The following is a 54,597-nucleotide window of genomic DNA, read 5'->3' as shown; positions in this document are numbered from 1 at the left end:
CCTCCCGAAAAAGGGATAACAGCCAGGTAAACGGTTACCTGTATTATAACGCATTCTTTCTGTTATTTCAGCCTCCCTCATTTATATTTCCTCCAAGTTTTTTGCAATCATCCGGCGCAGCTTGTTCAGCACACTTTCCGCATCATCACCAGCATAATGAGGAATCACATGGTAAACCGTGTTGCCCTCCACGGTGATATGTTCCTCGGTATCAAAATCAAATTCAAACACACCGTCTTTGAAATGCTCTGCCACACGTTCCGCCACCTCCGGTTTCAGAAACTGCGGAAGTGTACTCAAATCTTTTTTATCTGCCATTCAGTCAGTTCTCCTTTCCTGTTGTCGGAATTCTCAGGGTAATTACTGCCGGTCTGCCAAGCCCCTGTTTCCTACGGATAATCAGTCCGCTGCGCTCTAATTCCTGAAACGCACGGGTCGTTACCTGACGGCTCCGGTGCAGCTTCCCTTTTGCTTCTTCTACTGTAAAATACAGCCGTACCGTTCCGTCTATTTTCCGGCTCTCCAAAGCGTCGGATTATCCACTGCCGGAAAGACAGCTTTGGGGCAGTGCAGAGTGTCCGTTTTTCCAGTCTCTGAAATTCCAAGACAGGATACCCCCGTTTTTGAGCGAACTCTAAAATGCATGAAATATAAGAGAAATAGATACCACCTAATCGGGAAAATCCCGGATAGGTGAAATTACCTCTGCGGACAGTTTCAAGACTGTTTTACGGATGTAGAAGGGATTTATACTGCCTGCCCGCTGACAAGTGTTGAAGCGTCCAGCAATATCAAGGTTTTTTCGCTTCTAATTGTCCGCATAGGAGCCTTCTTTTACGGTCGCTGGCATTCTTCTGTTTTCGATGCACCTTTGCCGCACAGGACTTACAATATTTCGCCCGGTTAGAGCCGGGAAGAAACGGCTGGCCGCAGACAGCGCACCGTTTCATGTTGCCCCTGTGTAACAGAGCTGTTTCCAAAGGATTGTCCAATGGAAGAACCGCAATCCGAAACCATCTGCATAAAAGCGAGTAGGAAATGCTCTGGACACAGACGCATTCCTCTCCGTCATCCAGCATGATGCAGTTTCCGTTATCATAATTACAGCACGCATGAACTAATTTCCTTGCCTTCCGGTATTGGCTATAATCCATGACCGGTATTTTATCTTTTATATGCTTCACCTCCTGACTGTCAAAAAATATCCATTCACTATTCCGTACATTTTTGGGGTCTTTTTGAAAACTTCACAAAAAATTCACAATTTACCCTATCAGAAGTGGCAGCCAAAAAATCCCTCCATTATTCAGTACATATTTCAGGAGAAAGTTGCCGTCTGTCCTGAGAAAATACAAAAAAATTCACACCGCAGGTTTTACCCTATGGTGTGAATTTATGGCAACGAAAACTTATATCCGATTCCGGTAACACTTTTGATATAGTCGGGATCGCCTGGGTCTATCTTTAATTTTTTCCTTAGATTACATATATGGTTGTTAATTGCTTTTCGTGAATAGTAGGTATAATCCTCTTTCCAGACCAAATCCATGATAAGTTCATAAGTAACTACCCGCTTTGGATTGCTGGCAAGCAAGAACAATATATCAAACTCTTTGACTGTCAGACATATTTCCTGTTCACGAACAGTCACAAGTCGTTGTTCCAGACAGAGATATAAATCACCTTCCCGTATTTCTGTAAGAAGATTGCTGTCTTGCCAGGCGTATCTCGAAAAATGTTGGTATAAAGAACAGGCATCTGTTGTCTCAGAGTATTCAAGAAGGAAGTGAGCAAGTTCCTGTCGCTGAGTTTTAGTCAGTAGTAGCACCAACTTTTCCCCAATCCGTTTTCCGGATTCTAATATATCCAGTACAACTAATTTCCCATGTTATCACAACCGTTCTGATGTTTTGCCAATTATTATAATATAATCCCATTGACAATCAACCCTGTCGCCAGGGAAAACAACATCATATAGCCAATATAGAGTAAAAAACATCTCATTCCAAGAACAATTTTTACTGCACCCAAATTCGTGATTTTGGTGGCGGGGCCGGTAATCATAAACGCCGCCGCGCTCCCCATAGACATTCCATCCATTAACCAGCCCTGCAAAAGAGGAATCGTTCCGCCTCCGCAGGCATACAGCGGTACGCCGACGGTTGCTGCCATCAGAACGCCGAAGGCTTCGTTCCCTCCGAATATGGAGGTCATCATATCAGACGGTACATACCGCTGAAACAATGCGGAAAGCACGATACCAATCAAGAAGTATATTCCGGTTGCCTTGACATTCCTGCCGAGATTTTTCAAAAATCGAATCAGAATGTTCGGGTCAACGTCACGGCTCCGGGGTTCGGAAAATCCTTCGAAATTGAAAAACGGTTTGTTTCGATAAAAAATACGCACCAGCAGACCGGCAGCAATGCCGCACACAAAGCAGGAGACGATCCGCACGACCAATGCGGTCGTTCCCAGCGCCGCACTGTATAGGATCAGCTGCGGATTCAAGAGGATGGAGGACATCATAAACGCCGCCAGCCAGTCATCTTTGATTCCGCCTTTGGAAAAGGAAGCAGCAATGGGAATGGTTCCGTACATGCACAGCGGAGAAGCGATCCCAAGAACACTGGCGGCAACAATGCCCAATATACCAATCTTTTTCTCACCGATTGCGCGAAAGGTGTTATGTATCTTGTCTTTGAGAAAGACAGAGACAGCGGAGCCCAGCAGCATACCCAGCACCCAATAGGGAAAGAGCTGCTCCAGCTGAACGCTGAAATAGTACCAAAGGTAAACACTCTCGCGTCTTATGATTTCAAACATGACATCCCTCCTTACAGCAGCCGGCAGGAACCGTCCGGCGCATAATAAAATTCCGATTTGTCTTCAGATTCAAACAGTTCCAACATCAGATCCAAATCCCGTGCAAGCGGGTACTCTTTGATCCGGCTGCGTTTCAGCCAGAATACCCGACCTTCCGGGGATGATTGTAAATGCCCCTCAAACCGGTCGCTCTTGAAAAGCAAGATTACATATCTTCCGCCGTTCTCCATGGAAAACTGCTTGATTCCGCAAAGAGAGGGGGTCTTGATCTGATATCCGGTTTCTTCCCAGACCTCCCGGATCACAGATTCCACAAAAGATTCTCCCGATTCCACGTGACCGCCGGGAAAGGCAAGACCATCCCAGGCAGTGCCGATCCGTTCCTGCACCAAAATACGCCCGGCTTGGTCGGAAACCATACAAAGAGTCGTAAAAACAGCCTGTTCCACGGCGGCCACCCCTTTCTCAGTTATTCGTCGATGGAAACCAGCTGATAGGTCCGGCTGCCCAGACCGATCTTCTCTGCCTGCTCCAGCGTATGTAATCCATTTCTGGACTCAATACGGTTAATCAGTGACTGCCCATCCTCCGCAGCATAAACCAGATCCACACAGGCCTGGTCAACCGCTACCGGGTCAAAGGATGCAAGGATGCCAATGTCGTGCATATCCGGCTCAGCAGGGTTTCCATCACAGTCGCAGTCAACACTCAGACGGTTCATCACATTGATATAGAGGATGTTTCCGTCCAGTGAGTTGACCACAGATTTTCCGGCTTCCGCCATGGATTCCAGAAAGGCATCCTGCTCGCCGCTCCACATACTGCCGCCTTTACCTCCGGTATGAATATTTGTCTTTCCTTCCGAGGAGGCAATGCCGATGGAAATATTCTTAATGGCTCCGCCGTAACCAGCCATGGCATGACCTTTGAAGTGCGACAGCACCACAAAATAATCATAGTTTTCAAAGTGGGCGCCTACATAGTTTTCCGTCAGATTATCGCCGCCCTCCACCGGCAGTGTGATGGAGCCTTCCTCATCCATAATGTCTACATCGGCTATGGCGGTATAACTGTGATCCTCGGCTACCTGATAGTGCATGGCCGTATTGGAACGGGAGCCGCCATAAGCAGTATTGCACTCCACAATGGTCGCCTCCAGCGACTGCACCAGATCGCCAATCAGATCGGTTCGCAGATAGTTGCTTCCCGGTTCGCCGGTAGACAGTTTCACGGCTATGTTGCCGGTGGGGGAAGCCTCCAGTGCATCGTAGATGGCCATGAGTCCCTCGGAGCTGATGTCGGTAGTCATATAAACTGCCGGCGCGTCTCCATTAACGGTTGTGTCTGCTCCTACACCGGAATCCGTTTCACTTTCGCTGCTTTCGGGATCGGAGGACGGCGTTTCCGGCTGGCTGTTTTGTGTGGTTGGATTGCTCGATTCCTGAACCGGTTCTGTTTGGCCGCAGCCTGCAAGGCAAACGGTAAAAAGAGCCGCGGCGAATAGGGCCGCAATTCCTTTTCTTTTCATTGATTGCTCCTTTCTGCGCACTGCGCTTGATCGATCGATTTCATTATTCGGATTTTTCCAAAGTCACGGTAAAATTCTCTGCTTGTGCGGCAATATCTTCTATTCCCGCTTCCAATCTGCCCAACGAGATCAGACCGTTGGAGTAATTAAAATCCTGATAGAACAGAGAGAGGTTTCCCCATGGAGCGTATAGGCAGAGGTCGCCCGGCGAAGGGTCGTAGCCCTCCAGCTCATCCGCAGAGGGAAGCTGCTGTCCTTCCGGGAGATATGCGATCTTTTCTACACTGTTATAATCTTCAAAGGTCACTTCCAACGGCAGCATATCGTAGAGCGCATCGGCAACCGGGTTCTCATATAGGGTAATTTCATACGACTGTCCGTCTATTGTCATCAGAACCTGCCTCTGATCGGGTTCCGCAGGTTCCGATTCCGTGTCTTGGGGAATTTCCGGCTCTACGGACGGTTCCGGCACGGATTCCGGGGTCTCTTCATTCGAAGTCTGCGAAGAAGCAGGCGGGGATACGCTTTCCCCATCCGTATCGCTTTCCGACTGACAAGCCGCAAGGGAAACCACAAGCAGCATTGCCGCCATCAAGCTTAACAGCTTTTTCATACATTTTCCTTTCCGGCGGCTGCTTTTTTCGCACCGCCAAGCTTTCTCAATCCCTTTGAAAGATAATGGGCAGCAAATACCCAAAGCCCCATCAGGCAGATATAGTCCAGATAGAACGACCAGATCGGCTCCTCATAGTCCAAAAAGACAAACTCTGACTGCAAGAGCAAATAGGTTGTGAAATCCCGGCTGATAAATACAAAAACACCATAAGCCGCAATCAGCATTCCGATCAGGCACAGCAGTATTTTGCGTGTATTTGATGGAGTTTTCATGCCCATTCTCTTTTTCGCCATGCCCAAAAACATATTCCAGTGCAGGCCCAGATGAACGCTCATCAGGATAAAGCCCCAATAAGCGCCCAGAATATGCAGCCTTCTGGCCAGCGCCATCCCGCCGTCAATGGGCAGGAATGCAAATACATGACGGGACATGGCAATACCGCTGTACATCTGCGCCAGCATTGCAATCAAAAGCAGCATGTCCACACTGACTTGGAGCGCCCTCATGGGTGTGCATCTGCCTTTGAACAGGGTCTTATACCAATTTCGATTTAGGAAATGATGTGCAAGAAACAAAATGAGCATCCCGGCTCCGACCCATTCGTGGGCTGCTTCGCCCCACAGCTGGTAACCCATCAAAACCAACAACGCCAGCGTCATCAGCACATCTACCACGATTTTTATGATGGCAGTTGGTTTCATCCCTTTACCCTCCTATTCGTTTTCCCATGGCATATGCTTCTTGGGGGAATCGCGTGCGTTTTGTCATTTGAACAGTTCCGCAGCCAACCCCCAGAATTTCTCCTTGATTCTGAAAATTCAAGTAGCGGCACAGGGTTTCGTAATGTGTTTTCACGTCCTGCATCGTCCAGCTATTGCTGTCCCAGGCGGCGACAATCAGGGCGGTTTTCAGCCCCTTCTCCGTCAGCTGTCCATTGAAGCTGTAAAAACGGTCAATGACGGTTTTCATCTGTGCGGAAAAGCCGAAATAATAAAGCGGCGTCACAAAAACAGCCATATCGGAATCCAAAAGCTGTTCCCGCAGAACAGTCATATCATCTTTTTGCACACATGGGCCCGACATTCCACAGGCGCCGCAGCCCAAACAGGGATTCAGTTTGGTATGCCCGGCGTCAAACACTGTCACATCATGCCCGGCTTCCTCAGCGCCTCGTCTAAACTCCGCTGCCAACAGATTGGAAGAACCATGCTTATGCGGGCTGCTTTCAATCACCAAAATCTTCATTGCTCATCCCCCCTTATAAACCCAGACTTTTTACCCAGGAAGAAACCTCGCTCATAGAAGCGGAAGCGCTCAGCTTCTTACCCGGCAAAACCTTTGCCGACGGACAGCTCTTTTCCAGAATGGAGGCCGTCTTGCCCATGCCGCTGCCGCCCGAAGTGGCAAAGGGGATCACCGTTTTGCCGGAAAAATCATAGCTTTCCAAAAATGTCTGTACGATCCGCGGCGCTTCGTACCACCAGATAGGGAACCCCACAAATACCACATCGTACTGCGCCATATTCTCTACCGGTACGGCAATGGCGGGGCGGGCAGCCTTATCATTCATCTCCACGCTGCTGCGGCTCTGCTTGTTGTTCCAATTCAAATCGGCATTGGTGTAAGGGGAAGCCGGTTTGATCTCATACAATTCCCCGCCTGCTGCGTCCGCCAATGTATTTGCCAGTCTTTCCGTTGCGCCGCTGGCAGAAAAATAAGCAACCAATGTTTTGCTCATCATCAAATCCTCCTTGTTATAATTTGCTGTATTCCTCATCGGTGACTGCTTCCAGCCATTCATTGACGGCGTTCTCGCCCGGCACCTCTACTGCCAGATGGGAAAACCAGCCGTCCTTCGCCGCGCCATGCCAATGCTTCACGCCCGCCGGAATCACGACGACATCGCCGGGATGAAGCAGCTGCGGCTCTTTGCCCCATTCCTGATACCAGCCCTGCCCTTCGGTGCAAAGAAGAAGCTGTCCACCGTTTTTATCCGCATGGTGAATGTGCCAGTTGTTACGGCAGCCTGGCTCAAACGTCACGTTTGCGATAGCTACACCGGATGTGGCGAGCATTTTCAAATAGCTCTGCCCGGTGAAATACTGCGCAAATCCATCGTTGGGCTGCCCCAGCCCAAACAGTCCTCCATGGGCGCTTTCGTGGGCGTCATCCTCGTTCCAAATCTCCTTCGCCATACGAAAGGCTGCCCACGCCTTGGGCCACCCGGCGTAAAAGGCCGCATGGGTAAGGATCTCTGCAATTTCTTCCTTTGTGATCCCATTCTTTTTCGCGGTTTCCAGATGGTATTGGAAAGAAGAATCCACAAGCCCCTGAGACATCAGGGCAACCACTGTGACCAGAGAGCGATCCCGCAGGGAAAGCTTATCCTCCCGGTTCCACACCTCGCCAAAAAGCACATCATCGTTCAGTTCCGCAAATTTGGGAGCAAACTCGCCCAGATCCCGGCGGCCTGCTGTTTGCTTTACGGCCATTTTTACACCTCCTTATTTCTGTCGCTGATCAGCTGCCCGCCGACCCCCACATTATCCAGTTCATTTTCTTTGATGAACACATAAAACCCCGCTTCGGGCAGCCCTGTCACCCTCGCGGCTGTCTCTGTAAACTCTTTTGCCAGAGTACGCTTTTGTTCTTTTGTCAGCTTTGCAGCCTCCATTGTAATTACAGGCATTATATTTCCTCCGTTTCTAATCAAAAAATGGGGAGAAGCGGGCAAAAGCAGCCGCTTCTCCCCAAGCAAAAATTATGCCATGGGATTTTCCCAGGAACCTCTGGTGTCCACATTCGCTTTCTTTGCAAGAACCTCCAAAGTTTCCATCTCCTCGGCGCTCAGCACAACCTTGGCTGCTTTCGCGGCATCCTCTGCATGAGAGGGCTTGGTTACGCCAATGATCGGACGCGTGCCCTTGGCAATAGCCCAGGCAATGGCTACCTGCGGCACGCCCACATTGTGGTTCGCCGCCATCTCACGCATAGCATTGATCAGCTCCTCCAGCTGCGGCAGGATGGGATTATAGGTATCGCCGCGCTGGCTGCCCTCCGGCAGAGGATTCTTGGTATCGTACTTCCCGCTGAGCGCGCCCTGCTCCAGAACCATATAGGCGTAGAAGTCGATGTTGTTTTCTTTGCAGTAGTCCAGAATACCGGCATCCTCGGAAGAACGGTAGAGCAGGCTGTAATGATTCTGAACGGCGGAAATATGCACGCCTTCCTTGCTGAGAATTTCTTCTGCCCGCTTGATCTGCGCCAGATTGTGGTTGGAAACGCCAACCTGACCCACCTTACCGCTCTTTACAAGAGAAACCAAGCCGGGCGTCCAGCGTTCCACATCGGCAGGATTGTGAATCCAGTAGACGTCAATATAATCGGTTCCCATGCGCTTCATGCTGGCGTCGCACATCTCCGCTACCGGGTCTGCGCCGCTGCCTGCAATCTGAGGGGTGAATTTGGTGGAAAGGATGACATTCTCGCGGGGATAGGTCTTGGCAAACGCACCCAGAATATCCTCAGATGCCCCCATGCCATATACCGTTGCCGTGTCCCAGAGAGTAAGGCCCTCACGCATTGCTGCGTCAAACACTTCTTTCAGCTTAGATTCGCCCAGATGGTTACCGAACACCTGATCGCCGCCTGCGGCGCCAACGCCCCAAGACCAGGTTCCAAGTGCGATTTTCGGGAAATTTTTGTTGTTATTCATAGTATTGTTCTCCTTTTTTCTTTGTGTTTTAGTTTTCAGAAATTCCATTGGTGGAAAGCCACTCGCTCACATCATCCGGCATACTGCTTCCGCCGGAGTAATGAATGGAAAGGGCTTCGCCCATTGCTGCGTCCGGCACGAGCTTTGAAATAGCGGTCAGGCTTTGACCAAAACGTCCGCCGCCGTGGCTGCAAAACGGTAGGATCGTTTTACCGGAAAAATCATATTCTTCAAGGAAAGAAGCAACCGGCATGGGGATGGATGCCCACCAGTTGGGATAGCCCAGGATGATGGTGTCATACTGCTCCATGTTTTCCACATGGCTTGCAAGTTCCGGCCGCGCCTGCTCGTTCTGATCCCTCTGTGCTTCATCCAATACGGTGTTGTAATCATCGGAGTAGGGATTGAGCATCGTGATCTCAAACAAATCTGCTCCGGTCTGGCTTTGGATTTCTTCTGCAACGCCCTGTGTGTTGCCGCCCCAGGAGAAATATGCAATCAAGATATTCCCATCACCGGAAGCGTTGTTGCCGGCAGCAGAGCCGGATACGGAGCCAGAGCCGGCCATCGCATTTCGCACTAGGCGAATACCGATGTTAAAGCTGCCGTGATCCTGTTCCAGTGTGGCGCGATAGGCAGAACGCATATTTTTGGCAAAATCGTTCCAGCCGCCGCCCCGGTAAACCCGAAGCGAGCCGGTTTCCGGACCGGTGGGATCGGTCTGCTCCTCTGTGCTGTAAGAGCCGTAATAATCCCAGACCCATTCGCTCACATTGCCGTGCATATCATATAGCCCATAGGCATTGGGGGAGAAGCTGCCAACATCTACCGTTGTTTCGCGGTACTGACCTGGCTGGGTATCCAGATTGCCCTGAGAGAAGTAGTTGCCCTCGATCTCATAAGGGTAATGTCCGTAATAGTTAACCTCGTCCGCACTGGGAGAGTTCTCCGTATTGAAGGGAGTGGTGGTTCCGGCCCGGCAGGCATATTCCCATTCCGCTTCCGTGGGAAGCCGATAGCCGTTTGCCTCCCGGTTCCATGTGACATTCTGTCCGTCTACGGTGTAGGCGGGCGTCAGGCCTTCCAGCTCGCTGCGGGCATTGCAATAGGAGATTGCATCCAGCCAGGAGATGTTCTCTACCGGCAGATTTTCTCCGGAGAAACTGCTGGGGTTTCCATCCGTAACCATTTGAAAATCCGCCTGTGTCAGCTCATAGGGGCTGATATAGAAATCGCTGACGGTTACGGAGTGCTGGGTCTCGTCCTCGCTACGCCAAGGCTCGGAGTCCGGACTTCCCATTTGAAAGCTACCGCCTTCAATTAAGACAAATCCCTCCGGAACATCTTGATCGGCAACTGTTTCCGATCCATCGGCACTTTGCGATGAAGCAGGGGGTTGAGACGCACTCTCACCGTCCGTGCTGGTTGTGCTGCCGCAGGCCGCCAATGATACCACCATCAAAAGCGATAAAAAGATTGCAGTTAGCCGTTTCATAAAGAATCCTCCTTACTCGGTCAGGCCAGCAGGAGAAAGCCATTCCGTTACCTCATCGCTGGGTTCTGCAGCCGCAGAGCTGCTGAGGGAAAGACCGTCAACTACCGTAGCATCCGGCTCCAGAGATTCGATTGCGCTGATCGTGCTGGAAAAACCGCTACCGCCGCTGGTAACAAAGGGAGCAATGGTCTTGCCGGAAAAATCATAGTCATCCAGGAAGGTGTAAAGAATCATCGGCATATCGCCCCACCAGTTAGGGAACCCAAAGTAAACAACATCATACTGTGCGAAATCCTCTACGGTTTCTGCAATCGCAGGACGGGCGTCGCTTGCCTTCTCTTCCTGAGCAATATCCAGCAGTGTATCGTAATCATCGGTATAGGGCTCCGCCGGAGTGATTTCAAATACATCTGCGCCGGTTTGCGCCGCAATTTCATTGGCTACCGCTTCAGTATTGCCCGACCAGGAGAAGTAAACGACCAGTGCATTGGAACCGGCTTCCGGTTCCGATTCAGAAGGTTCCTCAGTTTGCGTAACGTCCTCGGAGGAGGAAGGTGTTTCTTCCGGCGTGGAGGAAGGCTCCGTTTGGGAGAGCGCCGCAGACGACCCGCCTTGGGAAGAATCACTCTCCGAAGAATTGCTGTTCCCGCAGGCCGCAAGAGCGAATACCATAGTAAGTATCAATACAAAAGCCAAAATTTTTTTCATGTTAAAGATCTCCTTTCATTGATCTGGCTACTGTACAGAAGAACTTGGTCCCGTCTGCTTATGCCAGATATTTTTGTTATTTGGTTTCTTTTCCCAGCGTCATGCACTTTGCGGCAGTATCGCCTGTTTTCAGATAGGTGTAGCCCGGCATTTCAAACAAAATCGGTTTGAAACTGCCGTAATCAATTTTTCCGGAGGCATTCAGGATGCTCTCCTCTGCGTAGGTGTGGTCAATTTTCAAAATGAAATTGTCAAACCCCTTCGTTTCATAGAGGTCTTCCACCGTGCATTCCATGGAAACCTTTGCCTCGTCAATCAGCGGGGCGCTGTTTGGGCCGATGCTGTAGCTGAACACCTCTGATTTGTCGGTCTTATTGCCGCTGACACAGCCTACATAATCCGCTTTCCGAAGCATCGCTTCATCCACTACATTGACCGATAACACTTTAGTATCCCGAATCCCCCGATTGGTGTAGTGAGGCTTTGCCAGACTGACCATGATGTGATCGTGCCCCATGATGCCCACATGACCAACCAGCACCCAGTTGGGCTTTTTATCCACCATAGTGCCGACTACTACCAGCGGAGTGGGATACAGTGCCAGTACAGAACCTAAGTCTTTCTTCATATTTCTTGACCTCCATTTGATTTGTTTTCAGATGCCTTTTTGATTTCAAAGCGAAGATAATCCAGCCTGTCCAGCTGCTTTTCTTTGAAATGGATTTCGTCCAAGGTACCATTCCTTTTTTCGTTGAGCATTCGCATACGCTCCTGTTGCGTGGACTCGCCGACGAGAAGCAGCTTCATATATGTCTCGACTTCCTCTTTTTCGAAGCCAATATCATGGAGCGTCATAATCATACTCAGCCGCTGAATATCTTCTTCATCGTACTGCCATGCTCCCATCACCTTTCTTACCGCATCGCACAGCCCCCAGCTTTCATATTCATTTAATATCTTGATGGGGATGTTATACCGTTCACTTGCTTCCTGAACTGTCATTTTATGCTCCTTTCCGATGTAATTAAAAAATATAGGTGCTCCTCTTGGGAACACCTATATAGTAATTCAAATATTGTGATATGTAAAATGCTTATATTTAATCTCCAGATATAGATTTTATGTATGCTCTTGCATGTTCGATAAAGGCTATTGTTGTGGAAGAAAGTATCTGATTCTTTTTCCATGTAAGAACTGTGGGCGTTTCAACGCTTGGAGATAACGGAACGAATTTAAGTCCCGGATAGTGACAATCCAATTCAATTCCCAATACGGCTCCGATTTGTTCCTGTGCCAGAATTGCTTCATTGTAGAGCAAATTGCCGCTTGCGATAACCTCGATCTGATCATAATATTCACCGAACCATTTTCTGATTTCAGGGTACATTTTCTCACTTCTTGCCGAAATAAGCTGCTCATTCTGCAAATCGGCTGCCTGAATGGTCTCCTTTTGTGAGAGCTCCGATAATTCGGACACAAGAATACCCCATTTTTCTTTTGCAGGCATGGAAATATATTCGTATTTACTGATATCGATCGGCTCCATCATCAGTCCAAAATCGAGAATTCCCCGCTCAATACGTTCTTTTATATTCTCAGAATTACCACTGTAAATCTGATACCGAACCAGTGGATGCTTTTCTCGAAAAGAGGCAATCATTTTAGACAGGTATCTGGTACTGCGAAATTCGCCGCTGCCAATGGATATTTCACCGGTCAACTGTACATCTCCACGTTGAAAGTCTTGCTTTGTCTTTTCTGCAAGGGAAACGAGTTCTTGTGCTCTTCGTTTTAGAAGCATACCATCTTCGGTCAAAATAATATTATGATTGCTTCGAGTAAATAATTTTACGCCTAACTCCTCCTCCAGCTGCATAATGGAGCGTGAAAGAGTAGGCTGTGTTAAATGAAGCAGATTGGCAGCTTTTGTTATGTTTTCTTCTCTGGCCACCATCAGAAAATACTGTAATGAACGAAATTCCATAGTGATACATTCCTCCTTTATTGCATTGTATCACAAGCATTGATAAATTTGAATATCTAACGTTCAGATATTCAATAATATCAAGTAAAGCGGCAAGTAATGCAATCTTCCGTAAGATTGCGTATTTTAGGCAGGAAACCGTTCCCGGTATTCCTGCCTAAAATGCTTGTTGGTGACATATCCCCAAACCCCTGAGATCGCCACCTGCGGTGACGGCTGCGCGTTCTACGAACGCTAAAAAATGAATAAACAATATCGCTAACATAAAAAACTCTATGCGAAAGATTTTCTCAATCACATAGAGTTTTTATTTTTCCGTTTACCTGGCTTAACTCATAGTTTTTGTAATGTTTCCTTATGAGCTACTGCCTTTTCCCCGGGAGCTTTTTTGCGCTCAAAAATTCGAAAAGCATGGGTGCGAGTGACACATTGTGAGAGGATAGCTTGTAATATCCAGACCTCCAGCTTCCGGAGGGGACACATTATGAAATCGGCAGATACGGAAGAATGAGAGCAGATAAGTCATGCTTGACAAAGCGGACCACATAGAGTAGTCTTTAACTATAGACCACTCTATGTGGTCTTCTGTGTAAGGAGGAAATGAGTATGGCTGAAATACAATTAGGAGTTATAGAAGCGAGATATGCAGATATGATATGGGAACATGAACCGGTTACTTCGTCAGAATTGGTAAAGCTGACAGCAGTAGAATTTAATTGGAAACGCACTACAGCACATAATGTACTTAGGAGATTGATTGATAAGGGGCTTTTTATAAATGAAAATGGGCTGGTTACTTCTTTAATTTCTAAAGAGAAATTTTATTCCTTACAAAGTAGAAAATATGTGGATGCGACTTTTGCAGGTTCGCTTCCGGCATTTATTGCAGCATTTATGCAGAATACCAAACTTACGGACGAAGACGCAGAAGCAATCCGTAAAATGATTGACAAGGCATAAGGAGGGGGGTAACTATGGGAGAGGTATTTTTAAAAGTACTGAATATGAGTCTTACCGCCAGTTTGCTGATATTAGCGGTGATAAGCTTTCGTCTTATTTTTCGCAAGACGCAAAAATGGGTACATTGTTTTTTGTGGAGTGTGGTTGCGATCAGATTGATTTGCCCGTTTTCTATAGAAAGTGCTTTCGGTTTATTGTCCAGTACGGAACCGATTAAGGAATATGCAGTTGTGGAAGGCGAAATGCAGGATTATGTTCCATCCATTAACAGCGATTTGCATATTGTTAAGAATTTAGTAAATCCGATACTTGCAGAGACTTTTGCCTATGAAGAAACTGACAGTGTGGCTCCGTTACAGGTGGTTACTTATATATGTGGTAATGTGTGGGTAGGTGGAATGATCTTTTTGATGCTGTACGCAGTAATTAGTTTGTTTAGATTGCGTTTGCGGATAAGAGAATCAGTGCCATATAAAGATAATATCATGATTTGTGATGCAGTGAAATCACCTTTCATATTAGGAAATATAAGACCACGGATTTACTTATCTTCCGGACTTGATGAGAATGAAGTAAAATATATTATGGCACATGAATGTGCTCATTTAGAGAGGAAAGACCATTGGTGGAAACCCTTGGGATGTTTATTGCTGTGTGTATATTGGTTTAATCCTCTTTACTGGATTGCATATATTCTGTTCTGCAAAGATATTGAACTTGCGTGTGATGAAAGAGTAATCAGGGACATGGATATACATGACAAAAAAGAATATTCCAGAACGTTGCTGTCATGTGCACGTCAGAGAGAATTGGTGTTGGTTTGCCCGTTGGCATTTGGGGAAGTGGGGGTAAAAGAAAGAGTGAAATCCGTTTTGAATTATAAAAAACCGGATTTTTGGTTGATATTAGTGTCTATAGCAGCTTGTTTGATTATTGCAGTATGCTTTTTTACAACTTCTCCAAGAAAGTACCAGATAAGAGTAACCATTCCGGCAGGAGGTATGGAACAGTTTTATTATTCGGATGAAGAAATAAGTCCCAAAGGGAAACATTTAATTTTGTCTGCAGGGGAAGGCCTGGGAGATACGGAAATCATATTGAAAGTGGTGGAATGTAGGCAGGAAAATGCTTACGATGAACCTGTTTATCTTACACCGGGAATGCCAGTGAAGATGGATGTGGAAAAAGGTGCATGGTTCAAAATAGGTGTGAGTGTACAAAATCCTACAGAAGATGATATAGATGTATATGTGGAAGTGGAGAATGTTGACTTAAGAATTGCCTCGGTTGACAATGTTGGGGAAAAAGAAGATGTAACATCGGAGTGGATAAAAGAAGAAATTAATGTCGAAAAATATGATGTGACACATGATGGCATACTTGACTATATTATTACATCTTTGGTGTATGAATCAGCATTTGTAGATGCTGATTCGACACAGCAGGAAAGAATCGCACAACGGTTGCAGGTTGGAGTTATTCGTGTTGATGTCTATGAAGGAATCGAAAATTCCGAAGAGCCGGATAGGAATAAGGCAATTTGGAGTCACGAATATTCAGGTGCACACACCGGAAACGGACAATTGAGTATCGTACATACAAATGACAAGGATTGGCTGCTTTCCAGTAGTTTCTATATAGGTCAGGGATTTGCGACTCTGGAGTATATAGTTTTCTCACTGAATCAGAAGGGAGAAATGGATATTTTAGATGAACAATTAGCAGAGTTTGAGATGACACAGAAAGATTTGTCAGATGAGTATAAAGAATTGCAAACCTCGTTAAGTAAATATACTGAAGAGGGTATTTTGATTATTGCCTGTGATATTGATTTGGAAAAACAATTTGTTCGTACCAACGCAACACCATATGTGCCACGAAATTATTATGATATTGTATTCACTAAATTTGGATGGAAGACGGAAGTGTCGGTTTCAAATTTGAGGGATAATATAATTAAAACAGTATCTATTGAAGATGCAGCAAAGTTAGAGTCAGTTGTATTAAGCGATACATGGCAGGAAGGCACTGGCGATTGTATCAATGACTGTAAACTCATATTTGATGGGGAAGTATATTACTATCATTCAGAATGTGGTACTTTTAATGATTCACAAAATAACAGAAAACTGGAGCTGACAACAGAACAGAAAGAAAATGTAAATGCTATTTTTGAAAAATACATTTCATTGGGGTCGGGGCTTCTAGGGTTTTACCTAGGAGCCTTTTTACGCTCAAAATATGGAGAGATTTAGTGTGTGGTTCCGCGGGGATTGCTATATTCAAGTTTATAAGGTACCTTGACATATCTCCCTCTCTTATCTATAATAGACAGTGAAAGCACTGAAAAGGGACAGATGCGGACCGATTTCCCCTCCGCCTGAACTGTTATATTAAATGATTGGATTGATGAAAATGAGAGAAAAAAATGAATTGCTTCAGATTATGGAGCGCTGCGGTCATTATCTGTATCACCGCCGGGGCGGTAAAAGAGGACAGGGAAGAATTCTTAGGATCCTGTATCAGGAAGGACAGCTATCTCAGAAGACGCTGCAGGATATGCTGGGCATCCGGGCCGGCTCCATGAGTGAGATCATCGGCAAACTGGAGGGCGGTGGACTGCTGATACGCGGAAAAGACACCGACGACCGAAGGCGGATCACGCTTAGGATCACGGATCAGGGCCGTAAGTTTGTGGAGGACCGTGAAAGAGAGGTCATTGAAAAAGATGAGCGGCTGTTTGCCTGCTTAGATCACGATGAACAGGAGGATCTGAAGCGGCTGCTTCAAAAGCTCTTAAGCAGCTGGGAGGCCGAGGTGAGTCCGGAATTCTGGGAACATCCGCGGGCTAAGAAAAATAAGGGGAATGGAGGGCATGAAATCTGATGTTACGATATTTGAAAAGGTACTGGTATTTTGTCCTGCTTGCGCCTCTGTTCATGGTCGGCGAGGTGCTGATGGACCTGGCGCAGCCGCAGCTCATGAGCACGATTGTGGATGAGGGTGTGCTGGGACTGTCCAACCATAATGTGGGCGATCTTAAACTGGTAATCATGACCGGGCTCAAGATGATCGGCCTTGTGACAATCGGAGGGATCTGCGGTGTGCTCTCCGGCGTGTTCGCCAACCTGTGCAGCCAGAATTTCGGCAATGATATACGTAAGGACTGTTTTAAGCGGATTATGGCGCTGTCTTTCGAACAGACCGACCGCTTTTCCACCGGATCGCTGGTAACCCGTGTGACCAATGACATCACACAGGTTCAAAATATGGTTGCGATGTGCATCCGGGGGTTTGTCCGAAACATCATGCTGTTCGGAGGCGGAATCGTATGCATGCTGACGCTGAACCTAAGCTTTGGCGCGGTGATAGCATGTGCGCTTCCGTTCGTCATATTCATGGTCATCTTCTTTATCGCGAAGGCGAATCCTATATTTGCTGTTCTGCAGAAAAAACTGGACCGTGTGAATTCCGTCATGCAGGAGAATGTGTCGGGTTCCCGAGTCGTGAAGGCATATGTCCGAGAGGACTATGAAAAGAAGCGGTTTGGGACTGCCAATAAAGAGCTGGTTGATACGCAGTTAAGAGTTTTAGTGCTGTTCTCCTGTATGATGCCTCTGATGAACATTGTGATGAACCTGTCCGTGGTGGCGGTGATCTATGTCGGATCCGTTCAGGTGAAATCCGGCGGTGCCACACCCGGCAATGTGATGGCGGCGATTACATATGTTTCTCAGATATTAAACGGCATTATGATGATGGCCATGGTCTTCCAGAATATTTCACGGGGAACAGCTTCTGCGAGAAGGCTGAATGAAGTGCTGGAATGCGAACCGGTAATTGCCGACGGAAAACAGGAGATCCGTACGGATATACGGGGAAAGATTGAATTTCGTGATGTGTCCTTCTCCTATCCGGGCGGTAACGGCGAGAGCGTATTAAGCCATATCAACCTGACGGTGGAACCCGGCGAGACATTGGCGATTCTGGGGGCTACCGGCAGCGGAAAGTCCAGCCTGGTCAATCTGATCCCGCGCTTTTACGATCCCGCGGAGGGGACAGTGCTGGTGGACGGCGTGGATGTGAAGGAATATCCGCTTAAGGTGCTCCGCGATAAAGTGGCCATCGCGCTGCAAAAGAGCGAACTTTTCAGCACGACCATCCGGGAAAATATATCCTGGGGCAGGCAGGGAGCCTCTGACGGGGAGATACGGAAAGCGGCCGAAGCGGCCCAAGCCTCCGAATTTATTGAGAGCAAACAAAGCGGTTATGATACAGTTGTGGCGGAAAAGGGCATGAGCCTGTCGGGAGGGCAGAAGCAGCGGCTTTCCATCAGCCGTGCCCTTCTTAAGGATGCCGAGATCCTTATCTTTGACGACTCCACCAGCGCCCTGGACTTAAAGACAGAGGCCAGACTGTATCAGGAGCTGCGCAGCCATTACGCGGATGTGACAAAGATCATCATCGCCCAGAGAATCGCTTCGGTCAAGGGAGCGGACCGCATAGCGGTCATAGATAACGGCACGATAGCGGCTCTCGGTACCCACGAGGAGCTCATGAGAAGCAGTGAGGTATATCAGGACATCTATAATTCACAGCTGAAGGGAGGTGCGGATCATGAGCAATGAGTCAAAAACAGCCTCTGCGCCTCCGGTGAATTTCCGTCCGGGGAGAGGGCCCAGAGGCATGCAGATAGTGGAAAAACCAAAGGATACCAGGAAAACGCTGGGGCGGCTGTTCGGATACTTCGGCCGGGAAAAGCTGATGCTTCTGGCGCTGATGACAGCGGTAGTATTTATGGTCATCTGCTCAGTTTATGCGCCCAGCCTTCAGAGCAGCGCCATTGACCGCATATCGGAAAAGGCGTTTGAAGAGCTGCCCTTCCTGCTTCTGATCATGCTTTGTGTATACCTGTTTTACAGCCTCTCCACGCTGGTCCAGAGCCTTTTAAGCGCTCATTTAAGCCAGAGAATCGTCCGCAGGATGCGGGAAGACCTGTTTGATAAGATAGTGAATCTGCCGGTCAGGTATCTGGATAATCATCCCCATGGGGATATTATGAGCCGCATGACCAATGATGTGGAAAATATCTCTAACACGGTATCACAGTCTTTAAGTTCGCTGGTTTCCGGTGTGCTCACCATTATCGGAACCGTGGGCATGATGGTGTGGTACTGCTGGCAGCTGGCGCTTCTCTCCTGTATTACCGTGATCCTAACCGTGCTGGTGACCAGGTATCTTTCCACCGCTATGCGCAAGTTTTTCCGTCAGCGTCAGATTCTGCTGGGAGAGCTTAACGGTACGGTGGAAGAAATGGTGGTAGGATATAAGACCGTGGTTGCCTATAATCATCAGGAAGCGGTGATCGAGGATTTTAACAGCACCTCCGATGAGCTGACTAAGACCGGCATCATCGCGGAGATACTGGGCGGTTCCATGGGACCGGTGATGAATGTCATCAATAATATCGGGTTTGTGATCATCGCGGCGTTCGGCGGATATTTTGCGATCAACGGTATGATCTCCATCGGCGTGATATCTGCATTTATCGTTTACGCCAAACAGTTCGGACGCCCGATCAATGAGATTGCCCAGCTGTACGGCCAGATTCAGACCGCCATCGCCGGAGCGGAGCGCGTGTTTTCCATTATGGACGAACCCAGCGAGGATAAGACCGGAACGAGAGAAATCAATCAGGCCAGAGGGGTTGTTACATTTAAAAATGTAAATTTTTCCTACTATCCCGGCAGACAGGTGCTGTATGATTTTAATCTGGAGGTTTATGCGGGGCATAAAGTGGCTCTGGTCGGGGCTACGGGCAGCGGTAAGACCACGGTGGTGAATCTGCTGATGCGGTTTTATGATATCGACAGCGGCCAGATATTGATAGACGGTGTCAATATAAAGGACATCGACTGCAACAATCTGCGGAGAAATACGGCGATCGTGCTGCAGGATACGGTTCTGTTTTCCGATACAATCCGCAATAATCTGAAATATTCGAATCTGGAAGCGGAAGATGCCGAAATGATTGAAGCGGCTAAGATGAGCAACTGCGATCACATGATTCGGCATATGACTGAAGGATATGATACGATGCTGACTGAATCCGGTCAGAACCTGTCCCAGGGCCAGCGCCAGCTGTTGTCCATAGGCCGTGCGTTTTTAGCCAGCCCCAAGATTCTGATCTTGGATGAGGCCACCTCCAGCGTGGATACCCGTACGGAAAAACATATACAGGACGCCATGGTAAACCTCATGAAGAACCGGACCAGCCTGATCATCGCCCACCGTCTGTCCACAATCCAGGATGCGGATCTGATTGTGGTCATGGATCAGGGGCGCATTGTGGAGACGGGGAACCATGAGGATCTGCTGAAACAAAAGGGACGTTATTATGAGCTGTATATGACTCAGTTCGCAGGAAATGCGATCTAAGGTGATGCGACTATAAGGAGAAGATCATGAACAGAAATATATTTATGCGTTTTCCGGGGGGAAGGCAGAAGGCCCTGACCCTAAGCTATGACGACGGAAGCTTTCAGGATGAAAGGCTGATCGGTCTCATGCAGAAATACGGCCTTAGGGGAACCTTTAACTTAAACACAGGACGGCTGCGCGAGGAAGGGAGCGAGCCGATAAAGGATGATTTTTTTGGAATGCCGACGCCATTGGAAGCGCTGAAACGGTATTCGAAAGACGGTTTGGAGGTTGCGACTCACGGCGTGAACCATCCATACCTTGATAAGCTGCCGGCGCATATGGCGGCGGCAGAGGTGCTGGAGGATCGGGCGTATCTGGAAACCCTGTTTGAAAGGCCTGTTACAGGCCACGCCTATCCTTACGGAACTTACAGCGCTGCGGTTATGGAGGTGCTGAAGACCTGCCAGATCAGCTATGCCCGCACAGTCCGCTCCACCCATTCGTTCACCCTGCCGGAGAACTGGCTGGAGTGGAATCCGACCTGCCATCACAATGATGAAACGCTCTTTGCGCTGGCCGATGAGTTCCTGACAAAACTGGACACACCCTTTGACCGTTCACCGGAGCTGTTTTACCTGTGGGGACATTCGTTTGAATTTGACAGGGACGGTAACTGGCATGTGATAGAGGCATTTGCGGAGAAAATGGGCGGGCGTCCCTCCGTCTGGTACTGTACCAATTCGGAATTCTACGGGTATGTCAGAGCCTTTGAGGGCTTGGTCTGGTCGGTGGACGGCCGTTTTGTAAGAAACCAGTCCTGCATGGATGTCTATCTGGAAGCGAACCGCAATCTGTACTGTGTGCAGGCCGGAAGCGGCGTGCTGCTCCCCGTGGAAATGCTGCAGGAGGATACACAATGAAGTTGATGATAACCGGAGCAGGCGGTTTCCTGGCATCCCGCGCGGCGGAGTATTATAAAGACGGATATGAGCTTCAGACTGTCGGACACAGGCAGCTGGATATCACCGATCCGGTACAGACCGGTGCCGTGATCGCGGATGGCAGGCCCGATGTCGTGCTCCACTGTGCGGCTGTTTCCGATACCGGAGCCTGTGAAAGAGATCCTGAACGGACATACAGGGTCAATGTGGATGGAGCTGCCGCCATCGCCCGGGCCTGCCGCGCGATTCGGGCAAAAATGATTTTCTGCAGCTCAGATCAGGTTTACTTCGGCAGCCAGGCCACGGTCCCGCATCGGGAGGACGAAATGCTGTGTCCTAAGAACACCTATGGAAAGCAGAAGCTGGAAGCGGAAGAGGCTGTGATGGAAGCGGATTCAGGAAATGTCTGTTTGCGTTTAAGCTGGATGTTTGCCGCAGATTATTCCGGCCGAAGAGAGCACGGCAGCCTGCTGTCCGGCATAGTGGGAGCACTGCGGTCGGGTGCGGACATGGCATACCCGGTTTACGATTACAGAAGCATCACCGATGTGTGGGATGTGGTAAGAAATCTTGAACTGGCCTGGAATCTGCCGGGGGGAATCTATAACTTTGGCAGCGAAAATGACCTGTGCACCTATGATGTGGTGAAGCAGTTATTGGTCCACTTAAACGCTGACGTCCGGGTTCTGCATAAAAATGAAACCGCGTTCAGTGACAGGCCCAGGAATCTCAGAATGAATATTGAAAAAATCTGCGGATACGGCATCCGTTTTCCGACGGCGGCGGAGAGCCTTGAGAAGGCTTGCCGCTCCTTATGATGCTGTTTCAGGCATGCGGCATAACTTTACTATTCACGGCTGCCGATCAAGCAGCGTATGACAGACCAGAGTATGGTCCTCATAGGGATCCCTTGAAGCCCGCCGGTTCTTTTGCTGCGTAGTTTGCAGCATTAGAACCGCTGCGCGCTTCACGGAGCGAGAGCGTGTCCCAATGAGGACCATACTCTGGTCTGTCATACGCGGGAATTTTACGACAACTGTGAATTGCAACAGCATAACATTTCGGGCCGGATAAAAGACTTGACAATACTAACAATTGTTAGTATAATGCTGACAGGTAAACTAACAACTGTTAGGAGCACAGGATGACTACGAAAGAACGCATTATTGATCAGGCGCTGGACCTGTTTTCCAGGAAAGGGTATGACGGCGTATCCGTGAGGGATATATCCGGTGCCGTAGGCATTAAGGAGAGTTCCCTCTATAATCATTTCAAAAATAAACAGGATATCTTCGACACCATCGTGGAAGAAGGTTTTTTGCGGGCTGGGAATTACTTCAGGCAGCAGTCCCTGCCGTTTTCCCGCGGGGATGATTTGTCCGTATACCGGGAAACGGATGTCAGCCGACTGACGGAACTGATTCTTAGAACCTTTTCTTATTTTTTTGAAGACCCGTTCAATACACGGTTCCGCCGTCTGCTGACTGTCAGCCAGTTCGGGAATGAGAGAGCGAAAGAGGTATACATAAGGCTCTACAGAGATTACCCCGTACAGTTTCAGAGCCATCTGTTTGCCGCGCTGATGGAGACCGGAGAATTTCGCAGAGGAGATCCCGAGGCGGCGGCCAGGGATTTCTACGGCGTAATGTTTATGCTCATTCATACCTGTGATTCCTTTGAAGAGGCAAAGCCTGCGATCAGAGAACATGTGAAACAGTTTGCGTCTGCCCACCTCATCAGAACAGAAGGAGAACAGGATGAAAGCGATCATAATTTATAACTCAAAGACCGGTTTTACGGAGCGATATGCCGGGTGGCTGGCCAAACGCCTTAACGGTGAAACTGTGCGGTACCGTGACCGGAATAAGATGGATCTTATTGGGTACGATACGGTTATCTATGCCGGTAGCGTGCATGCGGGTTTCGTAACGGGACTTAAGTGGTTTAAGAAACAGCTCCCGCTGCTCGAGGGAAAGAAAAAAATTGTGCTGGCCGTAGGCGCCATGCCGGCGGGCGAAGAGATAGCCGCTAATGTTGCGTCAGCCAATTTTACGCAGGAAGAGATGGGAGATATCCGGCTGTTCTATCTGCCGGGGGGCCTGTGTTATGAAAAAATGGGCACTTTAGACCGCTTTTTCATGAAGCTGTTTCGCAAAATGCTCGCCTCCCGGAAGAACCCTTCGGCAGAGGAGGCTGAGACTGCAAAAGCGATCAGCCATTCCTATGATATCGCTGACCGGGCATACTTAGATCCGGTGATGGATGCCTTCATGCAAAGTGCTGATTTCTGACCGCAGGTCCGTTGTCAATCCGGTGGCTGAATACGCAATGACAAATTGCTTAGATTGAGAAAACGCATGCTGTTTATGCGCAGCGCTGTAATAGCTGATCCCCCAGTGAAGTTTGTGCCAGATACAGACTTCACTGGGGGATATTGTGTAAAAGAGGGAGGTTTCACGGGAAATATGGGGAAAAGGCGGCGGTGGAGGATTGGAGTCTGCTTTATAACTTTGTAAGTTCAGAAAACCAGTTGACAGGCAGGAAAGAGAATGATAATATTTAACTAAATAGTTAAATAAACGCGGCGAAACTTATTCATGAGGCTGTACCGGAAGGGGGAGAGTGCATGGCGAGCGTTTTTAAGGCCCTGGGGGACTCCACCAGGCGGGAGATATTGACGCTCCTAAATGAGGGGGACCTGACCGCAGGAGAGATAGCCGGACATTTTGAAATGTCCAGGCCTGCCATAACGAAGCATATGGATATCCTGCGGGAAGCGGAGCTGGTCACTTCAGAAAAGAAGGGACAGTATGTGGTGTATTCCATTAACCTGACTGTACTGCAGGAAGCGCTAAGCGCCTTCATGTCCATATTCGATAAAGGCGGCGGTTCGCCGGATTGAAGTATGGAAGGTGAGAGTGAGAGTGGCAGCGTTAATGAAAGCCGGATAAATATGCGTATCCGGCCGGCAAGATCATAGCGTGTAGCAGCGCGCAGGCGGTGAGAAATGAATCGAAATTATAGTGTCTATGAGCTGGTTGTCTGTATTATTTCCATAACGGCGCTGGGGCTTGGTTTTTTGGCTCCTCAGGCGGACTGGAAACTATGTCTGATCGGGATCTGCATCCTTGTTCTGCTGATGATTTTTCATATTTATACGCCGAAGATCGCGAATCTGTCTCCGGATAATCCGAAGGTGAAGACCATGAGGAGGATGAATATAGTATCGATCGTACTCGTGGTGTTCTGCTTTGTGGTTATGGAGTGGGCGGAGAAACTGCCCTGGTTCCAGGCTCATCAGGACCTGTGGCCCTATGCGGTCATGCTGCTGATCGTGATCAGTACCGGCAATGTGGCTCCAAAGCTTCCTTTTAACCGTTACATGGGACTTAGGCTGCCCTGGACCATCCGGGATGAGGATACCTGGCGCGTTGCGCACAGACTGCTGGGATATCTTACATTTCCGGCCGCACTGGTGATCCTGATCGGCGGGATAATCCTGCAGTCGGAGAAAGCGGCACTTGTCGGACTCATGTCCTGGATCGTAGTCCCCGGAGTATATTCAGGTTACTATTACTATCTGCGGATACAGGGGAAGAGATAGCGCAGATACTGTTAGTATCGCTTGCGGGCGTGCTTTTGGCAAGGTATAATATCGATAGATATTATACCTGCGCTGATTTTCGTCTGCGAAGCAGACAATTACCGTAGAAAATCATGCGCATCCCCCCGGAGGGGCCATGTCAGCTTGCTGACATGGTATAATATCGATAGATATTATACCTGCGCTGATTTTCGTCTGCGAAGCAGACAAATACCGTAGAAAATCATGCGCATCCCCCGGAGGGGCCATGTCAGCTTGCTGACATGGTATAATATCGATAGATATTATACCCGCGCTGATTTTCGTCTGCGAAGCAGACAATTACCGTAGAAAATCATGCGCATCCCCCGGAGGGGCTATATCAGCCTGCTGGCATGGTATAATGTCTGCAGACATTAAGAAGAGGTTACGATTCACGGCTGCCTATATGCGCGGGAAGTTTGCGGCAGCTGTAAAGAGTAATAAGAGGAGTGATGCATGATGAGATACCCTATACTTTTGTTTGATGCTGACGGAACTCTGCTGGATTTTGAACAGACGGAGGCGGATGCCCTGACGGAAACCTTCCGGAAGTTTTCTCTGCCCTTGGACGATCGTATCAGAAATCGCTATCTTGAGATCAATCACGGATTATGGAAGGCTTTTGAAAACGGCGAGATTACAAAGGCACAAGTGCTGGATACGCGTTTTGCGCAGCTCTTTCGTGAGTTTAATCTGAACGGCCCGACGGACGGTACATTTGAGCGCTGCTATCAGGATGCGCTGGCCTATGGACACGCTTTGATGCCGGATGCGCTGGAGGTCTGCAGGAATTTAAGCCGCTGCCATGAGCTTTATATTGTGAGCAACGGTGTATCGTCCACGCAGTTTAAACGTCTGGAAGAATCAGGGCTGCGGCCGTTTATGAAGCAGGTGTTTGTATCGGAGGATGTGGGATATCAGAAGCCAATGAAGGAATACTTTGATTATGTGGAGAGGCATATATCCGGCTTTGACAGGAAAAATGCCCTGATCATCGGGGATTCCCTGGCATCGGATATCCGAGGAGGCGTGACGGCGGGAATCGATACCTGCTGGTATAACCCGGGATGCCTGGCCGGCGGCGGACAAGTGAAACCGGATTATGAGATCAGGGATCTTAAGGAGCTGTATGAGATATGCGGATAGAAACAGAGAGGCTGGTACTGTGAAGTGATGCTGTGCCGCTATCCGTTTTAGCGCTGGAAGCATAGATGTTCAATACGATTTAAGGCAGCAGGCGTTTTGTGCCGGAAAACAGATGGCGGTAAATATAAGGGGAATCTCTTAGATGGATGAGATTCCCCTTTTTTCTGTTCTCTTAAAGAAAGCAGCGCTCTTTAAAACATAATTAAAGATATTGTTCCATGCCGCGGTTTCGCAGCTCTTCCAGTATCTTCTTGATCTCACCGGCATGGTCTTTGTCACAGATTAAGGTAGCGTCTTCCGTATCCACTACGATCAGATCTTCCAGGCCTACGGCGGCGATGAGCTTGCCGGACCCCTCGATGATGCAGTCTTTAGTATTGACGGAGATCACGTTGCCGGTGATGATATTGTCGTTTTGATCGGATTTGCGTATCCGGCCTACGGCGAGCCAGGAACCTACATCGTCCCAGCCGAAGTTCCCGGGAAATACATAGATATTTTCTGCCTTCTCCATGATGCCGTAGTCGATGGATTCCGAGCGAAAGGCGGTGAATTCGCGGTTTAATACCAAGCCGCTCTGATCCGTGCCTACAGCCGCTCCGATTTTTGCTAATCCTTCATATATATCAGGCATATGCTGGCGTATATTGGAGAGAATAGTGGATACTTTCCATACGAACATGCCGCTGTTCCAAAGGTAGCGGCCGGAGGCCAGGTATTCTTTGGCAAGCTCCAGGCTGGGCTTTTCCACAAACCGGTCAACAGCAAACGCATGGCCGTCCTGACTGCCGGATAAAAATTTGATGTAGCCATAGCCAGTTTCGGGATAGCTCGGCGTGATACCTATGGTGACCAGATTGGCGCCGGATTCTGCGTAACGGCATGCCTCGGACATGGTGTTTACAAAGATGTCGGTGTATTTGATCAGGTGGTCCGATGGCAGCACCATCATGACCGCGTCATCATATTTACGGGAGATGTGCATGGCTCCAAGACCGATACATGGCGCCGTGTTGCGCCCTGCCGGTTCGCATAGGATGTTCTCTGCCGGGATGCCGGGAAGCTGCTCTTTTACCAGTGCCTCATAGGATTTATTGGTGGCGATGTAGATGTCCTCCATAGCGACTATGGGGAGGATTCGCTCTACCGTGAGCTGGATCATGGTTTTACCGTCTCCGGTCAGGGACAGAAACTGTTTGGGAAGGTCTTTGCGGCTGCGTGGCCAGAACCGTTCTCCGCGGCCGCCGGCCATGATAAGGGCTGTGTTTTTCATAAAGGGTGTTCCTCCGTTTTTTGTGTTGGTTGTATGGTGTTTCTTCTATATATAATGTAAGTGTGTGAAGCGGAATGGAAAATATGAGTTTATTCTAGTATAAATGCGGAGAAATGGCAAGAGGGGATGTTACCGTTCACGGTTGTCGTAAACGTCCCGCGCATGATAGGACCGGCTATATTCCTCATAGGGACGCGCTCTCGCTCCGTGAAGCGCGCAGCAACTGTCACCAACCGCCAGGTTGATGACCTGCGCGCACATCAGTGCGCTTCCTCGTGCGGGCTTCAAGGGATCCCTATGAGGAATATACCCGGCCCTATCATTCGCTGCTTTATCGGCCCCTGAACAGTAACGGGGGAATTGTAACAGTTCAGACGGCTCATCTTCTTGACCGAAAAAACCGGTCAAGAAGCATCGGATGTCCATCCGATGTGAAAAATAGCACAAAAACAGTCTTATGAGCAAGCTCAACGCCTGCTTTTGCACTATTTTCCCGCCGTCTGAACTGTTACGGGGAATTGGATTGGGCTCACATTTGAAGGAAAAAAGAGTTGAGAATTTTAAAAGGTAAGACTATAATAGTGATATAAATCGATGTTCGCTTCAGAACATTATTTTCTATTTCGTTCTTTGCTGTGGTAACAGCGGCCGGCATATTCTGCCATATTTTTCAATTAACATTCATTTATGATATGGCAGGCGGAAAGAAGCAGCTCCTGCCATAGGAGGGAGGAGCAGTATGGGGACAGATCAGCAGTTTTTTTGCGGAAATCGGATGGACGGTTATGAGGAGAGAAGAAATAAGGTGCGCAGGTTTCAACTGACTAGCGATATTTTTTTCTGCAAGGTGCTGGAGGATAAGGAAGCGTGCCAGGAAGTGGTCCGGATATTGCTGGGACATCCGTCATTAGTGGTGAAGGATGTTAAGACACAGTATTCGATCCGGAATATTGAAAACCGATCGGTCGTTCTGGATGTGCTGGCCGAGGATACGGACGGCAGAATGGTAAATGTTGAAATGCAGGTTTCGGAGGATGAAGACCATCAAAGACGGGCCAGATATTATCAGGCGAGTATGGATATGAGCTTTTTGGAAAAAGGGTGTCCGTATGAGGAACTGCCGGAGCTGTATCTGATATTTATTACGGAGAAGGATTTTCTGTGTCAGAAAACGGGGATTAGTTATATAGACAGAGTGGTCAGGGGACGGGGGACAGTAACGGATAACGGAGTGCATGAGGTATATGCGAATCTGACATATGGGTGTGAGGATGAAAAAATCGATGAGCTGCTTAGGTATATGAAAAGATCGGATTGTGATTATCAGACAGAGGTGTTTCCGAATGTGGTTAGGAAGGTAAGATATCTGAAGGAGCAGAAGGAAGGAGTGGAGATTATGTGTAAGATATTGGAAGAGGAGAGAGAGCAGGGGATTAGGATTGGAGTGAAACGGGGAATAGAGCAAGGAATAAAGGAGGGAATGGCACAAGGGATAGAGCGCGGTATGGAGAAAGGAATTAGAGCTTTTATCTGTGATAATCGTGAGGAAAATATACCGAGGGAACGTGTGCTGGTAAAACTGCAGAAGCGCTTTGAACTGTCGGTGGGTGAGGCGGAGATGTGGTTGGAGAAGTATTGGGGGTAGGATGGGGGATTTAAGGCGCTGGTGGGCCGGAGGGGGAGTTTGTTGGTGGCACCCCGCGGCTTCGCAGCGCACAGCTCGGGAGGAGGGACATCTCCCTCGCTTGGGGCTGTCGCCCCATGGCCCAATATTCATAAGCACCGTCTGGTGAGCGAGCTCCCCGGACGGTGCTTATGAATATTGGGCCGCGCTGCTCTCAGAAAAACAAAAATAATCCTTGCCAAATTGGAGGGGATGTAGTATAATGATACACGCTGTGGCATGATAGCGTTGAAGCGTGAGGTTGCTGCCTGGGAATGGCAGGTTTTCCGTGGAGCGAATGTCAAGTTAGGAAACTGGCGACAAGTCACTGTACAAATAAACGATCTGCATCTGTGTGCAGAGATGACGTGTGGATAATTAGGATACACACGGGAGAGTGTACAGTCACCACTTGTCGTACTTCGAAATGAAAAGTGCGAAAAGGAGGCGACTTTTTTTATGGCAAGTCAAGTAATGAGAATCACACTGAAGGCTTATGATCACCAGCTGGTGGATCAGTCCGCAGGCAAAATCATCGAGACTGTAAAAAAGACAGGATCAAAGGTGAGCGGACCGGTGCCGTTACCGACAAAGAAAGAGGTAGTTACCATCTTAAGAGCTGTGCATAAGTACAAAGATTCCAGAGAGCAGTTCGAGCAGAGAACTCACAAGAGACTCATCGATATCATTACACCGACGCAGAAGACAGTGGACGCTCTGTCCAGGTTGGAAATGCCGGCTGGTGTTTATATTGATATCAAAATGAAAACCAAATAAGCAGTTCTGGCAACATTTAAAAATGTAAGTGTTTATCCTAGAGCCTCGTGTAGGAAATTGGTTGATGATATAGAAGCAAATGAATCCTAACATTTCCACTTATATCTTCCAGCTTTTCTAGGATGATTGCCCTTGAGGCAATCCGCTGTAGATTAACAGGAGGTAAAAAAATGAAGAAAGCGATTTTAGCTACAAAAGTAGGTATGACTCAAATCTTCTCCGAAGATGGAACGTTAACGCCTGTAACCGTACTTCAGGCTGGCCCCTGTGTTGTAACACAGGTTAAGACAGCAGACAATGACGGTTATGAAGCAGTACAGGTCGGCTTTATGGACAAGAGAGAGAGATTGGTAAATAAGCCCCTCAAAGGTCACTTTGACAAGGCCGGCGTATCCTGCAAGAGATATGTAAAGGAATTCAAGCTTGAAAATGCTGCTGACTACAAAGTAGCGGATGAGATCAAAGCGGATATCTTCGCAGCAGGCGATAAGGTGGATGCAACAGCGATCTCCAAAGGTAAAGGTTTCCAGGGTGCTATTAAGAGACATGGACAGCACAGAGGGCCTATGGCTCACGGTTCCAAGTTCCATCGTCATGCAGGTTCCAACGGTTCCGCAACAACCCCCGGCCGCGTATTCAAAGGCAAAAAGATGCCCGGACAGATGGGCCACAAGAAGATCACAATCCAGAACCTGGAAGTGGTCAGAGTGGATGTGGAGAACAATCTGATTCTGGTAAAGGGTGCGGTACCCGGACCTAAGAAAGCGTTAGTAACACTGAAAGAAACGGTAAAAGCAGGCAAATAATTGCTTTTATAAGAAAGGAGGAACACACAGATGGCAAACGTATCTGTTTATAATATGGAAGGCAAAGAAGTTGACACGTTAGAGTTAAACGATGCCGTGTTCGGTGTGGAAGTGAATGAGCACCTGGTACACATGGCAGTCGTTGCACAGCTTGCCAACAAACGTCAGGGGACACAGAGCGCTAAGACTCGTTCAGAAGTGAGCGGCGGCGGAAAGAAACCTTGGAGACAGAAAGGAACCGGTCATGCGAGACAGGGATCCATCAGAGCTCCCCAGTGGACCGGCGGCGGTATCGTATTCGCTCCGAAGCCGAGAGATTACTCCATCCGTCTGAACAAGAAGGAGAAGAGGCTGGCGTTAAAGTCCGCTCTGACATCCAGAGTGAACGAGAACAAGTTCATCGTTGTAGATGATATCAGGATGAACGAGATCAAGACGAAGACATTCAAGAACATGCTGGATTGCCTGAAGGTGAACAAAGCTCTTGTGATCCTGAATGACAACGATAAGAATGTGGTGATGTCCGCAAGAAACATTGAGGGAGTGAAGACCGCTTTAACCAACACCATCAATGTATATGATATCCTGAAGTACAACACTGTAGTGACCACCAAGGCCGCTGTAGCTACCATCGAGGAGGTGTACGCATAATGGCTGATATTAAATATTATGACGTGATCCAGAAGCCTGTGATTACCGAGAAGAGTATGGGCGTTATGGGTGAGAAGAAATACACTTTCCTGGTTCACCCGGAAGCAAACAAGTCCATGATCAAAGAAGCTGTTGAGAAGATGTTCGACGGAGCAAAGGTAAAAAGCGTTAACACCATGAACTATGAGGGCAAAGAGCGCAGAAGAGGCAGAACATCCGGCATGACATCCAAGTACAAAAAAGCCGTTGTTCAGCTGACCGAAGACAGCAAGGACATTGAACTGTTCGGAGCTTTATAATTTCTGAACAGGATAAACTATACGACGAAAACCTATGTCGTGATAACTAAAAAGTCGTGCATCGCTTTTAGTGAAAACACAAGAAGGCGTTGTAATGATCGAAAGGAGTGCGAAAAAAATGGGAATTAAAACATTTAACCCATATACACCTTCCAGAAGACATATGACCGGTTCCGATTTCTCCGAAATCACCAAAGCAGCACCGGAGAAGTCCCTGACAGTTTCTTTGAAAAAGAGCGCCGGCCGTAACAATCAGGGAAAGATTACAGTGAGACACCGCGGAGGCGGATCCAGAAGAAAATATAGAATCATCGACTTCAAGAGAAGGAAAGACGGAATCCCTGCAGTGGTACAGTCCATCGAGTACGATCCTAACAGAAGCGCAAATATCGCTCTGATCTGCTATGCAGACGGCGAGAAAGCATATATCATTGCTCCCGAAGGCCTGAAGGTTGGACAGAAGGTCATGAACGGAGACAATGCAGAAGCAAGAATCGGTAACTGCCTGCCCCTGTTCCATGTGCCGGTCGGCGCACAGGTGCATAACGTAGAGCTGTATCCTGGTAAGGGCGGACAGCTGGTGCGTTCTGCAGGTAGCAGCGCACAGTTAATGGCGAAGGAAGGCAAATATGCAACTTTAAGACTTCCTTCAGGTGAAATGAGAATGGTGCCGATCATCTGCCGCGCTACGATCGGTGTTGTCGGAAACGGGGAACATTCCCTGATCAATGTCGGCAAAGCAGGGCGCAAGCGCAACATGGGTATCCGTCCTACAGTCCGCGGTTCTGTTATGAACCCGAATGACCATCCTCACGGCGGTGGTGAAGGCAAGACCGGTATCGGACGTCCCGGCCCCTGCACACCTTGGGGTAAACCTGCTCTCGGCTTGAAGACAAGGAAGAAAAACAAAGCTTCCAACAAGCTGATTGTAAGAAGAAGAGATGGCAAAACGACTAAATAGTGAATTAAGGAGGAAGAACCTATGGCTCGCTCACTGAAAAAAGGACCATTTGCAGATGATCATTTATTGAAAAAAATAGATGCCATGAATGCAGCCGGACAGAAACAGGTAATCAAGACCTGGTCCCGCCGTTCCACAATCTACCCTCAGATGGTTGGACATACAATTGCAGTTCATGATGGCAGAAGACACGTGCCGGTATATGTGACCGAAGATATGGTAGGACACAAGCTGGGTGAATTCGTAGCTACAAGAACTTACAGGGGACATGGAAAAGACGAGAAAAAGACAGCTCGCCGCTAATATTTTCTAGTAAGAAAGGAGGAACTATCTCATGGCAAAGAGATACTCAAGATCCAAGTTTAAAAGAGAAAGAAATGCCAATAAGGACACAAGACCTTCTGCCAAATTATCCTATGCAAGAGTTTCTGTGCAGAAAGCATGTTTCGTTTTAGATGCCATCAGAGGCAAAGATGTTCAGACCGCTCTGGGTATTGTAACTTACAACCCCAGATATGCTTCCAGCCTGATCAAAAAATTGTTGGAGTCAGCGGTAGCAAACGCCGAAAACAATAACGGCATGAACGCTGCAAACCTGTATGTTGCGGAGTGCTATGCAAACAAGGGACCGACAATGAAGAGAATCAGACCGCGCGCACAGGGCAGGGCTTATAGAATCGAAAAGAGAATGAGCCACATTACTGTTGTGTTGGATGAAAGATAAGGAGGGCAATCATGGGACAGAAAGTAAATCCTCATGGCTTAAGAGTCGGAATCATTAAAGACTGGGACTCTAAATGGTATGCAGAGGCTGATTTTGCAGATAACCTTGTGGAAGACTACAAGATCAGGACATACCTGAAGAAGAAATTATACAGCGCAGGTGTTTCCAAGATTGAAATCGAAAGAGCATCTGACAGAGTGAAAGTGATCATCTATACTGCAAAACCCGGTATCGTGATCGGCAAGGGCGGTTCAGAGATCGAAAAGCTGAAAGTACAAGTTCAGAAGTTTACGGATAAGAAACTGTTTATCGATATTAAGGAAGTAAAGAGACCTGACAAGGATGCGCAGCTGGTTGCGGAAAGCATTGCACAGCAGCTGGAGAACCGTATTTCTTTCAGACGTGCTATGAAATCCACTATGTCCAGAACCATGAAGAACGGTGCTCTTGGTATCAAGACCTGCTGTTCCGGCCGTCTTGGCGGAGCGGATATGGCTCGTACAGAGTTTTACAGTGAAGGAACCATCCCGCTGCAGACACTGCGTGCGGACATCGACTACGGCTTTGCTGAAGCAGATACAACCTATGGCAAGATCGGTGTTAAGGTTTGGATCTATAAAGGTGAAGTTCTTCCAACTAAAGCAGCTAAGGAAGGGAGAGATAAATAATGTTAATGCCTAAAAGAGTAAAACGTCGTAAACAATTCCGCGGATCTATGGCCGGTAAGGCATTAAGAGGAAATACCATCAGTAATGGTGAGTACGGACTTGTTGCAACGGAACCGTGTTGGATTAAATCAAACCAGATCGAAGCAGCCCGTGTTGCGATGACGCGTTACATCAAGCGTGGCGGCCAGGTTTGGATTAAAATATTCCCCGATAAGCCAGTAACTGCAAAACCCGCTGAAACCCGTATGGGTTCCGGTAAAGGTGCACTGGAGTACTGGGTTGCAGTTGTGAAACCGGGCCGCGTTATGTTCGAAATCGCAGGTGTTCCGGAGGATTTGGCTAGAGAAGCTCTGCGTCTTGCTATGCATAAGTTACCCTGTAAGTGTAAGATCGTTTCTCGTGCAGATTTAGAAGGCGGTGATAACAGTGAAAATTAATAAGTATGTAGAAGATTTAAAGACAAAATCAGCTGCAGAATTAAATGATGAATTAGTAGCTGCTAAAAAGGAACTTTTCAATCTGAGATTTCAGAACGCAACAAATCAGTTAGACAATACCAGCCGAATCAAAGAAACACGCAAGAAAATTGCGCGAATCCAGACTGTAATAACTGAGAAGGCCAGAGCCTGAAACCTATAGTGAAAGGAGGAATTTGTTGTGGAAAGAAATTTAAGAAAGACACGTACAGGAAAAGTAGTCAGCGACAAGATGGATAAGACGATCGTTGTTGCAGTAGAAGACCACGTAAAACATCCTTTATATAAGAAGATCATCAAGAGAACCTATAAGTTAAAAGCTCATGATGAGAAGAACGAGTGTGCAATCGGTGATACCGTTAAAGTAATGGAAACAAGGCCGCTGTCCAAGGATAAGAGATGGAGACTTGTGGAGATTATCGAGAAAGCTAAATAAATCAGGAAACGCGTGGAGAAGTTGTAGCACAGACATTCCCGCGGTTAAACGCGAAAGGAGTTAATAGTATGATTCAGCAGGAATCCAGGCTTAAAGTAGCTGATAATACAGGCGCAAAAGAGCTGCTCTGCATCAGAGTCATGGGCGGTTCTACAAGAAGATATGCGAATATCGGCGATACGATCGTTGCTTCCGTTAAAGATGCAACACCTGGCGGTGTTGTAAAAAAAGGTGATGTAGTGAAGGCCGTTGTAGTTCGTACAAAGGCCGGCGCGCGCCGTAAAGACGGTTCTTACATCAAATTCGATGAGAACGCCGCGGTAATCATTAAAGACGACAAGACACCAAGAGGAACCCGTATATTCGGGCCTGTAGCAAGAGAGCTTCGTGAAAAACAATTTATGAAGATTGTTTCCCTGGCTCCCGAAGTATTATAGGAGGTGCAGGAAAATGTCTATGGCGAAAATCAAAAGAGGCGACATGGTAAAAGTGATCGCCGGCAAAGATAAAGACAAAGAAGGCAAGGTCCTTCGTGTGGACACTAAGAACCATAAGGTTCTGGTAGAAGGTATCAATGTGGTAAAGAAGCACACGAAACCGAACGCTGCAAATCAGGCGGGCGGAATCGTTTCCACTGAAGCTTACATTGATGTATCCAACGTAATGTACCTGAAGGACGGCAAAGCTACCAGAATCGGTTTTGAGGTCAAAGACGGCAAAAAAGTCCGCGTTGCCAAGGCAACCGGTGAAGTAATTGATTAATTTCGGAAAGGAGGTCCGCGAAGTTGAGTAGATTAAAAGAGCAGTATAAGAACGAGATCGTCGATGCAATGACGAAGAAGTTTGAATATAAGAATGTAATGGAAGTTCCGAAGTTAGCGAAGATCGTAGTCAATATGGGTGTTGGCGAAGCAAAGGAAAACGCTAAGATTCTGGAATCGGCCGTAAAAGACCTGGAAACGGTTACAGGACAGAAGGCTGTATTGACAAAAGCGAAAAAATCTGTGGCGAACTTCAAGATCAGAGAGGGTATGCCGATCGGATGTAAGGTAACATTAAGAGGCGAGAAAATGTATGAGTTTCTGGACCGTCTTGTAAACCTGGCATTACCCCGTGTGCGTGACTTTAGAGGTGTGAATCCTAACGCATTTGATGGCAGAGGAAACTATGCTCTGGGTATCAGAGAGCAGCTGATCTTCCCTGAAATTGAATACGATAAGGTGGACAAAGTAAGGGGTATGGACATCATCTTTGTTACTACGGCAAAGACAGATGAAGAAGCTCGTGAACTGTTGACATTGTTCAATATGCCGTTTCAAAAATAGTTAGGAGGAGAAGATCCCATGGCAAAGACTTCAATGAAGATCAAACAGCAGCGTGGTGCGAAATTCTCTACAAGAGAATACAACCGTTGCAGGATTTGTGGCCGTCCGCATGCTTATCTTAGAAAATACGGAATCTGCAGAATTTGCTTCCGTGAATTAGCATATAAAGGCCAGATACCGGGAGTAAAGAAGGCAAGCTGGTAGGCATTGAGCACTTAGCGAGGTCCTTTCGAGCTTAGTGCGAAAGCCCATCCCGAAACTTGGCGAGGTCTTATCGAGCCTAGTTGAGCGGATGCTGTCATGCAGCCCAAAAAGCCGCCAACGCACCCCCGTTAGCTGCCCCTGTGCAACCGCATGCCGTCAACGCACAACCGTTAGCTGCCCCTGCTGCCGCATGCAGTAAGCGCCAAGCAAAAGTGCCAAATTAAGCCCATGAAATTTAAAAGGAGGCAATTACAAAAATGACAATGAGCGATCCCATCGCAGATATGCTTACAAGAATCCGTAATGCAAATACTGCCAAACATGATACAGTCGATGTACCGTCATCTAAGATGAAATTAGCCATTGCTGACATCCTTGTAAACGAAGGTTATATCGCAAAATACGATATCGTAGAGGATGGAGCGTTTAAGACGATCCACATCACATTAAAATATGGCAAGGACAAAAATGAAAAGATCATCACCGGTCTGAAGAGAATTTCCAAACCCGGTCTTCGTGTTTATGCGAACACCGAAAACCTGCCGAAGGTTTTAGGCGGACTGGGTGTAGCGATTATTTCCACCAATCTGGGTGTGCTGACAGACAAAGAAGCCAGAGAGAAAAATGTTGGCGGCGAAGTTCTCGCGTACATCTGGTAATTACAGAATCAATAGAACCGCAGATCGGTCGGGTAACAAATCCGACGCAGGTGAAAATATTCACCCTGGCACGAATAAAAAAATGGAGGTACGGGCATGTCACGTATAGGAAGAATGCCAATCGCGGTACCGGCGGGTGTAACCGTTGATATTGCAGAAAATAATAAAGTGACTGTAAAAGGTCCTAAGGGAACTCTGGAGAGAGTTCTGCCTGCAGAGATGCAGATTAAGTTAGAAGGATCAGAAGTTATTGTAACAAGACCTAACGATTTAAAGAGAATGAAATCTTTACACGGCTTAACAAGGACTCTGATTGCAAATATGGTAACCGGTGTTACCGCCGGCTACGAAAAAGTTCTGGAGATCAACGGTGTTGGTTACAGGGCTGCAAAACAAGGTAAGAAGTTAGTTCTTTCCTTAGGTTATTCTCATCCGGTTGAAATGGAAGATCCGGAAGGTCTGGAATCTGTTGTAGAGGGTCAGAACAAGATCATAGTTAAAGGTATTGACAAAGAAAAAGTTGGCCAGTTTGCTGCTGAAATCAGAGATAAGAGACGTCCTGAACCTTATAAGGGCAAGGGCATCAAGTATGCTGATGAAGTGATCAGACGCAAAGTTGGTAAGACCGGTAAGAAATAATTAAGGAGGAGTAGCTATAATGATTAGTAAAGAGTCAAGAAGCGAAGTTCGTGTAAATAAACATAGAAAATTGCGCAATCATCTTGCTGGCACCGCCGAGAGACCGCGCCTGGCTGTGTTTAGAAGCAATAATCATATGTACGCTCAGATTATTGATGACACGGTTGGAAATACGTTAGTATCCGCTTCTACCGTTCAGAAGGATGTGAGAGCTGAACTCGAGAAGACCAACAATGTTGACGCTGCTGCTTACCTGGGCACGGTAATCGCTAAAAAAGCGTTGGAAAAGGGTATCACCACCGTAGTGTTTGATAGAGGAGGATTCATCTATCAGGGCAAAGTTCAGGCATTAGCAGATGCAGCAAGAGAAGCTGGTCTGGAATTCTAAGTAGGAGGAGAACACATGAAACGTACAATCGTTGATGCCAGCGCGTTAGAATTAACAGAAAAAGTGGTAGCCATCAAACGTGTTACTAAGGTTGTAAAGGGTGGACGTAACTTCCGCTTTTCCGCTTTGGTAGTTGTCGGTGACGGCAACGGACATGTAGGCGCAGGTATGGGCAAGGCGGCTGAAATTCCGGAAGCAATCCGTAAAGGAAAAGAAGATGCGATTAAGAAACTCATCACAGTGCCTGTGGACGAGAACATGAGCATCCCTCATGACTTTATCGGCAAGTTCGGAAGCGCCAGCGTATTATTAAAGAAAGCATCCGCCGGTACCGGCGTTATCGCAGGTGGTCCTGCGCGTGCCGTTCTGGAACTGGCAGGTATTAAGAATATCCGTACAAAATCTTTAGGCTCCAACAATAAGCAGAACGTAGTTTTAGCTACAATTGCCGGCCTGGAAGCTTTAAAGACACCGGAGGAAGTTGCGAAGAGCCGCGGCAAATCCGTAGAAGAATTAATCGGCTAACAGGAGGGAACAAAAATGGCAGATAAATTAAGAATCACATTAGTGAAGTCTCCAATCGGTGCAATTCCGAAACAAAAGAAAACTGTCGAAGCCCTTGGCCTTAAGAAACTGAACAAGACAGTTGAGATGCCTGATAACGACGCAGTTCGTGGTATGATCTGGCATGTAAAACATTTAGTGAAAGTAGAAGAAATCTAAGCTAAGGAGGTGCAGGAAATGGAACTTTCAAACTTACAGCCTGCTGCAGGGGCAAAGCACAGCGATAACTTCAGAAGAGGCCGTGGCCATGCGTCAGGTAATGGTAAGACAGCTGGTAAGGGACATAAAGGTCAGAAGGCACGCTCCGGCGCGGCAAGGCCTGGTTTCGAAGGCGGTCAGATGCCTTTATACAGAAGACTTCCTAAGAGAGGTTTCACTAACAGAAACACGAAGGAAATCATAGGCATTAATGTAGATATGCTGGAAACTTTTGATGCAGGTGCAGAAGTAACTGTTGAAACATTGATCGAAGCAGGTATCGTTAAGAATCCCAGGGATGGAGTAAAGATTCTTGGAAACGGAGAATTAACCAAAAAGCTTACGGTAAAGGCGAACGCTTTCAGTGAAGGCGCAAAGCAGAAAATTGAAGCTGTTGGTGGAACCTGTGAGGTGATCTGATATGCTCAAAACACTCCAGAACGCATTTAAAATAAAAGAAGTAAGAAACAAGATCTTATTTACACTATTTATGTTAGTGGTAGTAAGAGTGGGATGTCAGCTTCCAGTTCCAGGAGTAAGTACAACTTATATCGCGAACCTGATTGGTCAGCAATCAGGTGACGCGTTCAACTTTTTTGACGCGATGACCGGCGGATCGTTCATGACAATGTCTATCTTTGCTCTGAACATCACGCCGTACATCACTTCCTCCATCATCATGCAGCTTCTGACCATTGCGATTCCGAAGCTGGAAGAGATGCAGAAGGAAGGCGAAGAAGGAAGAAAGACGATAGCAAAGATCACACGTTATGTTACCGTAGCGCTTGCACTGATAGAATCCCTCGCTATGGCGATCGGATTCGGCGGGAGCGGGCTTCTGCCGGTATACAATGCGTGGACCGTGATCGTTGCGGTAGCCGCCATGACAGCGGGTTCCGCAATGCTGATGTGGATGGGTGAGAGAATCACCGAGAGAGGCGTTGGAAACGGTATTTCCATCATCCTTTTGATCAACATCGTATCCGGGCTGCCGGATGACTTCGCGACTCTGTTCGAACGCTTTATCAAAGGCAAAAATGTTGCCAACGCGGTGCTCGCAATTGCGATTATCGTTGTGATCGGCATCGCCATGGTAGCTTTTGTTGTGTTCCTGCAGGGCGGCGAGAGACGCATTCCCGTGCAGTACGCGAAAAAGATGCAGGGCAGAAAGATGGTGGGCGGCCAGTCCTCCAACATCCCGCTGAAGGTGAACACCGCGGGTGTTATCCCGGTTATCTTCGCATCGTCCCTGATGTCATTCCCGGTAGTGATCGCACAGTTTTTTGATGTGAATTACGCTTCCGTAGGAGGCAAGATCCTGCTGGCAATGAGCTCTTCCAACTGGTGCCGTCCGGATGCCCCGATCTATTCCATCGGGCTTCTGGTATACTGTGTGCTGATTATTGCTTTTGCTTATTTCTACACTTCCATCACATTTAATCCGATTGAAGTGGCGAATAACATGAAGAAGCAGGGCGGTTTTGTTCCCGGTATCCGTCCGGGCAAGCCCACTTCCGATTATCTGACCAGAATATTGAATTACATCGTATTCATCGGTGCGGCCGGTCTTCTGATCGTTGCTGTGATCCCGATTGTATTTTCCGGTGTATTCAGCATTACCCGCCTTTCCTTTATGGGTACGTCGCTGATCATCATTGTCGGTGTAATTCTTGAAACCTTGAAGCAGATTGAGTCCCAGATGGTAGTCCGTTACTATAAGGGATTCCTGGATGACTGATACAGACACATTGAGCGACCGAAACAGCGGACAGGCTTCTGCCCTCTGTTTCGGGATTTCATTTCGGGTCTGTTTGGGACAGGATATATCTGGCAATAATCAAGAGGAGGTAGCAGTATGAAAATCATCATGTTGGGGGCCCCTGGCGCGGGGAAGGGCACACAGGCGAAGAAAATTGCGGATAAATATCAGATTCCGCACATCTCCACCGGTGACATCTTCCGTGCCAATATCAAGGAAGGCACAGAGCTTGGCAAAAAGGCGAAAACCTTTATGGATGCGGGAAAGCTTGTTCCCGATGAACTGACCATCGATCTTTTGATGGATCGGATCTCCAGGCCTGACTGTGCAAACGGTTACGTGCTGGACGGTTTTCCGAGAACCATTCCCCAGGCAGAGAGCCTGGAGGCGGCATTGGAAAAACGCGGTGAAAAGATAGATTATGCAATCAATGTAGAAGTGCCGGATGAGAATATCATTCACAGGATGAGCGGGCGACGCGCGTGTTTAAACTGCGGAGCTACCTACCATGTGGTACACATCCCTACCAAGGTGGAGGGGATCTGCGACCGCTGCGGAAGCGAACTTGTGCTGCGGGATGATGATAAGCCGGAAACAGTGAAAAAACGTCTGGATGTCTACCACGAACAGACACAGCCTCTGATTGAGTTCTACAGTCAGCGGGGAGTGCTGGTAAATGTGGATGGTACCCGTGATATGGAAGTTGTATTTGCTGATATAGTGGAAATTTTAGGAGCGTAAACATGTCTGTGACAATTAAATCTGCCAGGGAGATCGAACTGATGCGCCAGGCAGGCAAAATATTAGCTAAGGTGCATGAGGATCTGGCAAAAGTGATAAAGCCGGGTATAACGACAAAAGAAATCGATCGGATTGCCGAAGAGATGATCAGAAGCTATGACTGTATTCCTTCTTTCCTGAATTATAACGGATTTCCCGCTTCCGTGTGCGTTTCTGTCAATGACGAGGTGGTGCACGGCATTCCGAGCAGCAAGAGGGTGATCCGGGAAGGCGACATTGTCAGCCTGGATGCGGGCGTTATTTATAAAGGATACCATTCCGATGCGGCCAGAACACATGCCGTGGGCGAGGTGGGAAAAGAAGCGGAGCAGCTGATTGAGGTGACCAGACAGAGTTTCTTTGAGGGAATTAAGTATGCGAAGGCAGGCCATTTCCTTCATGAGATATCAGGGGCGATCAACGATTATGCGGACAGGTTCGGATACGGTGTGGTCAGGGATCTGATCGGACACGGAATCGGAACACAGATGCATGAGGAGCCGGAGATCCCGAATTTCAGACAGCGCACAAGAGGCCTGAAGCTGAAACCGGGCATGACGCTGGCCATTGAACCGATGATCAATGCCGGACGCTTCGAAGTGGAGTGGACGGATGACGACTGGACGGTGGTTACGGCAGACGGTTCTTTATCCGCTCATTATGAAAACACAGTTTTGATCACTGACGGAGAACCGGAGATCTTATCCCTCTAAGCAAACGAGGTGAGACAGCATATGATACGATGGGAACCGGGGTATCTGGCAAAATCCAAAGCAGGACATGATAAAGGCGAAATTTTCCTCATAATCCGTGAAGAGGGCGAATATGTTTATCTGATGGACGGGAAATCCAGGACCATGGAGAAACCTAAGAAAAAGAAGAAAAAGCATCTGCAGCCCATTTCTTACAGAAACGAAACCATCGCAGCAAAGCTGATGGCAGATGAAACGGTTATGAATGAATCGGTCAGACAGGCGATTCAGTATCAGAAAAATACGAATCCAAAAAAACAGGAGGATGTAAGGTAGATGTCAAAAGCGGACGTTATCGAGATAGAAGGCAAAGTAGTTGAAAAGCTGCCGAATGCGATGTTCCAGGTAGAACTGGAAAATGGGCATCAGGTATTGGCTCATATCAGCGGCAAACTGCGCATGAATTATATACGTATACTGCCCGGTGATAAAGTAACTTTAGAGTTATCCCCCTATGATTTATCCAAAGGAAGAATTATCTGGAGAGATAAATAAATCAGGAAGGATTGCAAATTTCGCTTGCACTCTGAAAGCAATAATGATATAATGAGTGGCAGACTTTTTGAAAGTCCCCCCTGCACAGCTGTGTGCGGCGGCCAAGCGAGAGTGAAAGGAGTGTATTGCTGTGAAAGTAAGATCATCCGTAAAGCCGATTTGCGAAAAGTGCAAAGTGATCAAGAGAAAAGGCAGTGTCAGAATCATTTGCGAGAACCCGAAGCATAAACAGAGACAGGGTTGATGTATTAGTGCGGCTGCAGTAGGAACCACCAGAATGAGTTGTTCTTACTGATTAAAGAAATAAACAATTTATAAGATGCGGTGTAATTATCCTCCTGCTGATAAAGGGATATTTATGCTCATTTTCCGCGTATGCACTGTCATGCGCATGTACTTTGATGAATTAGAAATTTACTTAATGGAGGTGTACTACACACATGGCTCGTATTTCAGGTGTTGATTTACCAAGAGAAAAACGTGTTGAAATCGGATTGACCTATATCTATGGCATCGGCAGGGCTAGTTCCAACCGTCTCCTGGCAGAAGCGGGTGTTAGTCCTGATACCCGTGTAAAGGATCTGACAGATGATGAGATTAAGAGGATCAGCCAGGCCATCGAAGATGACCATCAGCTGGTAGAAGGTGATCTGCGCAGAGAGATCGCGCTGAACATCAAGCGTCTGCAGGAAATCGGATGCTACAGAGGAATCCGTCACAGAAAAGGCCTGCCGGTTCGCGGTCAGAAGACCAAGACCAACGCAAGAACCAGAAAAGGTCCTAAGAAAACTGTTGCTAATAAGAAGAAATAATTAATATCGTTGTGATCATTTAGAAAGGAACCCAACGGGGAAAGGTTAGTTTTTATGGCTAAGAAAGTGTCAACTAAGAAAGTGACAAAAAAGCGTGTTAAGAAAAACGTTGAACGCGGACAAGCGCACATTCAATCATCTTTCAACAATACAATCGTTACCCTGACAGATACACAGGGAAATGCTCTTTCATGGGCGAGTGCGGGCGGTCTGGGATTCAGAGGTTCAAGGAAATCTACTCCCTATGCTGCGCAGATGGCAGCTGAGACTGCTGCAAAGGCAGCTTTAGTACACGGATTAAAAACTGTAGACGTAATGGTGAAAGGTCCGGGATCAGGCAGAGAAGCAGCGATTCGTGCTTTACAGGCATGTGGAATTGAAGTAACCAGTATCAGAGACGTAACCCCGGTACCGCATAACGGATGTCGTCCGCCCAAACGCAGAAGAGTTTAATTTAGGAGGTGTATTAAAGTGGCAGTCAATAGAGTTCCAGTTCTTAAAAGATGCAGATCTCTTGGTTTAGAGCCTATGTACTTAGGTATCGATAAAAAGTCAAACAGAGAATTAAAAAGAGCCAACAGAAAAATGAGCGAGTATGGTCTCCAGTTAAGAGAGAAGCAGAAAGCGAAATTTATTTACGGTGTGTTAGAAAAGCCCTTCAGAAATTACTATACAAAGGCTAAAAAGATGAACGGCATGGTTGGTGAGAATCTGATGATTCTGCTCGAGCTTCGTCTTGATAACGTGCTGTTCCGTGCAGGTTTTGGCCGCACAAGAAGAGAAACCAGACAGATCGTTGATCACAAGCACGTGCTGGTAAACGGCAAGTGCGTCAACATTCCTTCCTACCAGGTGAAGGTCGGCGATGTGATTGAGATCAAAGAGAAAAACAAAGATTCTCAGAGATACAAGGATATTCTGGAAGTAACAGCCGGAAGGCTTGTTCCGGAATGGCTGACATCCGATGCGGAAAACCTGCAGGTAACCGTTAAGGAGATGCCTACCAGAGCAGCTATCGACGTTCCGGTGAACGAAATGCTTATCGTCGAGTTGTACTCCAAATAATCCATAGGAGTATAATAACCCTCAATCATAGAACCCAAAAGGAGGGGCCTAATAGTGTTCGATTTTGAGAAGCCAAATATTGAGATAGTGGAAATCTCCGAAGACAAGAAATACGGTAAATTTGTTGTGGAACCGTTGGAGCGCGGCTATGGTACGACTCTCGGCAATTCTTTAAGGAGAATTATGCTCTCTTCCTTACCGGGTGCAGCAGTGAGCCAGATTAAAATTGACGGAGTGCTGCATGAGTTCAGCTCAATTCCTGGAGTTAAGGAAGATGTGACTGAGATCATCATGAATATCAAAAGCCTGGCGATAAAGAACAACAGTGATACAAATGAGGCAAAAATCGCGTATATCGAGTTTGAAGGCGAAGGTGTTGTCACCGCAGCCGATATTCAGGTGGATTCCGATATCGAGATTCTGAACAAAGAACAGGTAATCGCAACTTTGAGCGGCGGCCCTGACTGCAAGCTGTACATGGAACTGACGATTACTGGCGGCAGGGGCTATGTGAGCGCGGACAGAAACAAGGACGAAGAACTGCCGATCGGTGTGATCGCGGTGGACTCGATCTACACGCCTGTGGAGCGCGTCAACCTTAAGGTGGAGAATACCCGTGTTGGGCAGATTACTGACTATGACAAATTGACTTTGGATGTGTTTACAAACGGCACCATGGCTCCGGATGAGTCAGTCAGCCTTGCAGCCAAAGTGTTAAGCGAGCACTTAAACTTATTCATAGATCTTTCCGAAAACGCCAAAACCGCAGAGGTAATGGTAGAGAAAGAGGATAATGAGAAAGAAAAAGTGTTGGAAATGAACATTGATGAGCTTGAGCTGTCTGTTCGTTCCTACAACTGCTTGAAGAGAGCCGGAATCAATACGGTGGAAGAGCTTTGCAGCAGAACTTCCGAAGATATGATGAAGGTAAGGAACCTTGGCCGCAAGTCCTTAGAAGAGGTGCTTGCAAAGCTCAAGGAGCTTGGGCTGGAGTTGAATCCCAGCGACGAGTAATAAGAATAGAGGCGGCTGTCAGTAAGCCCGATGAGCATGACAGGTACAAACACCGCTATGGAGGAAAGAAAAAATGGCAGGTTATAGAAAACTTGGCAGAACTGCAAGCCAGAGAAAAGCGTTATTAAGAAACCAGGTAACCAATCTGTTATATCATGGCAAGATTGTTACTACCGAAGCGAAGGCAAAGGAAATCCGTAAGATTGCCGAAGGCCTGATCGCGATGGCAGTAAAAGAAATGGATAATTTTGAAACCGTAACCGTTAAGGCTAAGGTTGCCCGCAAGGACAAAGACGGAAAGAGAATCAAAGAAGTGGTAGACGGCAAGAAGAAAACCGTATACGACGAAGTTGAGAAGACAATCAAGAAAGACAGCCCGTCCAGACTGCATGCGAGAAGACAGATGCTGCAGATCCTCTATCCTGTGACAGAGGTTCCCACAGCTGCTGCCGGCAAGAAGAAAAACACAAAGAAAGTGGATCTTCCTGCAAAGCTCTTCGATGAGATCGCTCCCAAGTATGTAAACCGCAAAGGCGGTTACACCAGGATCGTGAAGATCGGCCAGCGTAAAGGCGACGGCGCAATGGAAGTATTAATTGAATTAGTGTAATATCAGTAAAAGCCCCGGAGCAATTCGGGGCTTTTATTCTATCATAAGATATTGTTCCAATGATGCAATAAACCCTCCGGGCAGGATCGCACTGCGGCGGGAAGGTATTATGCCGCCAAAGCAACCTGTCGCAGGCGGAGAATCCCGTTTCTGCTCACGGCAGCCGATAAAGCAGCACATGTCTGGCCAGAGTATGGTCCTCATAGGGATCCCGCAAAGCCCGCCGGTTCTTTCGCTGCGTAGTTTGCAGCGTTAGAACCGCTGCGCGCTTCACGGAGCGAGAGCGCGTCCCAATGAGGACCATACTCTGGCCAGACATGTGCGGAAAGTTTACGGCACTGTGAACTGAAAGAATCCCGTTCGCAGGATTCTTTTTCACTCTATTTACCTTGCATATTTCCCTGAAATCTATTACAATGAAAATCTGAAAGGTAGGGGCATGTCTATGGGCATTATAAAGACTGCGAAACTGGTATATGACTATATCAGGCGCGATGAAGAGAATAATATGGAAGAAACGGACCGCGCCATAGACGGCGTGGATGTAGATATAAAAGAAGGAGATTTTGTTGCCGTCCTCGGTCATAACGGTTCCGGCAAATCCACACTGGCCAAGCATATGAACGCGCTGCTGATGCCGACGGAGGGGACGGTCTGGATCGGTGAAAGGGACAGCAAAGAGGAGGAGAATCTCTGGGATATCCGGCAGACTGCCGGCATGGTGTTCCAGAATCCGGACAACCAGATCATCGGCAGCGTTGTGGAGGAAGACGTGGGGTTCGGGCCGGAGAATATCGGTGTGCCCACCGGGGAGATATGGCAGCGTGTGAATGCCAGCCTGGAAGCGGTAGGTATGACGGCATACCGCAGCCATTCCCCCAACAAGCTGTCGGGCGGTCAGAAGCAGCGTGTGGCCATTGCAGGCGTGATGGCGATGAAGCCGAGATGCATTGTATTGGATGAGCCTACTGCCATGCTGGATCCCAACGGCCGCCACGAGGTGATCCGCACAGTCAAGGAGCTGAACCGGCAGGAGAATATCACAGTGATACTGATCACCCATTATATGGAGGAAGCGATTCAGGCCGACCGGGTGATCGTGATGGACCGAGGAAAGATCGTGATGGACGGCACGCCGAAGGAGGTCTTTTCCCAGGTGGAGACCGTCAAGTCCTATCAGCTGGATGTCCCGCAGGTGACGGAGCTTGCCTATGAACTTAAAAAGGCCGGGGTAAAGCTGCCTGACGGCATACTCACCATAGATGCGTTTGTGAAAGAACTGATGTCTGTCTGGAAGGCGGACGGGAGCGGAAAAGAGGCGCAGCATGATTGAACTGAAGAACGTCTGCTATATTTACGGTGAAAACACCGTCATGGAAGTGGGAGCCCTCAAAAATGTGAATCTGAAGATCGGAGACGGACAGTTTATCGGACTGATCGGCCATACGGGATCGGGAAAATCCACTTTGATACAGCATCTCAACGGCCTGATCCGCGCGACGTCCGGAGAAATATATTTTAATGGGCAGAATATTTACGCTGAGGGCTATAAGATGAGGGATCTGCGCAGCAAAGTGGGTCTGGTATTCCAATATCCGGAGCATCAGCTCTTTGAGGTCGATGTGTTTTCCGATGTCTGCTTTGGTCCCAAGAATCAGGGGCTGCCGGAGGATGAGGTGAAGCAGAGAGCCAGGGAGGCGATGGAGCTGGTGGGACTGGATGAGTCCTATGACAGCAAATCCCCATTTGAGCTGTCCGGAGGTCAGAAGCGACGCGTGGCCATAGCCGGTGTTCTGGCTATGAAGCCGGAGGTGTTGATACTGGATGAACCCACCGCCGGCCTTGATCCGAAGGGGAGAGATGAGATCCTGGATCAGATATCAAAACTGAAACAGGAGCGCAATATCACGGTTATCCTGGTTTCGCACAGCATGGAGGATGTGGCGAAGTATGTGGACCGCATCATTGTCATGAATCACGGAGAGGTGCTCTTTGATGATACGCCGGGCAAGGTGTTTCATCATTACCGTGAGCTGGAGAAAGTGGGGCTGGCGGCTCCCCAGGTAACCTATATCACCCATGCCTTGATGGAGAAGGGCTTTCCCATCAAGGCGGAGGCGATTACCGTAGAAGAGGCGAAGCAGGAGATCCTGAAAGCATTGCAGGAAACGAATGAGAAAATACCGAACAATTAAAATTATCATCGTAGCGGCGGCCCTGTTGTTTTTTGCGGGCGAGATCGCATATTTTGTCTGGGCCCGGCCGGTGATCGCGGCGGATGTGGAAGCGTTCCGGCAGATGGCTTATCCGAATAAGGCCGTCAACGGAGTGGACGTATCCGGCATGACCGTCGAAGAAATCAGCGAAGTGATCGAAGCTGTCAAGCAGGAGTATTTAAAAAAACAGATCACACTTCATCTGGGAAACGGCAGGACCTATAGCTTCACCATGGCGGATTTTTTGCCAAGCTTTGAACAAAGCGGCATTGCCGCCGCGCGGATTGTCGGCGCGGATAAGGAGCTGCCGTATATTCTGCAGTATCTGATGCTTAAAGGCGTCTATCAGGCCACGCCGGTCTATATCAATCTGCGCGGGGATTATGACAGGGAGAGTGTGGAGCCTTTGGCAGAAAGAATCGCCGGGGAGTGCTTCCAGGAGAAGTGCCCGCCTCAATTCTCCGTTGAAAATGATCAGATCTGTCTTGTGAGCGGGAAAGACGGTTATTCGATCGATGCCGGTGAGATTGCGGACGCGCTGCTTTCGGCGCTGGAAGAAAGCGCGGGAACGGACAGCATAAACATTGAGCTGGCGGGGACGGCCGATCCGTTGAGCCAGAAGGAGCGTATGCTGGAGACCATCAACACCTGTATTTCCGAGTTTACAACGGAGTATAAGGCGAAATCGGCGAAAGCCACCAACGTGGAAAATGCATCCGCCAAAATCGACAATCTGATCCTGTATCCGGGTGAGAGCCTGTCCGTGGATAAGGCGATACAGGAGAGGACCAGAGCCAACGGCTATGTGTATGCTCCGCAGTTTGATAACGGCCGTGTGGTGGAGGGGATGGGCGGGGGAATCTGCCAGGTCTGCACCACGCTGTACGGGTCGTTATTGCGGGCTGGGATCATACCCATCGAGAGGCATCCCCACAGCATGGTGGTCACCTATGTTCCCATAGGGTTGGATGCTGCTATAGCCAAGGGCTATAAGGATCTGGTGTTTGAGAACACGCTTGATTACCCGATCTGCATTACGGCGAAAGCCGGCGGCGGGAAGGTGACATTTAAGCTTTGGTCCAATGAAAACGCGCTGGAGGGTTATCGCTATGAACCCGCTTCGGTCAGGATCAGCAGCAAACGGTCGGAGTCGTACCTTAAGAAATATCTGGGAGAGGAACTGGTGGACACCGTCAGGCTGTCACGGGATTCCTACCGTTAAGTTTACACAGAGGCTTATAATATACAGCAGGCATGGAGAGCAGCAAAAGGCGCTCGACCGGCTGCATGGAAATGAGGGAAACTATGATTAGAGATATGACGCTGGGCCAGTATTATCCGGTGGATTCGTTCATCCATAAACTGGACCCAAGGACTAAACTGTTCGGAACAATGGTATATATTATCTCTTTGTTCCTGGCGGACGGCATTGTGGGATATCTGATATCCGCGGTGTTTCTGGCCATTGTGATCCGCGTATCAAAAGTACCGTTTAAATTCATTGTAAAGGGGATAAAACCGATCCTGTTCCTGCTGCTGTTCAGCGTGATATTTAATCTCTTTCTGACAGACGGCGACACGCTGGTTAGTTTCTGGATCTTCCGCATTACGAAGCAGGGCGTCCGTCTGGCATTTTTTATGGCGTTAAGGCTGGTATTTCTGATCATGGGATCGTCGATGATGACGTTTACCACCACGCCGAACCAGCTGACGGACGGTCTGGAAAAAAGCCTGCACTTTTTAAACTATATCCGCATCCCGGTACATGAAATCGCCATGATGATGTCCATTGCGCTGCGCTTTATCCCGATCCTGATCGAGGAGACGGACAAGATCATGAAGGCGCAGACCGCCAGGGGAGCGGATTTTGAGAACGGTTCCCTGATGCAGAAGGCAAAAGGGCTTGTGCCGCTTCTCGTGCCACTGTTCATATCCGCCTTCCGGCGCGCCACGGATCTGGCTATGGCGATGGAAGCGCGCTGTTACCGCGGGGGAGAGGGAAGGACGAAGATGAAACCGTTAAAGTATCAGCGGGCGGACCGGCTCGTATATCTGTTTTATGCCGGCTATCTGGCGTTAGTGGTCGTCCTGTCAAAAACGGTGCCCCTTTAATCCGGTTATGCAGGGACGGTTTGTCTGAACCAATGTGTGACATTACTCTGAAAAGAGAGATATAAAAAGAGATATAAAAGAGAGATATAATATGAAGCGCATAAAACTGACGGTAGCCTATGACGGCACCAATTACTGCGGCTGGCAGGTACAGGATAACGGGATCACCGTGGAAGCGGTATTAAACCGCCATCTGTCGGAGCTGCTTGGGGAGCCCATCCGTGTGACCGGCGCCAGCCGAACGGATTCCGGCGTTCATGCCATGGGCAATGTGGCCGTATTTGATACGGTGACGCGGATTCCTCCAGAGAAGATTTCCTACGCCTTAAATACCAGGCTGCCGGAGGATATCCGCATACAGCATTCCTGCGAGGTGGCGGCGGATTTTCATCCCCGCAGATGCGTATCCAGAAAGACCTATGAGTACCGCATCTTAAACAGAACCTTTGAACTTCCAACAGAGAGGCTCTATGCCTATTTTGTCCACCGCCCGTTAAACGAGCAGAACATGCAAAAGGCGGCGGAATTTTTGGTGGGAGAGCATGATTTCAAAAGCTTCTGTTCGGCAGGCAGCCAGGTGGAGAGCACTGTGCGCACCGTATACAGCCTGGATGTAAAACGCGAAGGGGATCTGATCCGTGTGTGCGTCACCGGGAACGGTTTCCTCTACAACATGGTCCGCATAATTGTGGGGACGCTTTTGTCCGTCGGATACGGGATGTATCCACCGGTGCATGTGAAAGAGATTCTGGAAGCGAGGGACCGCGGACAGGCGGGGCCGAAGGCGCCGGCCTGGGGGCTGTTCCTGAAAGAGATCCGTTTTGAAGAGGAAGCGGTTTAAAATCATATGATATGGGAAAAACGAACTGGATAAATCCGGTTCGTTTTTTTTTATTACATAGGAAAGTTTTCCGAACTCTCCTATGTAATAAAAAGCCCTCCGGGCAGGAACGCACTGCGGCGGAAAAATAGCGGCTCTTGTTCCGGCATAGAGCAATAATCACCAGTTTTATTGAAAATGGCTCTAATGAAAGACAAGAAAGATCAAACCGGATCAAAAATGGCTTGTAGATATAACTGCTGTGTACCGGTAAACTACAATGCGTGAGGAGGAAATCAAAATGGACAAAAAGGGAATTCTGGAGCCGGCGGCGCTGATCAGCGAGCCAGGCGAAGCATACTCATTGGATTTTAGAAAATGGCAGGGCTGCCCGACCATCGCGAGAACCGCCGGCGGCAGACTGTGGGCAGGATGGTACAGCGGAGGCATTTGTGAACCGGATGAGAACAATTATAATCTTCTGGTTTACAGCGATGACGAAGGCAGCACATGGAGCGATCCGGTACTTGTTATAGACAGCCGTCCCGAGATCCGTTTAAGAGCCATGGATATACAGTTATGGATGGATCCGGCGGAAAAGCTCTGGGTGTTCTGGACTCAGACAGAGGATTCAGAGCAGAAGGACGAAAATGGAAGGTGTCTGGAATATACGGATGGAATATTCGGTGTATGGGCCGTTACTACGCAGGAGCCGGAGTCATCCCGTCCGGTTTGGACACCTCCGGTCAGAATCAGTGACGGCTTTTTGCGGTGCCGTCCCACGGTGCTGTCCGATCAAAGAATACTCATGTGCCCTTATGACTGGACCCATGACAGATATGCCTATAATATCAGCTGTGATCACGGGGCGAGCTGGGAGCGTTTTTTTGGAACTGTCAAATTATACGAGACTAACTGTTTTGATGAAGCGATGGCGGTGGAGCGCAGAGACGGGATTCTCTGGATGCTGGTGAGAACCGCACATGGGGCGTTGGCACAGACTTTTTCCTGCGATAAGGGGCAGAGCTGGCTTCCGGCGGGGCTTAGCGGGATTGAGAATCCATCGTCCAGATTTTGGATCGGAAGATTACAATCCGGACGGCTGCTCTTGATTAACCACTGTGATTTTGTCGGAAGAAACCGTCTGACCGCCCTGCTGTCGGAGGATGAGGGGGAAACCTGGCCGTGGAGACTGCTGCTGGATGAGAGAGAGAATGTCAGCTACCCCGACGCAGCGGAATGCGCGGACGGAAGTATTTTCTGCATCTATGACCGCGAAAGAACCGATATCGGCGAGATCCTTCTGGCCAGATTTACGGAGGAAGATATATTTGCAGGGACAATGGTTTCCGACGGCTCCTACCGTAAAAGATGTGTCAGCTGCTGCAGGAGTCGGATCCGTTCTGTCGGCGAAGAGGAGGAAAGCGATGAGTCCTAGAAAAAACTTTCTGCAGAAGGCCGCCCGGTGCTGGCAGCTCTACATCTTGCTGCTGCCGGCAGTCATCTATCTGCTTGTTTTTAATTATGCGCCCATGGTGGGTATACAGATTGCTTTCCGTGATTATAAATTCTCCAAAGGCTTTTGGGGAAGCGCTTGGGTGGGGCTGAAGCACTTCCGTTACTTTTTTAATTCTGTGCAGTTTAAGATGCTGATGGAAAATACGGTGAAGATCAGTGTGTATTCACTGCTGGCGGGATTTCCCTTCCCGATTCTGCTGGCGCTGCTTTTAAATGAGAGCAGGCATCTGCGCCTGAAGAAAGCGGTGCAGACGCTGACATATGCGCCGTATTTTATATCAACGGTTGTGCTGGTCTCCATGCTGTCCTTGTTTTTATCCCCATCCACTGGAGTGGTGAATAAACTCATCACCTTTTTCGGAGGAACGCCGGTGGATTTCATGGGGAGAGCGGATCTGTTCCGGCCAGTGTATGTTATATCCGGTATCTGGCAGGGGACCGGATGGAGTTCCATTATTTTTATCGCAGCGCTCGCCGGAATCGATCCGCAGCTGCATGAGGCGGCGGAGATTGACGGTGCCAACCGATTGCAGAGGATCTGGCATATCAATCTGCCCGGGATATTGCCGACGGCAGTGATCATGTTTATTCTCAACTGCGGCTCCATTATGAGTGTGGGGTTTGAGAAAGCGTTTTTAATGCAGAATTCCATGAATCAGTCCGCTTCCGAAATCATTGCCACCTATGTATATAAAATGGGAATCCAAAAAGCGCAGTATTCCTATACAACGGCGATCGGCCTGTTTAATTCTCTGATCAATATAGCTTTGCTGTTAATTGTAAACCGTATCAGTAAAAAAGCGGCTGATATCAGCCTGTTTTGAAGGATGGATGAATCTATGAGAAAAGAGAAACACATTATAAAAGAAAGCGCGGATAACCGTATCTTTAATATCTCTGTTACCGTCCTCCTGGTAGTATTTGGGCTGTTGGCTCTTTATCCGATTGCTTTTGTGATCATAGCATCGGTATCGGATCCGGTCAGTGTCAATGCCGGTGAAGTCTGGCTGTATCCCATAGGATTTCAGCTCGATGGCTACAGGCAGGTATTTACGAACCGATGGATTTTCATCGGATATCGGAACAGCCTGTTGTATACCACCTGCGGAACCGCGCTGAATGTATTGGTGACTGTTATGGCGGCCTATGCGCTCTCTAGGAGGGATTTGTTCGGAAAGCCTTTGTTTAGCTGGCTTGTAGCCATTCCGATGTGGTTTGGCGGCGGGCTCATTCCTACCTATATTGTGATTAACCGTCTGCATCTGTTAAACACACCGCTTATTTTGCTTCTGATCGGCCTGGTCAGCAGCTTTAACATCATCATCTGCAGGACCTTTCTTGCGTCCCTTCCCTATGAGCTGCAGGAGGCTGCAAAGATCGACGGCTGCAACGATTTTGCGATACTGCGCAGAATCATTCTGCCCCTGTCCAAACCGATTCTCGCGGTGCTGTGCCTGTACTATGCGGTGGGCCACTGGAATGATTATTTCAATGCGATGATCTATGTAAACAATAAAAATTATCAGACTCTGCAGGTGTTTTTGCGGGAGATTTTGCTGCTGAATCAGAATATTGATCTGAATACGGTGGAAGATCCGGCGGTGGTTGCTTTAAAACTGCAGATGGCTCAGGTGATGAAATATTCTTTAATTGTGGTTTCATCCATCCCTCTTTTGATAGCGTATCCGTTTGTACAGAAATTTTTTGTAAAAGGTGTTATGATTGGTTCAGTAAAGGGATAATTCCGATGCTGGGCTGTTATAAAAAAGCACACTGAAGTGTGCGTAGGTCATCAACCTGCGGTTGGTGACAAGAAAAGCATTCTGGTGATATGTCAAGAGTTTTTTGAAAAAGATTTTGATATGTTTTTTAGAAAAAAGGGTAACTTTAATAGACCCTCGGTGGAAATTCCTAAAAACCGAATGTCAGTTCTGACCGGTATGTAATTCGGTGTCCAGCTTTTCAC

The 54,597-nt window shown here is 48.1% G+C and carries 74 protein-coding genes; 53 read left to right on the top strand and 21 right to left on the bottom strand.

Going from position 1 to position 54,597, the window contains the following annotated elements:
- Positions 1-81 precede the first annotated feature (81 nt).
- The 19 genes from DWZ56_RS17500 to DWZ56_RS17410 form a co-directional block, all read right to left on the bottom strand.
- Positions 82-318, bottom strand: coding sequence for a hypothetical protein (locus tag DWZ56_RS17500; RefSeq protein WP_118557897.1), 237 nt, complete (start codon positions 316-318; stop codon positions 82-84).
- A 4-nt stretch (positions 319-322) separates the two neighbouring features.
- Complete coding sequence (locus DWZ56_RS17495) at positions 323-526, bottom strand: hypothetical protein (protein WP_243095343.1); 204 nt, start codon at positions 524-526, stop codon at positions 323-325.
- Positions 527-791: 265 nt separating this feature from the next.
- Entirely contained in the window at positions 792-1,184 is a 393-nt protein-coding gene (locus tag DWZ56_RS17490; protein WP_118557896.1) for a cysteine-rich VLP domain-containing protein, read from the bottom strand.
- Between the two features lie 209 nt (positions 1,185-1,393).
- Positions 1,394-1,651 carry a winged helix-turn-helix domain-containing protein gene (locus tag DWZ56_RS23510; protein WP_330424913.1) on the bottom strand — a complete coding sequence of 86 codons (258 nt, stop codon included), beginning with the start codon at positions 1,649-1,651 and terminating at the stop codon, positions 1,394-1,396.
- A gap of 269 nt (positions 1,652-1,920) precedes the next feature.
- Positions 1,921-2,826, bottom strand: coding sequence for a permease (locus DWZ56_RS17480; protein ID WP_118557894.1), 906 nt, complete (start codon positions 2,824-2,826; stop codon positions 1,921-1,923).
- A gap of 11 nt (positions 2,827-2,837) precedes the next feature.
- A complete protein-coding gene (locus tag DWZ56_RS17475) occupies positions 2,838-3,275 on the bottom strand; it encodes an 8-oxo-dGTP diphosphatase (RefSeq protein WP_243095341.1) in 438 nt (145 codons plus the stop codon).
- 20 nt (positions 3,276-3,295) lie between these two features.
- A complete protein-coding gene (locus DWZ56_RS17470) occupies positions 3,296-4,135 on the bottom strand; it encodes a DUF362 domain-containing protein (protein ID WP_334294786.1) in 840 nt (279 codons plus the stop codon).
- Positions 4,136-4,397: 262 nt separating this feature from the next.
- A complete protein-coding gene (locus tag DWZ56_RS17465) occupies positions 4,398-4,967 on the bottom strand; it encodes a cyclophilin-like fold protein (RefSeq protein ID WP_118557891.1) in 570 nt (189 codons plus the stop codon).
- Positions 4,964-5,671 (bottom strand): DUF4405 domain-containing protein, encoded by a 708-nt coding sequence (locus DWZ56_RS17460; protein ID WP_118557890.1) that lies wholly within the window; start codon positions 5,669-5,671, stop codon positions 4,964-4,966. The genes DWZ56_RS17465 and DWZ56_RS17460 overlap by 4 nt, the downstream gene beginning before the upstream one ends.
- 4 nt (positions 5,672-5,675) lie before the next feature.
- Positions 5,676-6,215, bottom strand: coding sequence for a flavodoxin family protein (locus DWZ56_RS17455; protein WP_118557889.1), 540 nt, complete (start codon positions 6,213-6,215; stop codon positions 5,676-5,678).
- Between the two features lie 13 nt (positions 6,216-6,228).
- Complete coding sequence (locus DWZ56_RS17450; RefSeq protein WP_118557888.1) at positions 6,229-6,708, bottom strand: flavodoxin; 480 nt, start codon at positions 6,706-6,708, stop codon at positions 6,229-6,231.
- A gap of 16 nt (positions 6,709-6,724) precedes the next feature.
- The gene (locus DWZ56_RS17445) at positions 6,725-7,462 is read right to left on the bottom strand and encodes a carboxymuconolactone decarboxylase family protein (RefSeq protein ID WP_118557887.1); all 738 of its coding nucleotides are present in this window, start codon (positions 7,460-7,462) and stop codon (positions 6,725-6,727) included.
- A 2-nt stretch (positions 7,463-7,464) separates the two neighbouring features.
- The gene (gene dmpI, locus DWZ56_RS17440) at positions 7,465-7,659 is read right to left on the bottom strand and encodes a 4-oxalocrotonate tautomerase DmpI (RefSeq protein ID WP_118557886.1); all 195 of its coding nucleotides are present in this window, start codon (positions 7,657-7,659) and stop codon (positions 7,465-7,467) included.
- A gap of 72 nt (positions 7,660-7,731) precedes the next feature.
- Positions 7,732-8,685 (bottom strand): aldo/keto reductase, encoded by a 954-nt coding sequence (locus tag DWZ56_RS17435; RefSeq protein ID WP_118557885.1) that lies wholly within the window; start codon positions 8,683-8,685, stop codon positions 7,732-7,734.
- Positions 8,686-8,713: 28 nt separating this feature from the next.
- Positions 8,714-10,180, bottom strand: a complete 1,467-nt coding sequence (locus DWZ56_RS17430) for a flavodoxin (protein ID WP_118557884.1) — start codon at positions 10,178-10,180, stop codon at positions 8,714-8,716.
- 12 nt (positions 10,181-10,192) lie between these two features.
- Complete coding sequence (locus DWZ56_RS17425) at positions 10,193-10,888, bottom strand: flavodoxin (RefSeq protein ID WP_118557883.1); 696 nt, start codon at positions 10,886-10,888, stop codon at positions 10,193-10,195.
- Between the two features lie 76 nt (positions 10,889-10,964).
- Positions 10,965-11,516, bottom strand: a complete 552-nt coding sequence (locus DWZ56_RS17420; RefSeq protein WP_118557882.1) for a flavin reductase family protein — start codon at positions 11,514-11,516, stop codon at positions 10,965-10,967.
- Complete coding sequence (locus DWZ56_RS17415) at positions 11,513-11,890, bottom strand: MerR family transcriptional regulator (protein ID WP_118557881.1); 378 nt, start codon at positions 11,888-11,890, stop codon at positions 11,513-11,515. Before DWZ56_RS17415 ends, DWZ56_RS17420 begins: the two co-directional genes overlap by 4 nt.
- Before the next feature lie 97 nt (positions 11,891-11,987).
- On the bottom strand, positions 11,988-12,872 hold the full coding sequence (locus tag DWZ56_RS17410; RefSeq protein ID WP_118557880.1) for a LysR family transcriptional regulator: 885 nt from the start codon (positions 12,870-12,872) through the stop codon (positions 11,988-11,990).
- 606 nt (positions 12,873-13,478) lie between these two features.
- Here DWZ56_RS17410 and DWZ56_RS17405 point away from each other — a divergent pair.
- From DWZ56_RS17405 to DWZ56_RS17350, 12 genes are all read left to right on the top strand, one after another.
- A complete protein-coding gene (locus DWZ56_RS17405) occupies positions 13,479-13,832 on the top strand; it encodes a BlaI/MecI/CopY family transcriptional regulator (RefSeq protein ID WP_118557879.1) in 354 nt (117 codons plus the stop codon).
- A gap of 14 nt (positions 13,833-13,846) precedes the next feature.
- Positions 13,847-16,087: a M56 family metallopeptidase gene (locus tag DWZ56_RS17400; protein ID WP_118557878.1), complete on the top strand. Its 2,241-nt coding sequence runs from the start codon at positions 13,847-13,849 to the stop codon at positions 16,085-16,087.
- A gap of 160 nt (positions 16,088-16,247) precedes the next feature.
- A complete protein-coding gene (locus DWZ56_RS17395; RefSeq protein ID WP_158584646.1) occupies positions 16,248-16,718 on the top strand; it encodes a MarR family winged helix-turn-helix transcriptional regulator in 471 nt (156 codons plus the stop codon).
- Positions 16,718-18,460 carry an ABC transporter ATP-binding protein gene (locus DWZ56_RS17390; protein WP_118557876.1) on the top strand — a complete coding sequence of 581 codons (1,743 nt, stop codon included), beginning with the start codon at positions 16,718-16,720 and terminating at the stop codon, positions 18,458-18,460. The genes DWZ56_RS17395 and DWZ56_RS17390 overlap by 1 nt, the downstream gene beginning before the upstream one ends.
- The gene (locus tag DWZ56_RS17385; RefSeq protein ID WP_118557875.1) at positions 18,450-20,270 is read left to right on the top strand and encodes an ABC transporter ATP-binding protein; all 1,821 of its coding nucleotides are present in this window, start codon (positions 18,450-18,452) and stop codon (positions 20,268-20,270) included. The genes DWZ56_RS17390 and DWZ56_RS17385 overlap by 11 nt, the downstream gene beginning before the upstream one ends.
- Positions 20,271-20,296: 26 nt before the next feature.
- On the top strand, positions 20,297-21,175 hold the full coding sequence (locus DWZ56_RS17380; RefSeq protein WP_118557874.1) for a polysaccharide deacetylase family protein: 879 nt from the start codon (positions 20,297-20,299) through the stop codon (positions 21,173-21,175).
- Positions 21,172-22,014: an SDR family oxidoreductase gene (locus tag DWZ56_RS17375; RefSeq protein ID WP_118557873.1), complete on the top strand. Its 843-nt coding sequence runs from the start codon at positions 21,172-21,174 to the stop codon at positions 22,012-22,014. The genes DWZ56_RS17380 and DWZ56_RS17375 overlap by 4 nt, the downstream gene beginning before the upstream one ends.
- Positions 22,015-22,340: 326 nt before the next feature.
- Entirely contained in the window at positions 22,341-22,976 is a 636-nt protein-coding gene (locus DWZ56_RS17370) for a TetR/AcrR family transcriptional regulator (protein ID WP_118557872.1), read from the top strand.
- On the top strand, positions 22,954-23,487 hold the full coding sequence (locus DWZ56_RS17365; RefSeq protein WP_118557871.1) for a flavodoxin domain-containing protein: 534 nt from the start codon (positions 22,954-22,956) through the stop codon (positions 23,485-23,487). Before DWZ56_RS17370 ends, DWZ56_RS17365 begins: the two co-directional genes overlap by 23 nt.
- Positions 23,488-23,822: 335 nt before the next feature.
- Positions 23,823-24,098: an autorepressor SdpR family transcription factor gene (locus DWZ56_RS17360; protein ID WP_118557870.1), complete on the top strand. Its 276-nt coding sequence runs from the start codon at positions 23,823-23,825 to the stop codon at positions 24,096-24,098.
- Positions 24,099-24,203: 105 nt separating this feature from the next.
- On the top strand, positions 24,204-24,800 hold the full coding sequence (locus tag DWZ56_RS17355) for an SdpI family protein (protein ID WP_118557869.1): 597 nt from the start codon (positions 24,204-24,206) through the stop codon (positions 24,798-24,800).
- 477 nt (positions 24,801-25,277) lie between these two features.
- Positions 25,278-25,967 carry a YjjG family noncanonical pyrimidine nucleotidase gene (locus DWZ56_RS17350; protein ID WP_118557868.1) on the top strand — a complete coding sequence of 230 codons (690 nt, stop codon included), beginning with the start codon at positions 25,278-25,280 and terminating at the stop codon, positions 25,965-25,967.
- Positions 25,968-26,169: 202 nt separating this feature from the next.
- Here the strand turns inward: DWZ56_RS17350 and DWZ56_RS17345 are convergent, their stop codons facing one another.
- Positions 26,170-27,240, bottom strand: a complete 1,071-nt coding sequence (locus DWZ56_RS17345) for a mannose-1-phosphate guanylyltransferase (protein ID WP_118557867.1) — start codon at positions 27,238-27,240, stop codon at positions 26,170-26,172.
- 129 nt (positions 27,241-27,369) lie between these two features.
- Entirely contained in the window at positions 27,370-27,501 is a 132-nt protein-coding gene (locus tag DWZ56_RS23365) for a hypothetical protein (protein WP_279220314.1), read from the bottom strand.
- A 478-nt stretch (positions 27,502-27,979) separates the two neighbouring features.
- On the opposite strand from DWZ56_RS23365, the gene DWZ56_RS17340 reads away from it, so the two are divergent.
- The 41 genes from DWZ56_RS17340 (at position 27,980) to DWZ56_RS17140 (ending at position 54,373) form a co-directional block, all read left to right on the top strand.
- Positions 27,980-28,885 carry an Rpn family recombination-promoting nuclease/putative transposase gene (locus tag DWZ56_RS17340; protein ID WP_118557866.1) on the top strand — a complete coding sequence of 302 codons (906 nt, stop codon included), beginning with the start codon at positions 27,980-27,982 and terminating at the stop codon, positions 28,883-28,885.
- Positions 28,886-29,362: 477 nt separating this feature from the next.
- The gene (gene rpsJ, locus DWZ56_RS17335; protein ID WP_118557865.1) at positions 29,363-29,680 is read left to right on the top strand and encodes a 30S ribosomal protein S10; all 318 of its coding nucleotides are present in this window, start codon (positions 29,363-29,365) and stop codon (positions 29,678-29,680) included.
- A 170-nt stretch (positions 29,681-29,850) separates the two neighbouring features.
- A complete protein-coding gene (gene rplC / locus DWZ56_RS17330) occupies positions 29,851-30,486 on the top strand; it encodes a 50S ribosomal protein L3 (RefSeq protein ID WP_118557864.1) in 636 nt (211 codons plus the stop codon).
- Positions 30,487-30,516: 30 nt separating this feature from the next.
- Entirely contained in the window at positions 30,517-31,137 is a 621-nt protein-coding gene (gene rplD / locus DWZ56_RS17325; protein WP_118557863.1) for a 50S ribosomal protein L4, read from the top strand.
- Positions 31,137-31,436 (top strand): 50S ribosomal protein L23, encoded by a 300-nt coding sequence (gene rplW, locus DWZ56_RS17320; RefSeq protein WP_118557862.1) that lies wholly within the window; start codon positions 31,137-31,139, stop codon positions 31,434-31,436. The genes rplD and rplW overlap by 1 nt, the downstream gene beginning before the upstream one ends.
- Positions 31,437-31,554: 118 nt before the next feature.
- Entirely contained in the window at positions 31,555-32,397 is an 843-nt protein-coding gene (gene rplB / locus DWZ56_RS17315) for a 50S ribosomal protein L2 (protein WP_118557964.1), read from the top strand.
- Positions 32,398-32,418: 21 nt separating this feature from the next.
- On the top strand, positions 32,419-32,700 hold the full coding sequence (rpsS, locus tag DWZ56_RS17310; RefSeq protein ID WP_118557861.1) for a 30S ribosomal protein S19: 282 nt from the start codon (positions 32,419-32,421) through the stop codon (positions 32,698-32,700).
- A 31-nt stretch (positions 32,701-32,731) separates the two neighbouring features.
- The gene (gene rplV, locus DWZ56_RS17305; RefSeq protein ID WP_118557860.1) at positions 32,732-33,121 is read left to right on the top strand and encodes a 50S ribosomal protein L22; all 390 of its coding nucleotides are present in this window, start codon (positions 32,732-32,734) and stop codon (positions 33,119-33,121) included.
- A gap of 11 nt (positions 33,122-33,132) precedes the next feature.
- Positions 33,133-33,789 (top strand): 30S ribosomal protein S3, encoded by a 657-nt coding sequence (gene rpsC, locus DWZ56_RS17300; protein WP_118557859.1) that lies wholly within the window; start codon positions 33,133-33,135, stop codon positions 33,787-33,789.
- A complete protein-coding gene (gene rplP / locus DWZ56_RS17295; RefSeq protein WP_118557858.1) occupies positions 33,789-34,226 on the top strand; it encodes a 50S ribosomal protein L16 in 438 nt (145 codons plus the stop codon). The genes rpsC and rplP overlap by 1 nt, the downstream gene beginning before the upstream one ends.
- On the top strand, positions 34,216-34,419 hold the full coding sequence (gene rpmC / locus DWZ56_RS17290) for a 50S ribosomal protein L29 (RefSeq protein ID WP_118557857.1): 204 nt from the start codon (positions 34,216-34,218) through the stop codon (positions 34,417-34,419). The genes rplP and rpmC overlap by 11 nt, the downstream gene beginning before the upstream one ends.
- Positions 34,420-34,446: 27 nt before the next feature.
- The gene (rpsQ, locus tag DWZ56_RS17285; protein ID WP_118557856.1) at positions 34,447-34,701 is read left to right on the top strand and encodes a 30S ribosomal protein S17; all 255 of its coding nucleotides are present in this window, start codon (positions 34,447-34,449) and stop codon (positions 34,699-34,701) included.
- A 68-nt stretch (positions 34,702-34,769) separates the two neighbouring features.
- On the top strand, positions 34,770-35,138 hold the full coding sequence (gene rplN, locus DWZ56_RS17280; protein ID WP_118557855.1) for a 50S ribosomal protein L14: 369 nt from the start codon (positions 34,770-34,772) through the stop codon (positions 35,136-35,138).
- Between the two features lie 19 nt (positions 35,139-35,157).
- On the top strand, positions 35,158-35,463 hold the full coding sequence (rplX, locus tag DWZ56_RS17275; protein WP_118557963.1) for a 50S ribosomal protein L24: 306 nt from the start codon (positions 35,158-35,160) through the stop codon (positions 35,461-35,463).
- A 23-nt stretch (positions 35,464-35,486) separates the two neighbouring features.
- Complete coding sequence (rplE, locus tag DWZ56_RS17270; RefSeq protein ID WP_118557854.1) at positions 35,487-36,026, top strand: 50S ribosomal protein L5; 540 nt, start codon at positions 35,487-35,489, stop codon at positions 36,024-36,026.
- An 18-nt stretch (positions 36,027-36,044) separates the two neighbouring features.
- Complete coding sequence (locus DWZ56_RS17265) at positions 36,045-36,230, top strand: type Z 30S ribosomal protein S14 (RefSeq protein WP_118557853.1); 186 nt, start codon at positions 36,045-36,047, stop codon at positions 36,228-36,230.
- 257 nt (positions 36,231-36,487) lie between these two features.
- Positions 36,488-36,889: a 30S ribosomal protein S8 gene (gene rpsH / locus DWZ56_RS17260; protein WP_118557852.1), complete on the top strand. Its 402-nt coding sequence runs from the start codon at positions 36,488-36,490 to the stop codon at positions 36,887-36,889.
- 96 nt (positions 36,890-36,985) lie between these two features.
- Complete coding sequence (rplF, locus tag DWZ56_RS17255) at positions 36,986-37,528, top strand: 50S ribosomal protein L6 (protein WP_118557851.1); 543 nt, start codon at positions 36,986-36,988, stop codon at positions 37,526-37,528.
- A gap of 19 nt (positions 37,529-37,547) precedes the next feature.
- Positions 37,548-37,916: a 50S ribosomal protein L18 gene (gene rplR, locus DWZ56_RS17250; protein WP_118557850.1), complete on the top strand. Its 369-nt coding sequence runs from the start codon at positions 37,548-37,550 to the stop codon at positions 37,914-37,916.
- A gap of 15 nt (positions 37,917-37,931) precedes the next feature.
- Entirely contained in the window at positions 37,932-38,441 is a 510-nt protein-coding gene (gene rpsE, locus DWZ56_RS17245) for a 30S ribosomal protein S5 (RefSeq protein WP_118557849.1), read from the top strand.
- Between the two features lie 15 nt (positions 38,442-38,456).
- Entirely contained in the window at positions 38,457-38,639 is a 183-nt protein-coding gene (rpmD, locus tag DWZ56_RS17240) for a 50S ribosomal protein L30 (RefSeq protein WP_118557848.1), read from the top strand.
- Between the two features lie 18 nt (positions 38,640-38,657).
- Complete coding sequence (gene rplO, locus DWZ56_RS17235; protein WP_118557847.1) at positions 38,658-39,098, top strand: 50S ribosomal protein L15; 441 nt, start codon at positions 38,658-38,660, stop codon at positions 39,096-39,098.
- A 1-nt stretch (position 39,099) separates the two neighbouring features.
- A complete protein-coding gene (secY, locus tag DWZ56_RS17230) occupies positions 39,100-40,416 on the top strand; it encodes a preprotein translocase subunit SecY (protein WP_118557846.1) in 1,317 nt (438 codons plus the stop codon).
- A gap of 117 nt (positions 40,417-40,533) precedes the next feature.
- Positions 40,534-41,178: an adenylate kinase gene (locus DWZ56_RS17225; RefSeq protein WP_118557845.1), complete on the top strand. Its 645-nt coding sequence runs from the start codon at positions 40,534-40,536 to the stop codon at positions 41,176-41,178.
- Between the two features lie 2 nt (positions 41,179-41,180).
- The gene (gene map, locus DWZ56_RS17220) at positions 41,181-41,930 is read left to right on the top strand and encodes a type I methionyl aminopeptidase (RefSeq protein WP_118557844.1); all 750 of its coding nucleotides are present in this window, start codon (positions 41,181-41,183) and stop codon (positions 41,928-41,930) included.
- A 21-nt stretch (positions 41,931-41,951) separates the two neighbouring features.
- A complete protein-coding gene (locus tag DWZ56_RS17215) occupies positions 41,952-42,245 on the top strand; it encodes a KOW domain-containing RNA-binding protein (protein WP_118557843.1) in 294 nt (97 codons plus the stop codon).
- A complete protein-coding gene (infA, locus tag DWZ56_RS17210; protein WP_118557842.1) occupies positions 42,246-42,464 on the top strand; it encodes a translation initiation factor IF-1 in 219 nt (72 codons plus the stop codon).
- A 130-nt stretch (positions 42,465-42,594) separates the two neighbouring features.
- Positions 42,595-42,708 (top strand): 50S ribosomal protein L36, encoded by a 114-nt coding sequence (gene rpmJ / locus DWZ56_RS17205; RefSeq protein WP_005339020.1) that lies wholly within the window; start codon positions 42,595-42,597, stop codon positions 42,706-42,708.
- A gap of 196 nt (positions 42,709-42,904) precedes the next feature.
- Positions 42,905-43,276, top strand: a complete 372-nt coding sequence (rpsM, locus tag DWZ56_RS17200; protein ID WP_118557841.1) for a 30S ribosomal protein S13 — start codon at positions 42,905-42,907, stop codon at positions 43,274-43,276.
- Between the two features lie 54 nt (positions 43,277-43,330).
- Complete coding sequence (rpsK, locus tag DWZ56_RS17195; protein WP_118557840.1) at positions 43,331-43,729, top strand: 30S ribosomal protein S11; 399 nt, start codon at positions 43,331-43,333, stop codon at positions 43,727-43,729.
- Between the two features lie 18 nt (positions 43,730-43,747).
- Positions 43,748-44,341, top strand: coding sequence for a 30S ribosomal protein S4 (gene rpsD / locus DWZ56_RS17190; protein WP_118557839.1), 594 nt, complete (start codon positions 43,748-43,750; stop codon positions 44,339-44,341).
- Between the two features lie 54 nt (positions 44,342-44,395).
- On the top strand, positions 44,396-45,355 hold the full coding sequence (locus DWZ56_RS17185) for a DNA-directed RNA polymerase subunit alpha (protein WP_118557838.1): 960 nt from the start codon (positions 44,396-44,398) through the stop codon (positions 45,353-45,355).
- A gap of 73 nt (positions 45,356-45,428) precedes the next feature.
- Positions 45,429-45,965 carry a bL17 family ribosomal protein gene (locus DWZ56_RS17180; protein WP_118557837.1) on the top strand — a complete coding sequence of 179 codons (537 nt, stop codon included), beginning with the start codon at positions 45,429-45,431 and terminating at the stop codon, positions 45,963-45,965.
- A gap of 445 nt (positions 45,966-46,410) precedes the next feature.
- Positions 46,411-47,298: an energy-coupling factor transporter ATPase gene (locus tag DWZ56_RS17175; RefSeq protein WP_118557836.1), complete on the top strand. Its 888-nt coding sequence runs from the start codon at positions 46,411-46,413 to the stop codon at positions 47,296-47,298.
- Positions 47,291-48,160, top strand: a complete 870-nt coding sequence (locus DWZ56_RS17170; protein WP_118557835.1) for an energy-coupling factor transporter ATPase — start codon at positions 47,291-47,293, stop codon at positions 48,158-48,160. The genes DWZ56_RS17175 and DWZ56_RS17170 overlap by 8 nt, the downstream gene beginning before the upstream one ends.
- Positions 48,138-49,403 carry a VanW family protein gene (locus DWZ56_RS17165; protein ID WP_118557834.1) on the top strand — a complete coding sequence of 422 codons (1,266 nt, stop codon included), beginning with the start codon at positions 48,138-48,140 and terminating at the stop codon, positions 49,401-49,403. The genes DWZ56_RS17170 and DWZ56_RS17165 overlap by 23 nt, the downstream gene beginning before the upstream one ends.
- 83 nt (positions 49,404-49,486) lie before the next feature.
- Positions 49,487-50,293 (top strand): energy-coupling factor transporter transmembrane component T family protein, encoded by an 807-nt coding sequence (locus DWZ56_RS17160; RefSeq protein WP_118557962.1) that lies wholly within the window; start codon positions 49,487-49,489, stop codon positions 50,291-50,293.
- A 91-nt stretch (positions 50,294-50,384) separates the two neighbouring features.
- A complete protein-coding gene (gene truA, locus DWZ56_RS17155; RefSeq protein WP_118557833.1) occupies positions 50,385-51,134 on the top strand; it encodes a tRNA pseudouridine(38-40) synthase TruA in 750 nt (249 codons plus the stop codon).
- A gap of 280 nt (positions 51,135-51,414) precedes the next feature.
- Positions 51,415-52,551, top strand: coding sequence for a sialidase family protein (locus tag DWZ56_RS17150; protein ID WP_158584645.1), 1,137 nt, complete (start codon positions 51,415-51,417; stop codon positions 52,549-52,551).
- Positions 52,541-53,455 carry an ABC transporter permease gene (locus DWZ56_RS17145; protein ID WP_118557831.1) on the top strand — a complete coding sequence of 305 codons (915 nt, stop codon included), beginning with the start codon at positions 52,541-52,543 and terminating at the stop codon, positions 53,453-53,455. Before DWZ56_RS17150 ends, DWZ56_RS17145 begins: the two co-directional genes overlap by 11 nt.
- A gap of 15 nt (positions 53,456-53,470) precedes the next feature.
- Positions 53,471-54,373 carry a carbohydrate ABC transporter permease gene (locus DWZ56_RS17140; RefSeq protein ID WP_118557830.1) on the top strand — a complete coding sequence of 301 codons (903 nt, stop codon included), beginning with the start codon at positions 53,471-53,473 and terminating at the stop codon, positions 54,371-54,373.
- Positions 54,374-54,597 lie beyond the last annotated feature (224 nt).

It is taken from the genome of Lachnotalea sp. AF33-28 (assembly GCF_003477885.1).
Taxonomy (GTDB): domain Bacteria; phylum Bacillota; class Clostridia; order Lachnospirales; family Lachnospiraceae; genus AF33-28.
Note: the sequence above shows the minus strand (reverse complement) of the source record. Positions and strands in the feature narration are given on the sequence as shown.

Excerpts from the sequence above, each read along its gene's own strand:
- rplO (WP_118557847.1), top strand. The coding sequence starts at position 38,658 with ATGGAACTTTCAAACTTACAGCCTGCTGCAGGGGCAAAGCACAGCGAT.
- DWZ56_RS17365 (WP_118557871.1), top strand. The coding sequence starts at position 22,954 with ATGAAAGCGATCATAATTTATAACTCAAAGACCGGTTTTACGGAGCGA.
- DWZ56_RS17400 (WP_118557878.1), top strand. The coding sequence starts at position 13,847 with ATGGGAGAGGTATTTTTAAAAGTACTGAATATGAGTCTTACCGCCAGT.
- DWZ56_RS17355 (WP_118557869.1), top strand. The coding sequence starts at position 24,204 with ATGAATCGAAATTATAGTGTCTATGAGCTGGTTGTCTGTATTATTTCC.
- DWZ56_RS17410 (WP_118557880.1), bottom strand. The coding sequence starts at position 12,872 with ATGGAATTTCGTTCATTACAGTATTTTCTGATGGTGGCCAGAGAAGAA.
- DWZ56_RS17160 (WP_118557962.1), top strand. The coding sequence starts at position 49,487 with ATGATTAGAGATATGACGCTGGGCCAGTATTATCCGGTGGATTCGTTC.
- DWZ56_RS17170 (WP_118557835.1), top strand. The coding sequence starts at position 47,291 with ATGATTGAACTGAAGAACGTCTGCTATATTTACGGTGAAAACACCGTC.
- map (WP_118557844.1), top strand. The coding sequence starts at position 41,181 with ATGTCTGTGACAATTAAATCTGCCAGGGAGATCGAACTGATGCGCCAG.
- rpsM (WP_118557841.1), top strand. The coding sequence starts at position 42,905 with ATGGCTCGTATTTCAGGTGTTGATTTACCAAGAGAAAAACGTGTTGAA.
- rpsS (WP_118557861.1), top strand. The coding sequence starts at position 32,419 with ATGGCTCGCTCACTGAAAAAAGGACCATTTGCAGATGATCATTTATTG.
- DWZ56_RS17430 (WP_118557884.1), bottom strand. The coding sequence starts at position 10,180 with ATGAAACGGCTAACTGCAATCTTTTTATCGCTTTTGATGGTGGTATCA.
- DWZ56_RS17145 (WP_118557831.1), top strand. The coding sequence starts at position 52,541 with ATGAGTCCTAGAAAAAACTTTCTGCAGAAGGCCGCCCGGTGCTGGCAG.
- DWZ56_RS17445 (WP_118557887.1), bottom strand. The coding sequence starts at position 7,462 with ATGGCCGTAAAGCAAACAGCAGGCCGCCGGGATCTGGGCGAGTTTGCT.
- DWZ56_RS17435 (WP_118557885.1), bottom strand. The coding sequence starts at position 8,685 with ATGAATAACAACAAAAATTTCCCGAAAATCGCACTTGGAACCTGGTCT.
- DWZ56_RS17225 (WP_118557845.1), top strand. The coding sequence starts at position 40,534 with ATGAAAATCATCATGTTGGGGGCCCCTGGCGCGGGGAAGGGCACACAG.
- DWZ56_RS17465 (WP_118557891.1), bottom strand. The coding sequence starts at position 4,967 with ATGAAAAAGCTGTTAAGCTTGATGGCGGCAATGCTGCTTGTGGTTTCC.
- DWZ56_RS17460 (WP_118557890.1), bottom strand. The coding sequence starts at position 5,671 with ATGAAACCAACTGCCATCATAAAAATCGTGGTAGATGTGCTGATGACG.
- DWZ56_RS17380 (WP_118557874.1), top strand. The coding sequence starts at position 20,297 with ATGAACAGAAATATATTTATGCGTTTTCCGGGGGGAAGGCAGAAGGCC.
- DWZ56_RS17455 (WP_118557889.1), bottom strand. The coding sequence starts at position 6,215 with ATGAAGATTTTGGTGATTGAAAGCAGCCCGCATAAGCATGGTTCTTCC.
- rplD (WP_118557863.1), top strand. The coding sequence starts at position 30,517 with ATGGCAAACGTATCTGTTTATAATATGGAAGGCAAAGAAGTTGACACG.
- rpsK (WP_118557840.1), top strand. The coding sequence starts at position 43,331 with ATGGCTAAGAAAGTGTCAACTAAGAAAGTGACAAAAAAGCGTGTTAAG.
- rplF (WP_118557851.1), top strand. The coding sequence starts at position 36,986 with ATGTCACGTATAGGAAGAATGCCAATCGCGGTACCGGCGGGTGTAACC.
- DWZ56_RS17265 (WP_118557853.1), top strand. The coding sequence starts at position 36,045 with ATGGCAAAGACTTCAATGAAGATCAAACAGCAGCGTGGTGCGAAATTC.
- DWZ56_RS17450 (WP_118557888.1), bottom strand. The coding sequence starts at position 6,708 with ATGAGCAAAACATTGGTTGCTTATTTTTCTGCCAGCGGCGCAACGGAA.
- rplB (WP_118557964.1), top strand. The coding sequence starts at position 31,555 with ATGGGAATTAAAACATTTAACCCATATACACCTTCCAGAAGACATATG.
- DWZ56_RS17180 (WP_118557837.1), top strand. The coding sequence starts at position 45,429 with ATGGCAGGTTATAGAAAACTTGGCAGAACTGCAAGCCAGAGAAAAGCG.
- DWZ56_RS17345 (WP_118557867.1), bottom strand. The coding sequence starts at position 27,240 with ATGAAAAACACAGCCCTTATCATGGCCGGCGGCCGCGGAGAACGGTTC.
- DWZ56_RS17360 (WP_118557870.1), top strand. The coding sequence starts at position 23,823 with ATGGCGAGCGTTTTTAAGGCCCTGGGGGACTCCACCAGGCGGGAGATA.
- DWZ56_RS17350 (WP_118557868.1), top strand. The coding sequence starts at position 25,278 with ATGATGAGATACCCTATACTTTTGTTTGATGCTGACGGAACTCTGCTG.
- rplV (WP_118557860.1), top strand. The coding sequence starts at position 32,732 with ATGGCAAAGAGATACTCAAGATCCAAGTTTAAAAGAGAAAGAAATGCC.
- DWZ56_RS17500 (WP_118557897.1), bottom strand. The coding sequence starts at position 318 with ATGGCAGATAAAAAAGATTTGAGTACACTTCCGCAGTTTCTGAAACCG.
- DWZ56_RS17370 (WP_118557872.1), top strand. The coding sequence starts at position 22,341 with ATGACTACGAAAGAACGCATTATTGATCAGGCGCTGGACCTGTTTTCC.
- rplC (WP_118557864.1), top strand. The coding sequence starts at position 29,851 with ATGAAGAAAGCGATTTTAGCTACAAAAGTAGGTATGACTCAAATCTTC.
- DWZ56_RS17150 (WP_158584645.1), top strand. The coding sequence starts at position 51,415 with ATGGACAAAAAGGGAATTCTGGAGCCGGCGGCGCTGATCAGCGAGCCA.
- DWZ56_RS17215 (WP_118557843.1), top strand. The coding sequence starts at position 41,952 with ATGATACGATGGGAACCGGGGTATCTGGCAAAATCCAAAGCAGGACAT.
- DWZ56_RS17140 (WP_118557830.1), top strand. The coding sequence starts at position 53,471 with ATGAGAAAAGAGAAACACATTATAAAAGAAAGCGCGGATAACCGTATC.
- DWZ56_RS17425 (WP_118557883.1), bottom strand. The coding sequence starts at position 10,888 with ATGAAAAAAATTTTGGCTTTTGTATTGATACTTACTATGGTATTCGCT.
- DWZ56_RS17175 (WP_118557836.1), top strand. The coding sequence starts at position 46,411 with ATGGGCATTATAAAGACTGCGAAACTGGTATATGACTATATCAGGCGC.
- DWZ56_RS17390 (WP_118557876.1), top strand. The coding sequence starts at position 16,718 with ATGTTACGATATTTGAAAAGGTACTGGTATTTTGTCCTGCTTGCGCCT.
- rplP (WP_118557858.1), top strand. The coding sequence starts at position 33,789 with ATGTTAATGCCTAAAAGAGTAAAACGTCGTAAACAATTCCGCGGATCT.
- DWZ56_RS17405 (WP_118557879.1), top strand. The coding sequence starts at position 13,479 with ATGGCTGAAATACAATTAGGAGTTATAGAAGCGAGATATGCAGATATG.
- DWZ56_RS23365 (WP_279220314.1), bottom strand. The coding sequence starts at position 27,501 with ATGTGCGCGCAGGTCATCAACCTGGCGGTTGGTGACAGTTGCTGCGCG.
- rpsJ (WP_118557865.1), top strand. The coding sequence starts at position 29,363 with ATGGCAAGTCAAGTAATGAGAATCACACTGAAGGCTTATGATCACCAG.
- infA (WP_118557842.1), top strand. The coding sequence starts at position 42,246 with ATGTCAAAAGCGGACGTTATCGAGATAGAAGGCAAAGTAGTTGAAAAG.
- rpmD (WP_118557848.1), top strand. The coding sequence starts at position 38,457 with ATGGCAGATAAATTAAGAATCACATTAGTGAAGTCTCCAATCGGTGCA.
- DWZ56_RS17420 (WP_118557882.1), bottom strand. The coding sequence starts at position 11,516 with ATGAAGAAAGACTTAGGTTCTGTACTGGCACTGTATCCCACTCCGCTG.
- rplR (WP_118557850.1), top strand. The coding sequence starts at position 37,548 with ATGATTAGTAAAGAGTCAAGAAGCGAAGTTCGTGTAAATAAACATAGA.
- DWZ56_RS17340 (WP_118557866.1), top strand. The coding sequence starts at position 27,980 with ATGGGGACAGATCAGCAGTTTTTTTGCGGAAATCGGATGGACGGTTAT.
- truA (WP_118557833.1), top strand. The coding sequence starts at position 50,385 with ATGAAGCGCATAAAACTGACGGTAGCCTATGACGGCACCAATTACTGC.
- DWZ56_RS17385 (WP_118557875.1), top strand. The coding sequence starts at position 18,450 with ATGAGCAATGAGTCAAAAACAGCCTCTGCGCCTCCGGTGAATTTCCGT.
- rpsE (WP_118557849.1), top strand. The coding sequence starts at position 37,932 with ATGAAACGTACAATCGTTGATGCCAGCGCGTTAGAATTAACAGAAAAA.
- DWZ56_RS17470 (WP_334294786.1), bottom strand. The coding sequence starts at position 4,135 with ATGACTACCGACATCAGCTCCGAGGGACTCATGGCCATCTACGATGCA.
- dmpI (WP_118557886.1), bottom strand. The coding sequence starts at position 7,659 with ATGCCTGTAATTACAATGGAGGCTGCAAAGCTGACAAAAGAACAAAAG.
- secY (WP_118557846.1), top strand. The coding sequence starts at position 39,100 with ATGCTCAAAACACTCCAGAACGCATTTAAAATAAAAGAAGTAAGAAAC.
- DWZ56_RS17395 (WP_158584646.1), top strand. The coding sequence starts at position 16,248 with ATGAGAGAAAAAAATGAATTGCTTCAGATTATGGAGCGCTGCGGTCAT.
- rplW (WP_118557862.1), top strand. The coding sequence starts at position 31,137 with ATGGCTGATATTAAATATTATGACGTGATCCAGAAGCCTGTGATTACC.
- DWZ56_RS17480 (WP_118557894.1), bottom strand. The coding sequence starts at position 2,826 with ATGTTTGAAATCATAAGACGCGAGAGTGTTTACCTTTGGTACTATTTC.
- DWZ56_RS17165 (WP_118557834.1), top strand. The coding sequence starts at position 48,138 with ATGAGAAAATACCGAACAATTAAAATTATCATCGTAGCGGCGGCCCTG.
- rplX (WP_118557963.1), top strand. The coding sequence starts at position 35,158 with ATGGCGAAAATCAAAAGAGGCGACATGGTAAAAGTGATCGCCGGCAAA.
- DWZ56_RS17375 (WP_118557873.1), top strand. The coding sequence starts at position 21,172 with ATGAAGTTGATGATAACCGGAGCAGGCGGTTTCCTGGCATCCCGCGCG.
- rplN (WP_118557855.1), top strand. The coding sequence starts at position 34,770 with ATGATTCAGCAGGAATCCAGGCTTAAAGTAGCTGATAATACAGGCGCA.
- rpsC (WP_118557859.1), top strand. The coding sequence starts at position 33,133 with ATGGGACAGAAAGTAAATCCTCATGGCTTAAGAGTCGGAATCATTAAA.
- rpsH (WP_118557852.1), top strand. The coding sequence starts at position 36,488 with ATGACAATGAGCGATCCCATCGCAGATATGCTTACAAGAATCCGTAAT.
- DWZ56_RS17415 (WP_118557881.1), bottom strand. The coding sequence starts at position 11,890 with ATGACAGTTCAGGAAGCAAGTGAACGGTATAACATCCCCATCAAGATA.